The organism is Saccharothrix stipae, assembly GCF_054781895.1.
Genome location: NZ_BAAGTN010000009.1, coordinates 55870 through 111579 on the forward strand (window position 1 = coordinate 55870; position 55710 = coordinate 111579).

Annotated in this window: 59 protein-coding genes (2 of these 59 cut by a window edge); 31 read left to right on the forward strand and 28 right to left on the reverse strand. The window is 72.0% G+C overall.

Annotated features, from left to right (window positions below; genetic code table 11):
- Positions 1–267, reverse strand: the beginning of a protein-coding gene (locus ACYVLT_RS23290; RefSeq protein WP_461122325.1) for a TetR family transcriptional regulator. Its footprint begins 276 nt before the window's first position; only the first 267 of its 543 coding nucleotides appear in the window; its start codon is at positions 265–267; the stop codon falls past the left edge of the window.
- A 36-nt stretch (positions 268–303) separates the two neighbouring features.
- On the opposite strand from ACYVLT_RS23290, the gene ACYVLT_RS23295 reads away from it, so the two are divergent.
- Positions 304–945, forward strand: a complete 642-nt coding sequence (locus ACYVLT_RS23295; protein ID WP_461122326.1) for an HAD family hydrolase — start codon at positions 304–306, stop codon at positions 943–945.
- On the opposite strand, the gene ACYVLT_RS23300 is transcribed toward ACYVLT_RS23295, so the two are convergent.
- Positions 914–1111 (reverse strand): hypothetical protein, encoded by a 198-nt coding sequence (locus ACYVLT_RS23300; RefSeq protein WP_461122327.1) that lies wholly within the window; start codon positions 1109–1111, stop codon positions 914–916. The genes ACYVLT_RS23295 and ACYVLT_RS23300 overlap by 32 nt on opposite strands.
- A gap of 126 nt (positions 1112–1237) precedes the next feature.
- On the opposite strand from ACYVLT_RS23300, the gene ACYVLT_RS23305 reads away from it, so the two are divergent.
- The gene (locus ACYVLT_RS23305; RefSeq protein ID WP_461122783.1) at positions 1238–1624 is read left to right on the forward strand and encodes a cold-shock protein; all 387 of its coding nucleotides are present in this window, start codon (positions 1238–1240) and stop codon (positions 1622–1624) included.
- Positions 1625–1868: 244 nt separating this feature from the next.
- Here the strand turns inward: ACYVLT_RS23305 and ACYVLT_RS23310 are convergent, their stop codons facing one another.
- From ACYVLT_RS23310 to ACYVLT_RS23325, 4 genes are read right to left on the reverse strand one after another with little or no spacing between them, the layout of a single operon-like run.
- The gene (locus ACYVLT_RS23310) at positions 1869–2348 is read right to left on the reverse strand and encodes a DUF2771 family protein (RefSeq protein WP_461122328.1); all 480 of its coding nucleotides are present in this window, start codon (positions 2346–2348) and stop codon (positions 1869–1871) included.
- Between the two features lie 11 nt (positions 2349–2359).
- Positions 2360–3871, reverse strand: a complete 1512-nt coding sequence (locus tag ACYVLT_RS23315) for an MFS transporter (protein WP_461122329.1) — start codon at positions 3869–3871, stop codon at positions 2360–2362.
- Positions 3872–3904: 33 nt separating this feature from the next.
- A complete protein-coding gene (locus tag ACYVLT_RS23320) occupies positions 3905–4810 on the reverse strand; it encodes a threonine ammonia-lyase (protein ID WP_461122330.1) in 906 nt (301 codons plus the stop codon).
- 15 nt (positions 4811–4825) lie between these two features.
- Positions 4826–5572: a glutaminyl-peptide cyclotransferase gene (locus ACYVLT_RS23325; RefSeq protein WP_461122784.1), complete on the reverse strand. Its 747-nt coding sequence runs from the start codon at positions 5570–5572 to the stop codon at positions 4826–4828.
- Between the two features lie 72 nt (positions 5573–5644).
- Between ACYVLT_RS23325 and ACYVLT_RS23330 the strand changes: the two genes are divergently transcribed.
- On the forward strand, positions 5645–6424 hold the full coding sequence (locus ACYVLT_RS23330; protein ID WP_461122331.1) for a DUF3027 domain-containing protein: 780 nt from the start codon (positions 5645–5647) through the stop codon (positions 6422–6424).
- Positions 6421–9252: a sacsin N-terminal ATP-binding-like domain-containing protein gene (locus ACYVLT_RS23335; protein ID WP_461122332.1), complete on the forward strand. Its 2832-nt coding sequence runs from the start codon at positions 6421–6423 to the stop codon at positions 9250–9252. The genes ACYVLT_RS23330 and ACYVLT_RS23335 overlap by 4 nt, the downstream gene beginning before the upstream one ends.
- A 299-nt stretch (positions 9253–9551) precedes the next feature.
- Here ACYVLT_RS23335 and ACYVLT_RS23340 read toward each other — a convergent pair whose 3' ends face one another.
- Positions 9552–9836, reverse strand: coding sequence for a DUF2530 domain-containing protein (locus ACYVLT_RS23340; RefSeq protein ID WP_461122333.1), 285 nt, complete (start codon positions 9834–9836; stop codon positions 9552–9554).
- A gap of 76 nt (positions 9837–9912) precedes the next feature.
- Between ACYVLT_RS23340 and ACYVLT_RS23345 the strand changes: the two genes are divergently transcribed.
- The 6 genes from ACYVLT_RS23345 (at position 9913) to ACYVLT_RS23370 (ending at position 16217) form a co-directional block, all read left to right on the forward strand.
- Complete coding sequence (locus tag ACYVLT_RS23345; RefSeq protein WP_461122334.1) at positions 9913–11406, forward strand: NCS2 family permease; 1494 nt, start codon at positions 9913–9915, stop codon at positions 11404–11406.
- A 17-nt stretch (positions 11407–11423) separates the two neighbouring features.
- The gene (locus ACYVLT_RS23350; RefSeq protein WP_461122335.1) at positions 11424–11888 is read left to right on the forward strand and encodes a MarR family winged helix-turn-helix transcriptional regulator; all 465 of its coding nucleotides are present in this window, start codon (positions 11424–11426) and stop codon (positions 11886–11888) included.
- 4 nt (positions 11889–11892) lie between these two features.
- Positions 11893–13215, forward strand: coding sequence for an MFS transporter (locus ACYVLT_RS23355; protein WP_461122336.1), 1323 nt, complete (start codon positions 11893–11895; stop codon positions 13213–13215).
- A gap of 48 nt (positions 13216–13263) precedes the next feature.
- A complete protein-coding gene (locus tag ACYVLT_RS23360; RefSeq protein WP_461122337.1) occupies positions 13264–14028 on the forward strand; it encodes an ABC transporter permease in 765 nt (254 codons plus the stop codon).
- A 163-nt stretch (positions 14029–14191) separates the two neighbouring features.
- The gene (locus ACYVLT_RS23365; RefSeq protein ID WP_461122338.1) at positions 14192–15802 is read left to right on the forward strand and encodes an ABC-F family ATP-binding cassette domain-containing protein; all 1611 of its coding nucleotides are present in this window, start codon (positions 14192–14194) and stop codon (positions 15800–15802) included.
- A 4-nt stretch (positions 15803–15806) separates the two neighbouring features.
- Positions 15807–16217, forward strand: a complete 411-nt coding sequence (locus ACYVLT_RS23370) for a hypothetical protein (RefSeq protein WP_158848477.1) — start codon at positions 15807–15809, stop codon at positions 16215–16217.
- 158 nt (positions 16218–16375) lie between these two features.
- On the opposite strand, the gene ACYVLT_RS23375 is transcribed toward ACYVLT_RS23370, so the two are convergent.
- The gene (locus ACYVLT_RS23375) at positions 16376–17875 is read right to left on the reverse strand and encodes a glutamate-cysteine ligase family protein (protein WP_461122339.1); all 1500 of its coding nucleotides are present in this window, start codon (positions 17873–17875) and stop codon (positions 16376–16378) included.
- A gap of 205 nt (positions 17876–18080) precedes the next feature.
- On the opposite strand from ACYVLT_RS23375, the gene ACYVLT_RS23380 reads away from it, so the two are divergent.
- Both ACYVLT_RS23380 and ACYVLT_RS23385 read left to right on the forward strand, forming a co-directional pair.
- Positions 18081–18857, forward strand: a complete 777-nt coding sequence (locus tag ACYVLT_RS23380) for a TrmH family RNA methyltransferase (RefSeq protein ID WP_461122340.1) — start codon at positions 18081–18083, stop codon at positions 18855–18857.
- A gap of 37 nt (positions 18858–18894) precedes the next feature.
- Positions 18895–19572, forward strand: coding sequence for a DUF2537 domain-containing protein (locus ACYVLT_RS23385; protein WP_461122341.1), 678 nt, complete (start codon positions 18895–18897; stop codon positions 19570–19572).
- 82 nt (positions 19573–19654) lie between these two features.
- Here the strand turns inward: ACYVLT_RS23385 and ACYVLT_RS23390 are convergent, their stop codons facing one another.
- Both ACYVLT_RS23390 and ACYVLT_RS23395 read right to left on the reverse strand, forming a co-directional pair.
- Positions 19655–21508 (reverse strand): ABC transporter ATP-binding protein, encoded by a 1854-nt coding sequence (locus tag ACYVLT_RS23390; RefSeq protein ID WP_461122342.1) that lies wholly within the window; start codon positions 21506–21508, stop codon positions 19655–19657.
- Positions 21505–23181, reverse strand: a complete 1677-nt coding sequence (locus ACYVLT_RS23395) for an ABC transporter ATP-binding protein (RefSeq protein ID WP_461122343.1) — start codon at positions 23179–23181, stop codon at positions 21505–21507. Before ACYVLT_RS23395 ends, ACYVLT_RS23390 begins: the two co-directional genes overlap by 4 nt.
- A 203-nt stretch (positions 23182–23384) precedes the next feature.
- Between ACYVLT_RS23395 and ACYVLT_RS23400 the strand changes: the two genes are divergently transcribed.
- A complete protein-coding gene (locus tag ACYVLT_RS23400; protein ID WP_461122344.1) occupies positions 23385–23642 on the forward strand; it encodes a hypothetical protein in 258 nt (85 codons plus the stop codon).
- On the opposite strand, the gene ACYVLT_RS23405 is transcribed toward ACYVLT_RS23400, so the two are convergent.
- The 7 genes from ACYVLT_RS23405 to ACYVLT_RS23435 form a co-directional block, all read right to left on the reverse strand.
- Positions 23643–24089 carry a hypothetical protein gene (locus ACYVLT_RS23405; protein WP_461122345.1) on the reverse strand — a complete coding sequence of 149 codons (447 nt, stop codon included), beginning with the start codon at positions 24087–24089 and terminating at the stop codon, positions 23643–23645.
- Complete coding sequence (locus ACYVLT_RS23410; protein ID WP_461122346.1) at positions 24082–24456, reverse strand: hypothetical protein; 375 nt, start codon at positions 24454–24456, stop codon at positions 24082–24084. Before ACYVLT_RS23410 ends, ACYVLT_RS23405 begins: the two co-directional genes overlap by 8 nt.
- A 39-nt stretch (positions 24457–24495) precedes the next feature.
- Positions 24496–24780, reverse strand: coding sequence for a hypothetical protein (locus ACYVLT_RS23415; RefSeq protein WP_461122347.1), 285 nt, complete (start codon positions 24778–24780; stop codon positions 24496–24498).
- A 161-nt stretch (positions 24781–24941) separates the two neighbouring features.
- Positions 24942–25856: a septation protein SepH gene (sepH, locus tag ACYVLT_RS23420; protein ID WP_461122348.1), complete on the reverse strand. Its 915-nt coding sequence runs from the start codon at positions 25854–25856 to the stop codon at positions 24942–24944.
- Positions 25857–26198: 342 nt separating this feature from the next.
- The gene (serC, locus tag ACYVLT_RS23425; protein ID WP_461122349.1) at positions 26199–27332 is read right to left on the reverse strand and encodes a phosphoserine transaminase; all 1134 of its coding nucleotides are present in this window, start codon (positions 27330–27332) and stop codon (positions 26199–26201) included.
- 161 nt (positions 27333–27493) lie between these two features.
- On the reverse strand, positions 27494–27889 hold the full coding sequence (locus ACYVLT_RS23430) for a polysaccharide biosynthesis C-terminal domain-containing protein (RefSeq protein ID WP_461122350.1): 396 nt from the start codon (positions 27887–27889) through the stop codon (positions 27494–27496).
- A complete protein-coding gene (locus tag ACYVLT_RS23435; protein WP_461122351.1) occupies positions 27886–28998 on the reverse strand; it encodes a citrate synthase 2 in 1113 nt (370 codons plus the stop codon). Before ACYVLT_RS23435 ends, ACYVLT_RS23430 begins: the two co-directional genes overlap by 4 nt.
- A gap of 186 nt (positions 28999–29184) precedes the next feature.
- Between ACYVLT_RS23435 and ACYVLT_RS23440 the strand changes: the two genes are divergently transcribed.
- The 5 genes from ACYVLT_RS23440 to ureG are packed head-to-tail and all read left to right on the forward strand — an operon-like array spanning position 29185 to position 32868.
- A complete protein-coding gene (locus ACYVLT_RS23440; RefSeq protein ID WP_360458209.1) occupies positions 29185–29487 on the forward strand; it encodes an urease subunit gamma in 303 nt (100 codons plus the stop codon).
- 10 nt (positions 29488–29497) lie between these two features.
- Positions 29498–29824 (forward strand): urease subunit beta, encoded by a 327-nt coding sequence (locus tag ACYVLT_RS23445; RefSeq protein WP_461122352.1) that lies wholly within the window; start codon positions 29498–29500, stop codon positions 29822–29824.
- Positions 29821–31533: an urease subunit alpha gene (locus ACYVLT_RS23450; RefSeq protein WP_461122353.1), complete on the forward strand. Its 1713-nt coding sequence runs from the start codon at positions 29821–29823 to the stop codon at positions 31531–31533. Before ACYVLT_RS23445 ends, ACYVLT_RS23450 begins: the two co-directional genes overlap by 4 nt.
- Positions 31533–32183: an urease accessory protein UreF gene (locus ACYVLT_RS23455; protein ID WP_461122354.1), complete on the forward strand. Its 651-nt coding sequence runs from the start codon at positions 31533–31535 to the stop codon at positions 32181–32183. The genes ACYVLT_RS23450 and ACYVLT_RS23455 overlap by 1 nt, the downstream gene beginning before the upstream one ends.
- 4 nt (positions 32184–32187) lie before the next feature.
- A complete protein-coding gene (gene ureG / locus ACYVLT_RS23460; protein WP_360458296.1) occupies positions 32188–32868 on the forward strand; it encodes an urease accessory protein UreG in 681 nt (226 codons plus the stop codon).
- Here ureG and ACYVLT_RS23465 read toward each other — a convergent pair.
- Positions 32838–33353 (reverse strand): DUF4232 domain-containing protein, encoded by a 516-nt coding sequence (locus tag ACYVLT_RS23465; RefSeq protein ID WP_461122355.1) that lies wholly within the window; start codon positions 33351–33353, stop codon positions 32838–32840. The two genes, ureG and ACYVLT_RS23465, sit on opposite strands and share 31 nt — an antisense overlap.
- A gap of 77 nt (positions 33354–33430) precedes the next feature.
- Between ACYVLT_RS23465 and ACYVLT_RS23470 the strand changes: the two genes are divergently transcribed.
- Together ACYVLT_RS23470 and pdxH are read left to right on the forward strand one after the other, a co-directional pair.
- Positions 33431–34168, forward strand: coding sequence for an urease accessory protein UreD (locus ACYVLT_RS23470; RefSeq protein ID WP_461122356.1), 738 nt, complete (start codon positions 33431–33433; stop codon positions 34166–34168).
- 170 nt (positions 34169–34338) lie between these two features.
- Positions 34339–34995, forward strand: coding sequence for a pyridoxamine 5'-phosphate oxidase (gene pdxH, locus ACYVLT_RS23475; protein ID WP_461122357.1), 657 nt, complete (start codon positions 34339–34341; stop codon positions 34993–34995).
- Positions 34996–35102: 107 nt separating this feature from the next.
- On the opposite strand, the gene ACYVLT_RS23480 is transcribed toward pdxH, so the two are convergent.
- Positions 35103–36323, reverse strand: coding sequence for a sensor histidine kinase (locus ACYVLT_RS23480; protein WP_461122358.1), 1221 nt, complete (start codon positions 36321–36323; stop codon positions 35103–35105).
- Complete coding sequence (locus ACYVLT_RS23485) at positions 36316–36975, reverse strand: response regulator transcription factor (protein ID WP_461122785.1); 660 nt, start codon at positions 36973–36975, stop codon at positions 36316–36318. The genes ACYVLT_RS23480 and ACYVLT_RS23485 overlap by 8 nt, the downstream gene beginning before the upstream one ends.
- A 96-nt stretch (positions 36976–37071) precedes the next feature.
- Between ACYVLT_RS23485 and ACYVLT_RS23490 the strand changes: the two genes are divergently transcribed.
- The 3 genes from ACYVLT_RS23490 to ACYVLT_RS23500 all read left to right on the forward strand — a co-directional run bounded on the left by ACYVLT_RS23490 (position 37072) and on the right by ACYVLT_RS23500 (position 39900).
- Entirely contained in the window at positions 37072–38346 is a 1275-nt protein-coding gene (locus tag ACYVLT_RS23490) for an MFS transporter (RefSeq protein ID WP_461122359.1), read from the forward strand.
- A gap of 62 nt (positions 38347–38408) precedes the next feature.
- Positions 38409–39383 (forward strand): NAD(P)-dependent alcohol dehydrogenase, encoded by a 975-nt coding sequence (locus ACYVLT_RS23495; protein ID WP_461122360.1) that lies wholly within the window; start codon positions 38409–38411, stop codon positions 39381–39383.
- Positions 39384–39387: 4 nt separating this feature from the next.
- Positions 39388–39900: a hypothetical protein gene (locus ACYVLT_RS23500; protein WP_461122361.1), complete on the forward strand. Its 513-nt coding sequence runs from the start codon at positions 39388–39390 to the stop codon at positions 39898–39900.
- Here ACYVLT_RS23500 and ACYVLT_RS23505 read toward each other — a convergent pair.
- Positions 39894–40058: a DUF397 domain-containing protein gene (locus ACYVLT_RS23505; RefSeq protein WP_461122362.1), complete on the reverse strand. Its 165-nt coding sequence runs from the start codon at positions 40056–40058 to the stop codon at positions 39894–39896. The genes ACYVLT_RS23500 and ACYVLT_RS23505 overlap by 7 nt on opposite strands.
- Before the next feature lie 11 nt (positions 40059–40069).
- Complete coding sequence (locus ACYVLT_RS23510; protein WP_461122363.1) at positions 40070–40909, reverse strand: helix-turn-helix domain-containing protein; 840 nt, start codon at positions 40907–40909, stop codon at positions 40070–40072.
- A 113-nt stretch (positions 40910–41022) separates the two neighbouring features.
- Between ACYVLT_RS23510 and ACYVLT_RS23515 the strand changes: the two genes are divergently transcribed.
- The gene (locus tag ACYVLT_RS23515; protein WP_461122364.1) at positions 41023–41238 is read left to right on the forward strand and encodes a hypothetical protein; all 216 of its coding nucleotides are present in this window, start codon (positions 41023–41025) and stop codon (positions 41236–41238) included.
- A gap of 71 nt (positions 41239–41309) precedes the next feature.
- Positions 41310–42692, forward strand: a complete 1383-nt coding sequence (locus ACYVLT_RS23520) for an APC family permease (protein ID WP_461122365.1) — start codon at positions 41310–41312, stop codon at positions 42690–42692.
- A gap of 65 nt (positions 42693–42757) precedes the next feature.
- Here ACYVLT_RS23520 and ACYVLT_RS23525 read toward each other — a convergent pair whose 3' ends face one another.
- The 3 genes from ACYVLT_RS23525 to ACYVLT_RS23535 are packed head-to-tail and all read right to left on the reverse strand — an operon-like array spanning position 42758 to position 44479.
- Complete coding sequence (locus ACYVLT_RS23525; protein WP_461122366.1) at positions 42758–43051, reverse strand: YiaA/YiaB family inner membrane protein; 294 nt, start codon at positions 43049–43051, stop codon at positions 42758–42760.
- A gap of 52 nt (positions 43052–43103) precedes the next feature.
- Positions 43104–43928, reverse strand: a complete 825-nt coding sequence (locus tag ACYVLT_RS23530) for an MBL fold metallo-hydrolase (RefSeq protein WP_461122367.1) — start codon at positions 43926–43928, stop codon at positions 43104–43106.
- Positions 43925–44479 carry a TetR/AcrR family transcriptional regulator gene (locus ACYVLT_RS23535; protein WP_461122368.1) on the reverse strand — a complete coding sequence of 185 codons (555 nt, stop codon included), beginning with the start codon at positions 44477–44479 and terminating at the stop codon, positions 43925–43927. Before ACYVLT_RS23535 ends, ACYVLT_RS23530 begins: the two co-directional genes overlap by 4 nt.
- 68 nt (positions 44480–44547) lie before the next feature.
- On the opposite strand from ACYVLT_RS23535, the gene ACYVLT_RS23540 reads away from it, so the two are divergent.
- Both ACYVLT_RS23540 and ACYVLT_RS23545 read left to right on the forward strand, forming a co-directional pair.
- Positions 44548–45426 (forward strand): aldose 1-epimerase family protein, encoded by an 879-nt coding sequence (locus ACYVLT_RS23540; RefSeq protein ID WP_461122369.1) that lies wholly within the window; start codon positions 44548–44550, stop codon positions 45424–45426.
- A gap of 19 nt (positions 45427–45445) precedes the next feature.
- A complete protein-coding gene (locus tag ACYVLT_RS23545; RefSeq protein WP_461122370.1) occupies positions 45446–46639 on the forward strand; it encodes an amidohydrolase in 1194 nt (397 codons plus the stop codon).
- Here the strand turns inward: ACYVLT_RS23545 and ACYVLT_RS23550 are convergent.
- The gene (locus ACYVLT_RS23550; protein ID WP_461122371.1) at positions 46624–48780 is read right to left on the reverse strand and encodes a hypothetical protein; all 2157 of its coding nucleotides are present in this window, start codon (positions 48778–48780) and stop codon (positions 46624–46626) included. The genes ACYVLT_RS23545 and ACYVLT_RS23550 overlap by 16 nt on opposite strands.
- A 9-nt stretch (positions 48781–48789) precedes the next feature.
- A complete protein-coding gene (locus tag ACYVLT_RS23555; RefSeq protein ID WP_461122372.1) occupies positions 48790–49932 on the reverse strand; it encodes an acyl-CoA dehydrogenase family protein in 1143 nt (380 codons plus the stop codon).
- Positions 49933–50041: 109 nt separating this feature from the next.
- Between ACYVLT_RS23555 and ACYVLT_RS23560 the strand changes: the two genes are divergently transcribed.
- The 4 genes from ACYVLT_RS23560 (at position 50042) to ACYVLT_RS23575 (ending at position 54540) form a co-directional block, all read left to right on the forward strand.
- Entirely contained in the window at positions 50042–50638 is a 597-nt protein-coding gene (locus ACYVLT_RS23560; protein ID WP_461122373.1) for a TetR/AcrR family transcriptional regulator, read from the forward strand.
- Entirely contained in the window at positions 50635–51573 is a 939-nt protein-coding gene (locus ACYVLT_RS23565; protein ID WP_461122374.1) for a carbohydrate kinase family protein, read from the forward strand. The genes ACYVLT_RS23560 and ACYVLT_RS23565 overlap by 4 nt, the downstream gene beginning before the upstream one ends.
- A gap of 264 nt (positions 51574–51837) precedes the next feature.
- Positions 51838–53151 carry a citrate synthase gene (locus ACYVLT_RS23570; protein ID WP_461122375.1) on the forward strand — a complete coding sequence of 438 codons (1314 nt, stop codon included), beginning with the start codon at positions 51838–51840 and terminating at the stop codon, positions 53149–53151.
- A 117-nt stretch (positions 53152–53268) separates the two neighbouring features.
- Positions 53269–54540 carry a cryptochrome/photolyase family protein gene (locus ACYVLT_RS23575; protein ID WP_461122376.1) on the forward strand — a complete coding sequence of 424 codons (1272 nt, stop codon included), beginning with the start codon at positions 53269–53271 and terminating at the stop codon, positions 54538–54540.
- A gap of 27 nt (positions 54541–54567) precedes the next feature.
- Here ACYVLT_RS23575 and ACYVLT_RS23580 read toward each other — a convergent pair whose 3' ends face one another.
- Positions 54568–55710: the 3' portion of an ABC transporter permease gene (locus ACYVLT_RS23580; RefSeq protein WP_461122377.1), read on the reverse strand. The gene runs 45 nt beyond the window's last position; only the last 1143 of its 1188 coding nucleotides appear in the window; the start codon falls outside the window, past its right edge — the gene reads right to left on this strand; its stop codon occupies positions 54568–54570.

The following is a 55710-nucleotide window of genomic DNA, read 5'->3' on the forward strand; positions in this document are numbered from 1 at the left end:
GTCGAACGCGAACGTGATGCCCCGCCGTAAGCCGTCCAGGGGATCGGGCGTGCCGACCAGCCGCTCGCGGATGCCGTGCACGAACTCGGCCGTCTTGTGCAGCGCCACGGCCTGCACGAGCCGTTCCTTGTTGCCGAACTCGTTGTACACGGTCTGCCTGCTCACGCCCGCCTTGGCGGCCACCTCGGCCATGCGCAGGCCGCGTGAGCCGTGCGCCGCGATCAGCTCCGCCGCCTCGTCGAGCAGGGCCCGGGTGAGTTCCGTCACGGCGCAAAGCTTGGCACAGCGCATAGGGTGCGATCCGTGCCGCTGACCGTGGGCTTCGACCTGGACATGACCTTGATCGACCCCCGGCCCGGCATGGCGGCGGTGATGGACGCGGTGGCGGCGGAGAGCGGCTACCCGTTGGACGGCGCGCACTTCGCGGCCAACCTCGGCCCGCCCCTGGACATGATCTACCGCGACTTCGGCGTGCCGGAGGCCGACATCCCGGTGTTGATCGCCCGGTTCCGGGAGCTGTACCCGGACGTCGTCATCCCCGCCACGGTCGCCCTGCCGGGCGCGGCGCAAGCGCTTGCGGTGGTGCGTGAGCTGGGCGGGACGACGATCGTGGTGACCGGCAAGTACCGGGCCAACGCGGCGCTGCACCTGGCCGCGTTCGACTGGGAGGTCGACCACCTGTTCGGCGAGCTGTGGTCGATCGGCAAGGCGGAGGCGTTGAAGGCGCACGACGCGGCGGTGTACGTGGGCGACCACGTGGGTGACGTGCGTGGGGCCAAGGCGGCCGGCGCGGTGTCGGTCGCCGTGGTGAGCGGGCCGTGCGACGCGGAGGAGCTGGCGGCCGAGGGCGCGGACGTGGTGCTGCCGGACCTGACGGAGTTCCCGGGGTGGTTGCGGGCGAACGCGGAGCGGCTCAGCGGCGGGGGCGGGGCCGGGCGTCCCTGACGGCGCTGAACACGCCCAGCGCGAGACCGGCCGGCGCGAGCAGCCAGCCGGCGGCGAACACCCAGGCGGGCAGGCCGCGTTCGCCGACGATGAACATCGCGACGATGGCGGCCACGCCGAGAGCGAACAACGCCACGGCTGCCGGCATCAACTTCCGGGTGGACATGCGGTGAAGCGTAGTCGCGCGATCGGAGGTGCCCCCGCTGTGGTGTTCTGGATAGTCTGGTGGGACGCGCCCTGGGCACGCCCCGGGCGCGTTCGTCGTGTGAACGCTTAAGGATTGGTGAGAACGGTGCCGACCGGCAAGGTCAAGTGGTACGACTCGGAGAAGGGCTTCGGCTTCGTCACACAGGACGGTGGCGAAGACGTATACGTGCGGAAATCCGCGCTGCCTCCGGGTGTCGAGGGCTTGAAGGCCGGTCAGCGGATCGAGTTCGGGATGGCCGAGGGCAGGCGCGGTCCGCAGGCGCTGTCGGTCCGGCTGATCGACCCGGCGCCCTCGGTGGCGGAGGCGCGCCGCCGGCCCGCGGAGGAGCTGCACGGCTTGATCGAGGACATGATCAAGTTGTTGGAGCTGAAGGTGCAGCCCGACCTGCGGCGGGGGCGGTATCCGGATCGGAAGAACACGAAGTTGATCGCTGATGTGGTTCGGGCGGTGGCGCGGGAGCTCGATCCGTAGGGCTTGGTGGTGGGTCGTCGGGGGTGGGGTGGTTGCGCTCTCGGGTCCGGCTCGATTTGACATGGGGCCCTTACGGGCACCCCAGGCAGGCCAAAGCCGGGCAGGCCTGGCGGATAAAGCGTCCGCCAAGCCTGCCCGGCTTCGTCCAGCCTATGGCACCCGAACCCATGTCAAATCGAGCCTCGGTGGGGATGTTGCGGGGCCGTTGTGGGTGCGTTGGGGCGTGGCGGGGCCGTCGTGTGGGTTATGAGGTTCGGTCGTCTACGGAGAGGACCCAGGTGCCGCGGGCGACGAAGTCGAAGGCGCCGGTGGTGCCGGCCTCGATTCGGGCGCCGTACTGCTGGACCTCGACGCTTTCCAGTTGGTCGTCGGGGTTGGGCAGCACGAGGGTGTAGGCGTACTTCGGGTCGCGTTCGGTGAAGAGTTTGCTGCGCAGTGGTTCTTGGGGTTCGCCCTGGGCGTTGCGGTAGGTGAACTTGACCGACCAGGCGGTGTCGGCCAGGTCGCCGGGCACGGAGATCTGGACCGGGTAGCCCGGGCGCACGCGGAGGACGCCGACCGCGTCGGGGTCGACGTCGCAGTTCTCCGAACGCAGGTCGCAGTACTGGGTCGGGTGGACGTTGATCGCCTCGCCGTCGGCGTAGAACGTCACCTCGGGGGCGGTGGGTACCGCCGCGCAACCGGTCAGGACCAGCAGCGACAGCAGGATCGGGAGTCGGCGCACGGCGGTCGAGCCTACGTGCCGGGCCTGGGCACGACGGGTGCGGGCCGCAGTGGGCGGTTGCCGCCCAGGCCCGGGATGAGCGTTGCACCGCGCCTGGTCTGGACGGTCTGCGCCAGGCCGATCGCCAGCAGGACGGCCAGGACGGTGAAGCCGATCCAGTACTCGGTGGGCAGCAGGACGCCGAGCGCGCCGCCGAACACCCAGCCGAGTTGGAGGATGGTCTCCGAGCGGCCGAAGGCGGAGGCCCTCGACTCGTCCGGGACGTCGTCCTGGATGACCGCGTCCAGGGAGACCTTGGCCAGTGAGCTGGCGGTCGCGCCGATGAGGCCGACGGCCGCGGCGGTGATCAGGCCCGGGAGGACGGCGGCCAGGACGACCGTGGTGAGCGCGGCGATCAGGCAGCCGATGACGACCTGGTCGGGGGCGCCGAAGTGCAGTCGTGCGCCGACGGCGTTGCCCAGGAAGCTGCCGATGCCCGCGGCGGCGGCGATGACGCCCAGCAGGAGCACCTGCATCAAGGCGTCGCCCTCGGTCTGGGCTCGGACGACGAAGGCGGCGAAGAGCATGAGGAAGCCGGTGAGCATGCGGATCGCGCCGTTGCCCCACAGGGCGACCACGACCGTGCGGCCCAGGGGTTGTCGCTTGGGCTTCTGCGGCCTGGCCCGCAGCGAGGTGGGCACCTCGCCCTCGGTGACCTCGACCCAGCTCGGGATGCGCAGGCAGTAGAACGCGTTGGCCAGGCACAGCGCGGCGGTGAACCAGAGGGCGCCCGGTGAGCCGAAGAGGTTGGCGAAGCCCGCCGCCACCGCGCCGAACACGCCGCCGGCGGCCAGGCCGAAGATGGTCATGCGGGCGTTGGTCTTGGACAGGGTGATCTCGCGCGGGAGGACGCGGGGGGTTATCGCGGCCTTGAGGACCGTGAAGGACTTCGACAGCACCATGCTGCCCAGGGCGGCCGGGTAGAGGCCCCAGTTGTCGAAGTTCAGCGCCATCGCGATGGACAGGAAGACCCGGAGCACGCAGGACGCCGCCAGCGCGATCCGCCTGCCGTGCTGGATGCGGTCCAGGGCCGGGCCGATGACGGGGGCCACCAGGGCGAACGGTGCGACGGTGATCAACAGGTAGAGCGCGACCTTGCCGCGGCTCTCACCCGCCGCGGCGGAGAAGAACAGGGTGTTGGCCAGGGCCACCGCCATGGCGGCGTCGGCGGCGTAGTTCAGCATCACCGCGTAGGTCAGCGACGACAGGCCGGACTGCTTGGCGCCGTCGGCGTGGGCGGCCCGGCGGAACGTGGCCAGCGCCTTGCCGCTGAGCTGCTTGGTGCGGAACCACGCGACGCGGGTGACGGTGAGCTTCCTCGGCAGCGTCGGCTCGGTCGGCGCGTCGCTGTCCGGGGGCGGAGCGAAGTGCGCGGACTCGCGTGGCGGCGGGGGCGGGGTCGGGTACGGCCGGGTGCGCGGCTTGTACTCGTCGTCTTCCCACGGGTACCGCCGCGACTGGTCGTCCGGCCGAGGGGGTGTCACCCTTCAATCCTGCCTCACCCGGTGCGGGCTGTCTCACACATTGCCGCCGGTGAGCACGGTGGCGATCGTCTCGCCCGGCACGTCGGCGACGGCGATCGCGGCCAGGCCGATCGCGCCCGCCGGTTCGAGGACCAACCCCAGCGTGGTCCGGGCCAGCGACATCGCGTCTCGAATGGCGTCGTCGGGCACGAGGAGCATGTCGTCGACGAGGGCGCGCAGCCGCGGCACGGCGGCGGGCACGGGTACCCGCACGGCGATCCCGTCGGCGATGGTGTCCGTCGGCGTGTCGGCCGGCGGGCGGCCGGCCCACGCGCGGGCGACGGCCGGGGCACCCTCCGCGCAGACGCCGACGACCCTGGTGTGCGGTGAGTGCTCCTTGAGCCAGCGGGCCATGCCGGTGATCAGGGCGCCGTCCCCGACGGGGATGACGACGGCGTCGATGGAGGTGCCGGCGCGGAGGAGTTCGACCGCGATGCTGCCCGCGCCCTCGGTGATGGCGACGTCACGGCCGTCCTCGACGAAGATCGCGCCGATGCGCTGGGCGTGGTCGCGGGCGGCGTCCTTGGCGCCGGTGAAGTCGCCCGGGACCTCGGTCACGGACGCGCCGAGCGCCTTCATCCGGCGGACCTTGTCGCGCACGGCGGAGGAGGACACGAACACCTCGACCGGGAAGCCCCTGGTGCGGCCGACGTAGGCCACGGCCTGGCCGAAGTTGCCCGCCGACGCGCACACGACCGGACGACCGGGCGGCAGGGTCGTGCCCATGAAGTCCGCGCCGCGGCCCTTGAAGCTGCGCAGCGGGTTGACGGTCTCGACCTTGATCAGCACGCGGCGGTCCAGCGCGGCGCAGAGCTGCTCGTCCACGTACTGCGGGGTGCCGCGGAACACGGGGTCGATGGTCTCGGCGGCGCGGGCGATGTTGTCGAGGTCGATGTCCACGTGCGAGACGGTAAATCACCCGGTGGTGAACCGGACCCGGAAGATCGTCGGCCAGTTCTTGCCGGTGACCAGGAACTCGTCGGTGCCCGGCACGGCGGCGATGCCGTTGAGCACGTCGGTGGCGGGTACGTGCTCCGGCCGCAGGCCGCTCAGGTCGACGGTGGCGGTGACCTGGCCGTTCGCCGGGTCGATGCGCACCACCTCGTCGGTCTGCCACACGTTGGCCCACACCTGGCCGCCGACGCACTCCAGCTCGTTGAGGCGGGTGACCGGCTGCCCGTCCCGGCGGACGGCGACCGTCCCGGTCTCGGCGAAGGAGGAGGGGTCGCGGAACGCGAGCTCGTCGCTGCCGTCGCTCATCACCAGCCGACCGCCGTCGCGGCACAGGCCCCAGCCCTCGCCCTCGTAGGTGACGCGTCTCACTTCTGCCAGCGTGTTCCGGTCCCGCTCGATGGCCACGCCGTCCTGCCAGGTGATCTGCCAGATCCGGTCGCCGACCACGGTGATGCCCTCGCCGAAGAGCGGTTCGGGCAGGTCGACGCGCTGCTCCACCTCGCCGGTGCCGGGGTCGATCCGGCGCAGCGACGACTGGCCCTCCAGCCCCGTGCCCTCGTAGAGGACGCCGTCGGACAGCTCCAACCCCTGGGTGAACGCGCCGGGGTCGTGGGGCAGCGTGCCCAGCACCTCGACCCGGGTCGGCCCGCCCGTTGGACCGCTCGGCGGGGTGGTGCACGCCGCCGACAAGACCAACACCGTCGCCATCAGGAGCCACCGCACGTCCGAAAGGGTGGCACGTGTGCACGGGGCTGCGAAGACGTGCGGCACAATTCACCTGTGACCGCCACGCCGACCCGCCAGCCCGATCCAGCGCTCGCCGACCCAGCGGCAGTCCGGCTCGCCCGAGCCGCCGCACAAGATGAGGCGGGCGCGGAACGCGTCGGCGACCACGTGGGCGCGGTGGCCGAGGACGAGGTGTCGGCCACCCACCTGTTCGAGGCCGAGCACGCGGGCTACCGCGGCTGGAACTGGGCCGTCACGGTGGCGTTCGCCGGACCCGGCACGCCGCTGTCGGTGAGCGAGGTCGTGCTGCTGCCCGGCGACGACGCGCTGGTCGCGCCCGAGTGGGTGCCGTGGCACGAGCGGGTCCGCGCGGGCGACCTCGGTGTCGGCGACCTGCTGCCCACGCCCGAGGACGACCCGCGCCTGGCGCCCGGCTACGTCGGCTCGGACGACCCGGCGGTGGAGGACGTCGCCCTGGAGGTCGGGCTCGGCCGCGTGCGGGTGCTGTCCCGCGAGGGCGTGCTCGACGCCGCCCAGCGCTGGCACACCGGTGACTTCGGGCCGCGCAGCGAGATGGCCCGCAGCGCGCCCGCCACCTGCGGCACCTGCGGGTTCTACACCCGGATCACCGGTTCGCTCGGCGCCGCCTTCGGGGTGTGCGCGAACGAGCTGACCCCGGCCGACGGCCACGTGGTGCACGTGGAGTACGGGTGCGGCGGGCACTCCGAGGTCGAGGTCGAGGGCGGTCCGCTGGTGCCGGTCGCCGAGGTCGTGTACGACGACGCGGTGCTGGACGTGGAGGCCAACCCCGCTGCCGACGAGAGCGGGAAGTGAGCGCGGACCCGTTCGGCACCGAGGCGCTGCGCGAGTCGGTGCTGGCCGCGTGGCGCGGCTCGCCGACGCGGTTCCGGGAGGACGCCAACGCCGAGGAGGACCTGCGGCTCGGCGGCTACCGGGACCGGCTGCTGGTGGAGCTCGCGCAGAACGCGTCCGACGCGGCCCGCGGCACGCCCGGCGTGCTGCGGTTGTCCGTCGTGGACGGCGAGTTGCGCGCCGCGAACACCGGAGCGCCGCTGGACGCGGCGGGCGTGGCGGCGCTGGCGTCGTTGCGGGCGTCGTCGAAGGCCTCGGACACGGTCGGCCAGTTCGGCGTGGGTTTCGCCGCCGTGCTGGCGGTGAGCGACGAGCCGCGGGTGGTGTCGAGGTCCGGTTCGGTGGCGTTCTCGGCCGCCCGCACGCGGGAGGCGGTGCCGTCGCTGGCGTCCGCGCGCGGCGGTGACGTGCCGGTGCTGCGGTTGGTGTGGCCGTCCGACGAGGCCGACCTGCCGGACGGGTTCGACACCGAGGTGCGGCTGCCGTTGAAAGCCGGCGGCGGCGACGCGCTGCTGGCCGAGTTCGCGTTGCAGGTGCCGGACCTGCTGCTGGCGTTGCCGGGGTTGCGGCGGGTCGAGGTCGGGGCGGACGCGTGGGAGCGGTCCGAGACCGACGGTGTGGTGGTGCTGACCGGGCCCGGTGGGGCGCAGCGGTGGCTGGTGCACCGGGTGGGTGGCGAGTTGCCCGCGTCACTGGTCACCGGCGTGGAGTCGCGGCCGCAGTGGTCGGTGTGCTGGGCGTGGCCGATGGACGAGCCGCTGTCCGGTGACGTGCTGCACGCGCCGACGCCGACCGACGAGAAGCTGTCGCTGCCCGCGCGGCTGATCGCGACGCTGCCGGTGGAGCCGTCCCGGCGGCGGGTGCTGGCGGGCGCGGCGGCGTCGTTCGTGCTGGACCAGGCCGCGTCGGCGTACCCGGAGCTGGTGGCGAAGCTGCCCGCGGTCGAGCGGACCTCGTTGGTGCCGCTGCCCGGGTTCCCCTTGTCCGAAGTGGACGATCGACTGCGGACGGGTGTGCTGGCGGCGTTGCGGGCTGCCTCGTGGTTGCCGTTGGCGGACGGCGAGTGGGCCGCGCCGTCGGCCGCGAAGGTGCTGGACCTGGCGTCGTTCGAGCTGGTCGAGCTCCTGGAGGACGTGATACCCGGCCTGCTCGACTACGAGCTGACGTTGCCACCGCACGCGAAGGCGTTGGCGGCGCTGGAAGTGCCGCGGCTCGGTGTGTCCGAAGTGGTCACCGCGCTGGCCGGGGTCGGCGGCGACCCGGCGTGGTGGCACCAGGTGTACGACGCGCTGTCGCCGGTCGCGGACGTCGACTCGACCGCGCGCGAGGCCATGGGCGGCCTGCCCGTGCCGCTGGTGGACGGCCGCCTGGTGAGCAGCCCGCGCGGGGTGCTGGTGGGCACGGACTCGGAGCTGTTCTCGGTGTCCGGGCTGCGGATCGCGCACCCCGAGGCGGCGCACCCGCTGCTGCTGCGGCTGGGTGCGACCGAGGCGAGCCCGGCGGAGCTGCTGGACTCCGACGCGGTGCGCGAGGCCGTGCACCGCAGCCTGGACGACCCCGCGCTGGACGGACCGGAACTGGTGCGGACCGTGCTGCGGCTGGTGTCGCGGGCCGGTGGGCGACCATGGCTCTCGGAGCTGGCGCTGCCGTCGGTGGACGGCGAGTGGCGGCGCGCGGACGAGCTCGTGCTGCCGGACTCGGCGCTGCTGGAGGTACTGGAGTCCGACGCGCCGTTCGGCGTGCTGGACGCGTCGGTGGCGGCGCAGTGGCCGCGGTCGGTGCTGACGGACGTCGGCGTGATCGACGGGTTCACCGTGGTCGAGGACGACTCGCCCACCGAGCCCGACCACGACCTGGCCGACGAGGGCTACTGGTGGGACGCGTTCGACGTGCCGCCCACGCGGGTGCTCGGCATCCGCGACCTGGACCTGGTGGCCCGCGACAAGTGGCCGCGGGCGCTGGCGATGATGGCCGCCGACCCCGTGGCGTGGCGCGCGGTGAGCGAGCCGGACGGCTACACGGGCTGGTGGCTGGCCCGGTACGCGACGATCGACGGCGTGCCGCTCGGGTCGTGGCGGCTGCCCGACGCCGACGGGCTGGAGGGCCTGTACGACGTGGTGCCGTCGATCGACCTGCCGCCGCACGTGCTGGCCGCCGCGGGCGTGCGCACGTCGTTGAGCGTGGTGGATTCCGACGACGTGACCGACCTGATCGCCCGGCTGGGGGATCCGGCGCGCAAGCTGTCCGACGCCCTGGTGCTGCGCGTGCACGCGATGCTGGCCGAGGTGGCGGACTCGGTGAGCGTCGAGCCGCCGGACCGGGTGCGCGTGCTGACCGGCGCGGCCGAGTCGGCCGACGACGTGCTGGTGCCGGACCTGCCGTGGCTGCTCGGCGTGCTGCCGCCCGAGCAGGTGCTGGCCTCGGCCGGTTCGGCGGCCGAGCTGGCCGAACTCCTGGCCCTGCCGCTGGCGTCGGAAGAGGTGACCGGGACCGTCGTCGGCGAGGGTGACGAGGTGATCTGGTCGGAGCTGGGCGCGGTGCGGCTGGCGTGCGACCTGCTCGGCGTGGAGCTGCCGGACGGTTCGCTGATCGTGCACGACGACCTGGTGGTGGCGGCCGAGGGCGCCGAGCACTCGGTGTCGTGGTGGGTGGACGACACGGTTTTGCACGCCGCCGACACCCCCGAGGGGCTGGCGCGCGCTCTGGCGTGGACGACGGGCCGTTGGGACGACCGGCACACGTTCGCCGCCCTGATCGCCGACCCGACGCCGTCAGTGCTGCTGGGCTGACCGCCGGTCCCGAGTTGCCGGTTTGGCCGCCTGCTGCCAAGATCACCCAATCGGGCAAGCGGCTCCGGGGATGAATGGAAATCCCGGAGTTGTTGCCGGAAGAGAAGGAGGCGCGGCGCCCCGGCCCTTGGTGTCGGTCAAGCGCCGTGTCGGTCGAGTGCGGTGTCGGTCGATCGCGGTGCCAGCAGCCCGGTGGCATCGAGCCCCTGGGTGTCGGCAGCCCGGTGTAGGCCGAGCCCCGGCGTCAGCCAGACCCGCGAGCCCCGGTGTCGGCCAGACCCGGTGTCAGCCGAGCCCCCTCACTCAAGGCCCTGGCCGTGCTGAGCGGTGCGGCTGCCGCGGCGGGCGGCGGAGCGTTGCCAGGTGAAGATGCCGTAGCCGATGAGGCCCAGCAGGCCGCCGGACAGGCAGGTCCACGCCACGACCCCGAAGCCGTCGCCGAACAGCAGCGCACCGACCAGCGCCAGCACCCACAGCGCCGTCCCGGCCACGATCGCGGGCACGGGGTCGGCCAGCTTCGGCGGTAGCGGGGGCGGGGGTGGGAGCGGTGGGGGTGGGAGGGGTGCTGCGTCCTGTTCGGCCACGTCGGGCAGGCTACTCGCCCGAAACACGAGTAAGGCACGCTCTGCCTGCTCAACCACCGCCGACCGAGGAGATGAGATGGCCACCGCCGAGACACCCGCCGCCGCGACGCCGCCGGGCGGGCCGGCCCGTTCCAAGCTGGACGGGTTCTTCAAGATCTCCGAACGCGGCTCGTCGGTCGGCCGGGAGGTGCGCGGTGGGCTCGTCACGTTCGTGACGATGGCCTACATCGTCGTGCTGAACCCGCTGATCCTGGGCAGCTTCGCCGCCGACGACCCCGGCGCCAAGGTGGACGTGCTGGGCAACATCCTCACCATCCCGCAGGTGGCGGCGGTGACGGCGCTGGTCGCGGGCGTGATGACGATCCTGTTCGGACTCGTCGCCAACTACCCGTTCGCGCTGGCCACGGGCCTGGGGATCAACTCGTTCGTGGCCGTCACGATCGTGCCGCAGATGTCGTGGCCCGAGGCGATGGGCCTGGTCGTGGTCAACGGCCTGGTGGTGCTGCTGCTGGTCGTCACGGGCGTCCGCACGGCCGTGTTCAACGCGGTGCCGGCGGAGCTGAAGGCGGCCATCGCGGTCGGCATCGGCCTGTTCATCTGCTTCATCGGCCTGGTCGACGCCGGGTTCGTGCGCCGGTTGCCGGACGCCGCGGGCACCACCGTCCCGGTCGGACTCGGCATCAACGGCTCCATCGCGTCGTGGCCGACGTTCGTGTTCGTGGTCGGCCTGGTGGTCACCGGCATCCTGGTCGCGCGCAAGGTCAAGGGCGCGATCCTGATCGGCGTGCTGGCGGCGACCGTGCTGTCCATCGTGATCGAGGCGATCGTCAAGGCGGGCCCGTCGAAGGGCACCAACCCGGCCGGCTGGAACCTCGGCTACCCCGGGCTGCCGGAACAGGTGTTCGGCCTGCCCGACCTCTCTCTGCTGGGTGACGTGTCGTTCGGCGCGTGGACGCGGGTGCCCGCGCTGACCGCGGCGCTGCTGGTGTTCACGCTGGTGCTCACGGACTTCTTCGATACCGTCGGCACGATGACCGGCCTGGGCAAGGAGGCCGGCGTCATCGGCAAGGACGGCCAGCTGCCCGGTGTGTCGAAGGCCCTGTTCGTGGACGGCGTCGGCGCGGTCGCGGGCGGTGCGGCGTCCTCGTCGTCCAACACCGTCTACATCGAATCGGCGTCCGGCATCGCGGAGGGCGCGCGGACGGGGTTGGCCAACATCGTCACCGGGCTGCTGTTCCTGGCCGCCATGTTCCTCACCCCGCTGTACGCGGTGGTGCCGATCGAGGCGGCCGCGCCCGCGCTGGTGATCGTCGGCGCGCTGATGATCATGCAGATCAAGGAGATCGACTTCGCCGACTTCTCCGTCGGCCTGCCCGCGTTCCTCACGATCGTGGTCATGCCGTTCACCTACTCGATCGCGAACGGCATCGGCGCGGGCTTCGTCAGCTACGTGGTGCTGCGCGCGCTGACCGGACGGGCGCGCAGCGTGCACCCGCTCATGTGGATCGTGGCGGCGGCGTTCGTCGTCTACTTCGCGATCGGACCCATCCAGGCCGCGCTCGCCGGCTGAATGGGCAAGTTCACACGATGGGCGCAGAGATCGTGAGGTATGCTAACTACGTGGCGGAGCACGAGGCTGAAGCAGGACTGGCGAGTCGGTTGCGACTGGCCGTGGTCCGGCTCAACCGCAGGCTCCGCGCGCAGCGGGTGAACTCCGCGATCTCGCTCACCCAGGTGTCCGCGCTGTCCACGTTGCACAAGTGCGGGCCCCTGACGCCGGGCGAGCTGGCCGCCAAGGAAGGCGTCCAGCCCCCGTCGATGACCAGGGTGATAGCCGCCCTGGAGGAGTACGGGTTCGCCACGCGCCGTCCGCACCCCACCGACGGCCGGCAGGCCATCGTGGAGCTGAGCGAGACGGGGCTGAACTACATCAACGAAGAGGTGTCCGCCCGCGAGGCCTGGCTGGACAAGCGGCTGGCCGAGCTGACACCCGAGGAACGGGGCGTGCTCTCGCGCGCCGCCGAGATCATCGACAGGATGGCGGGGCAGTAACGAAGTGCCGGCGTACGCGGGTGGGGCAGAGACGGACCAGGTCGAACGCAACCCAGCCGCACCCCCGCCGCGCAGGCGCACCTTCGGATCGCTCCGCGTGCGCAACTACCGCCTCTACGCCTCCGGTCAGGTCGTCTCCCTGGTCGGGCTGTGGATGCAGCGCGTCGCCCAGGACTGGCTGGTGCTGGAGCTGTCCGACGGCTCACCGGTCGCGCTGGGCATCGCCGCCGCGCTCCAGTTCGCGCCCACGTTGTTCCTGTCGCTGTGGGCGGGCGTGCTCGCCGACCGGATGGACAAGCGCAAGCTGCTGCTGGTGCTGGAGACCGGTCTCGGGCTCTGCGCGCTGACCCTGGGCCTGCTCGACGTCACCGGCGTGGTGCAGCTGTGGCACGTCTACCTGCTGTGCCTGCTGCTGGGCGCGGTGTCGGCGGTGGAGACGCCGGTGCGGCAGAGCTTCGTGGTCGAGATGGTGGGCCGCGACCAGCTCACCAACGCGGTGGCGTTGAACGCCATGACGTTCAACCTGGCGCGCATGGTCGGCCCGGCCGTGGCCGGGGTGATGATCATCTTCGTGGGCACCGGCTGGGTGTTCCTGATCAACGCGGTCAGCTTCCTCGGGGTGCTGGCCGGGCTGCTGCTGATGCGTGCCGCCGAACTGCACCGCGGCGACCCGGTGCCGCGGGAGAAGGGGCAGCTGCGGGAAGGCCTGCGGTACGTGCGCAAGCGCCCCGACCTGGTGATCCTGCTGTGCCTGGTGTTCTTCATCAGCACGTTCGGGCTGAACTTCTACGTCACGTTGGCCGTGCTCGCGCGCAACACGTTCGGCGGCGACGCCTCCGCGTACGGCCTGCTGTCCACGCTGCTCGCGGTCGGCACGCTGGCCGGCGCGACGTTGGCCGCACGGCGCAGCGCCCGCGGCAAGCCGCGGCTGAGGCTGCTGATCCTGGGCGCGCTGGCGTTCGGCGTGCTGGAGGTCGTGGTCGGGCTGATGCCCACGATGTGGCTGGCCGGCGCCGCGCTGATCCCCGTAGGCATCGCCATGATGACGTTCACCACGACCGCCAACGCGACCGTGCAGCTGGGCGTGTCGCCCGCCATGCGCGGCCGGGTGATGGGCCTGTACATGCTGGTCTTCCTGGGTGGCAACCCGTTGGGCGGCCCGGTGATGGGCTGGCTGGCCGAGCACTTCACCGCGCGGGCGCCGTTGGTCGTCGGCGGGGTGGTGTCGATCCTGGCGGCCGTGGTCGGCGGGCTCGTGCTGGCCCGGCGTGGCGGGCTCCGGCTGCCGGTGCACCGCCTCGGCCTGCGCCGCCGCGCCCGGGTCTGACGCCCGGCAACCCCGGCGGCGGGCCGAGGGGCGCGTCAAGATGTCCGGGTGGTCATCGCGACGGACTGGGTCCGGCTGCTCGTCGTCTGCCTGATCTTCACCGCGGTCGCGGGCGCGGTGGTGTGGTGGGCACGGCTGGCCTCGCCGAAACCGGTGGTCCGGGCGGCCGTGCGGGCGACCGCGCAGCTGGCCGCGGTGTCGGCGGTGATCACGGTGGTGCTCGCGTCGTTGCCGCTGACGGCGGCGTTCCTGGTGCTGATGGCGGGCGTGGCCACGGGCACGTCGGCCGCGCGCACGAAGACCGGCCGGCGTGGGGTGTGGGTGGCCGCGGCGATCCTCGGCGGGACGGTGCCCGCGATCGCCGGCTTGGTGGCGAGCGGTCTCGTGCCGTTGCGCGGCATCGCGCTGGTGCCGGTCGGCGGCATCCTGATCGGCGGCGCGATGACCGCGACCACGTTGTCCGTGCGACGGGCGCTCGACACGCTGCGGGACCGGCACGGCGAGTACGAGGCGGCGCTGGCGCTCGGGTTCACCGAACCGGTCGCGGTGCGCGAGTTGGTGCGCACGCCTGCCGCCGAGGCGCTGATCCCGGCGCTCGACCAGACCCGCACGGTCGGCCTGGTCACCTTGCCCGGCGCGTTCGTCGGGATGCTGCTGGGCGGCGCGCCGGTGTGGCAGGCGGGTGCGTTGCAGCTCGTCGTGCTGCTGGGGTTGCTGGCGGTGGAGGCGGTGGCCATCGCGGTGGTCGTGGAACTCGTCGCGAGAGGTCTGGTGCGCAGGACTGGTGCCACGGGGGAGCTTAGGCTATCCTAAGTCTCGTCGCTTCGTGGTGGGAGCGGCAGTCAGTTCGGGAACAGACGAGGCCCCGCCTCCCGGTCGTACCGCCGGGTGGCGGGGCCTGGTCGTGTCCGGGGTCCGGGTTCCGGCCGGGGGAAACTCACGTGCCGAGCGCGGGTCGACGTGTCACGATCGGATGGTGTTGACAGCCAGGAACGTGACGCTGTCGTTCGGTCCGCGGACCGTGCTCTCGGAGGTCGACCTCGATGTTCCCGCAGGTGAGCGCATAGGCCTGCTCGCGCCGAACGGCGTGGGCAAGTCCACCCTGCTGCGCGTGCTGGCCGGTGAGCTGGTCCCGGACTCGGGCGCGGTCACCGCTCGCGGCGTGGTCGCGCACCTGACCCAGGAGACCGAGGTCCGGCCCGGCGAGTCGCTGCGCGACCACCTCGCCCGCCGCACCGGTGTGGCGTCGGCCGAGCGCGCGTTCGAGGCCGCCACGCGGGCTTTGAGCGAAGGCGCACCGGGTGCCGACGACGCCTACGCGCGGGCGTTCGACGGGTGGACCGCGTCCGGCGCGGCCGACTTCGCCGAGCGCGCCGACGAGGTGTGCGAACGGCTCGGCCTGCCCGCGACGTTGCTGGACGAGCGCGGGTCGGGCGAGTTGTCCGGCGGGCAGGCGGCGCGGCTGCGGCTCGCGGCCGTGCTGCTGACCACGGCCGACGTGCTGCTGCTCGACGAGCCGACCAACGACCTCGACCTGGCCGGGTTGGAGGTCCTGGAGTCGCACGTGCTGCGCAGCCGTGCCGGGATGGTCCTGGTCAGCCACGACCGCGAGTTCCTGGCCCGCACCACGACCGCGATCGCGGAACTGGACGAGTTCAGCCACGGCGTGACCGTGTTCGGCGGCGGGTGGGACGCCTACGTGCAGGAGCAGGCTCGTGCCCGGCAGCGGGCGCGGGAGGAGTACGAGGCGTACGCGGCCAAGCGCGACTCGTTGACGCAGCGGTCCCGGCAGACCCGCGAGTGGTCGCGGCAGGGCGTGCGGCGCAACGCGAAGTCCGACGAGAGCGACAAGTTCGTCAAGTTCTTCGCCAAGCAGGGCGCGGAGAACCTCACCGCGAAGGCGTCCACGGTGGACCGCGCGCTGGACCGGCTGGAGGAGGTCGAGGAGCCGCGCGAGCCGTGGGAACTGCGGTTGACGCTGCCCAGCGCGGGGCGGGGCAGCCAGGTCGCGTTCACCCTGCGCGACGCGGTGGTCAGCCGGGGCGAGGTCACGCTCGGTCCGATCGACCTCACCATCGGCGCGGGGGAGCGCTGGCGCATCGCCGGGCCCAACGGGTCGGGCAAGTCGACGTTGCTCGGCGCGCTGCTCGGCCGGCTGCCGCTCGACTCGGGTGACCGGAGTCAGGGGCCCGCGGTCGTGGTGGGCGAGGTCGACCAGGTGCGGGCCGACTTCGCGGTGGACGAGCCGGTGCTGGACGTGGTGACCGCGCTGACCGGGCTGTCGGACGTGGCGGCGCGGACGTTGCTGGCGAAGTTCCGGGTGGGCGCCGACGCCGTGCTGCGGCCGGCCCGTTCGCTGTCGCCCGGCGAGCGGACCAGGGCCGGGTTGGCCGTGTTGCAGGCCAGGGGCACCACGTGCCTGGTGCTGGACGAGCCGACCAACCACCTCGACGTGGCGGCCATCGAACAACTCGAACAGGCGCTGGAGGGCTACGAGGGCACGCTCCTGCTCGTCACCCACGACCGCCGGTTGGCCGCGGCAGTGGGGGTTGACCACACCTTGGACGTGCGGACCCTGGCAAGATAGGCGCATGGGCACCGAGGAGGACTGGCCGATCGAGCAGACGTGGTCACTGCGCAACACGCATTGGCACGCCTATGTGGAGCACACGTCCCTCGACCACGCCTCCCCGCGCCAGGAGCGCCTGGAGCGCACGCCGGAAGAGGTCCTGACCACGCCGACCGAGGTCGCCGCGTGGTTGGAGGTCAACCTGCGCAGCGCGACGAAGCCGGAGGAGGCCGGGAAGAAGCGCACGAAGGACGAGCGCGACTTCTCCGACTCGAACCGGGTGCACACGTCGCTGGCGTCGGCGGGCGAGAGCATCTACACGGGCGTGAAGGGCATGCTGACCTTGGCCGTGGAGGCGGTGACGCCCGACGAGTGCCGCAGCTCCCACGACGGCGCCGACGTCGCCCCCCTGAAAGCCGGCCGCCGCCGCTGACCTCCGCGGCTGACCCTGACGCCCCCTCGTCGACCGGGTCGGGACTGGTCGGGAGGTCGGAGCGACCGGGGGCGGGCAACCGGGTGCCCGGAACCTGGACCAGGTGGATGACCTGCCCGCCGTGCCCCGACGCGCGGCGGGCAGGTCGTGGTCGTGGGCTAATCGCCCACGGGCCAGGTGTGCACGGGTTCGCCCGCGTGCGACAGCTCGACGTAGCGCCCGAGCATGGCGCTCAGCGCGGCGTCCCGGTCCGCGCCCCGCTCCTCCAGCAGCGCCACCGTCTCGCGCTGCCACTGCGACCCCGTGCGCCGCGCCAGGCACCTCGCCTCGATCACGCCCAAGTACCGCTCGCGCGCCTCGTCGGACACGCCGCACGCGCGCAGCCCCTCGTGCGCCAGCGGCAGGAGGCGGCGCAGGACCAGCTCGTCCGGCGGTACCCAGCCGATACCCGGCCAGTACAGCTGCGCGCCCATCCCGTGCCGCGAACCGGCGTACAGGTTCTCCTCCGCCGCGTGGAAGGACATCTGCGTCCACAACGGACGTTCCAGCGTGGTCAGGGCCCGTTGCGCGCCGTAGAAGAACGCGGCGTTGGCCATCGTGTCCAGCACCGTCGGCCCGGCCGGCAGCACGCGGTTCTCCACGCGCAGGTGCGGCACGCCGTCGACCACGTCGTACACCGGCCGGTTCCACCGCCACACGGTCCCGTTGTGCAACCGCAGCTCCGTCAACGACGGCGTGCCGCCCGACCCGAGCACGTCCAACGGGTCCTCGTCGCCGGTCTCCGGCAGCAACGCCGGGAAGTACCGCACGTTCTCCTCGAACAGGTCGAAGATCGACGTGATCCACCGCTCGCCGAACCACACCCGCGGCCGGACGCCCTGGTTCTTCAGCTCCTGCGAACGCGTGTCCGTGGCCTGGAGGAACAGCGGTATCCGGGTCTCGTGCCACAACGCCCGACCGAGCAGGAACGGCGAGTTCGCCGCGATCGCCACCTGCACCCCGGCCAACGCCTGCGCCGCGTTCCAGTGCGCCGCGAAGTCGTCCGGCGCGACCTGGAGGTGCAGCTGCACGGACGTGCAAGCCGCCTCCGGCATGATCGACTCGGCGTAGCTGGACAGCCGCTCGCCCGCCCGCCCCGGCAGCGGCGAGCCCTCCATCGACAGCACGACCGCCTCGCCGCGCGCCGCGAGGATCTGGTCGTTCAACGTCGTGTACCGCGGCTGCTGCGACAACCACCGCCGGTCGAAGTGCTCGTGCCGCAACGTCGGCAGCACCCCGATCATCACGATCGACGTGCCCGCGTCGTGCGCCTTGACGTCGGCCGACGCCAGCGTGGAGACCAGCTCCTGCTCCAGGTCCAGCGTCTCGTCACCGGCCAGCTCGCGCGGCGGGACGTTGACCTCCAGGTTGTGCTGACCCAGTTCCAGCGTGAACGACGGATCGTCGATCTTCTCCAGCACCTCGGAGTTGGCCATCGCGGGCCGGCAGGCCCCGTCGACCAGGTTCAGCTCGATCTCCAGCCCCATCTGCTGCCTCGGGAAGGAGAAGCTGTCCTCGACCAGCATGGTTCCCAGCGCGTCCATGCACCGCTGCATGCGCTCGCGATAGCGCTGGCGGTCCTCTCTGGTGAACGTCCGACTGGACACATCCGTACCCATGCCGCCTCCCAATCGGTAGGGCTGCTCCGGCGGGCTTAGCGGAGGCCAACCGTGACACAGCAAGCACTTGCCCGCCAGCGTCCAAATCGGTGCTCTCTGTCACATGCTGGTAACAATCAGCGAGAACTCGCTGGTGGTGGGCTTGCGCTCACGTGCCTCCTTCTGCGAGGACCGTTCACCTAAGTGGAGGTGGGACACTGCTGGGGTGATCGAGATCGACGACCCGGCGGACCCCCGGCTGGACGACTTCCGGGACCTGTCGACGGCCGACCGCCGACCGGACCGGCCCGGCGGGCGCGGGCTCGTCATCGCCGAGGGCGTGGTGGTCGTCGAACGACTCCTGGCCTCGCCCTACCCGGTGCGCGGGCTGCTCGGCGTGCGCCGCCGGGTGGAGGCCCTCGGCGACCTCCCGGCGCCCGCGTACGTCACGTCCGCCGAGGTCATGGCCGAGGTGGTCGGGTTCCACCTCAACCGGGGCGTGCTGGCCGCCGCCGACCGGGCGCCCCAGCCGGACGTGGCCGACCTCGTCGCGTCGGCCCGGCGGCTGGCCGTGCTCGAAGGCGTCGGCGACCACGAGAACCTGGGTTCGTTGTTCCGCAACGCCGCCGCGCTGGGCATCGACGGCGTGCTGCTCGGCCCGGGGTGCAGCGACCCGCTGTACCGGCGCAGCGTCCGCGTCTCGATGGGTCACGTGCTGCGGGTGCCGTTCGCGTCGGTGCCGAACCTCGCCGAGGGCTTCGACCTGCTGCGGCGCAACGGTTTCACGGTCGCCGCCCTCACCCCGCGTGCCGACTCGAAGAGCTTGGCGGACGCCGGCCTGCGCGGCCGCAAGGTCGCCGTGGTGCTCGGATCGGAGGGCCCGGGCCTGACCGACGAGGCCATCGCGGCGGCCGACCTGGCCGTCCGGATACCCATGGCGGAGGGCGTCGACTCCCTGAACGTGGCGACGGCGGCCGCGATCGCCTTCTACGCGATCGCCTGAACGCGCTACGTTTCACCCCGAGCAGAGGAGGACGTAGGTGGAACTGCGGGTCCAGGACGGTCGGGCCGTGCTCGCGGGCCGCGACGACGCGGGCGAGCGGGAAGTCGATCCGCACACCCTCCCGCTCGGCGCCGGTCTCGCCGACGCGCTGCACGAGTGGGCGAAGGTGGCCGACGCGGTGGCGCGTGCCGACGCACCCTCCGACGGCGCCGCGAGCGCCCTGGTGACCAGGAGGGGGCGTCAACTGGCCGGCCGGTTGGCCGCGGACATGAACACCCCCGTCGAGTACACCGACCCGGTGACCGGTGAGCAGGTCGTCGTGGACGTCCCGAGCGCGCCCGCCGACGAGGTCGACGCGGTCGACGGGACCGCGGTCGACGGGATCGACGGGGCCGACGGGACCGGGGTGGACGACGAGCCGGACGCCGAGGAACCGGTGCCTCAGGAGCCGACCCCCTGGGCCACCGGCCTGACGGTCAGCTTCATCGTCGCCGCGGTGGTGACGTTCACCGTCTACACGCTGTCGGTCGGCCTGGGCGAGACCAGCCAGTGGCTCGCCCTGCTGGCCAACGTCCTGGTGGTCGGCGGCATCGCCCCGTCGGTGTGGCTGGCCCGGAAGGTGCCGGTGTGGCGGTGGGTCGCCTACGGCGTGGTCGCGGGCGTCCTCGCCGCCTGGCTCTCCCTGCTCCTGACGACCGTCCTCGCGCCCGTCTGACCGGTAGCTCCGCCGGGTAGCCCTCGGCCGGGGGCTCCGACCGGCGTCCTGGCCGGCCGGAACCCCCGGCGAGAGCCCCCGGTCAGGCCAGGGAGTCCCGCCACGCGGTGTGCAGCGCGGCGAACCGGCCGCGTCCGCCGATCAGCTCCTCCGGCGTGCCGTCCTCCACCACCCGGCCGCCGTCGAGCACCAGCACCCGATCGGCGATCATCACGGTCGACAGCCGGTGCGCGATGATGAACGCCGTCCGCTCGGCGAGCACGGTCTCCAGCGCGCGCTGCACCGCACGCTCGGTCGGCACGTCCAGGCTGGACGTGGCCTCGTCGAGCACCAGCACCGCCGGGTCGGCCAGGAACGCCCGCGCGAACGCCACCATCTGCCGCTGCCCGGCCGAGAGCCGCCCGCCGCGCTTGCGCACGTCGGTGTCGTAGCCCTCGGGCAGCGCCCGGATGAACGCCTCCGCGCCGACCGCCCGTGCCGCCGCCTCGACCTCCTCGCGGGTCGCGGTCGGGCGGCCCAGCGCGATGTTGTCCAGCACGGACCCGTCGAACAGGAAGTTCTCCTGCGTCACCATGACCACCGCGCGCCGCAGCTCGGCGTCGGCCACCGACCGCAGGTCGACCCCGTCCAGCCGGACCGAGCCCGCGGTCGGGTCGTAGAACCGGGCCACCAGCTTGGCCAGCGTCGACTTGCCCGCGCCGGTCGCGCCGACCAGTGCCACGGTCTGCCCGGCGGGCACGGTCAGGTCGAACGGCGGCAGCACCACGGGCGTCGAGTCGGAGTAGCGGAACTCGACCCCCTCGAACCGCACCGCGCCCCGCACGTCACCCAGCGGCGTCGGCTCCTCCGGCTCGCGGACCTGCGGTTGCTCTTCGAGCAGACCGGAGATCTTCTCCAGCGCCGCGGTCGCGGACGCGTAGGCGTTGGCGAACATCGCCAGCTGGTCGAACGGGTCGTAGAACCGCCGCACGTACAGCGTGACCGCGGCCAGCACACCGAGTTCGAGCTGCCCGTTCGCCACCCGCAGCGCGCCCCACGCGAGGACCACCGCCAGCGACAGGTTGCCGATCACCCGCACCAGCGAGGTGAACGCCGCCATCACGCCCATCGCGTCGGTGTTGGCGTCGCGGAACCGGCCGTTCAGCTCGGCCATGATCTTCTCGTTGCGCCGCTCGCGCCGGAACGCCTGCACCGCGCGGATGCCGTTCATGGTCTCCACGAACTGCACGATGATCTTCGCGATCGCGCCGCGCGTGTGCCGGTAGGCGTGCCCGGAACGGCGGCGGAACCAGCGGGTGAGCAGGATCAGCGGCAGGAACCCGGAGAGCACGACGAGCGCGAGCGGCACGTCCAGGTACAGCAGCACGACCGAGATGCCCAGCAGCGACAGCATCGAGCTGAAGAAGCCGTCCAGGCCCTCCTCCACGAGGTCCTGGAGCGAGTCGACGTCGCTGGTCAGGCGCGAGATGACCTTGCCGGAGGTGTACTTCTCGTGGAACGAGACCGACAGGCGCTGGGCGTGCCGGAAAACGCGTTCCCGCAGCACGAGGAGCACGTCCTGGCCGATCCGGCCGGTGAGCCGGACGAACGACCAGCGCAGCAGCGTCGCGGAGATCGCCGCCGCCACGTACCCGCCGACGCACCAGGCCAGCGCGTCCGGCCTGCCGTCGAGCGCGGCCGGGACGCCGGTGTCGATGGCCGCCGCGATCAGCAGCGGACCGGCCAGGTTGACCACGTTCTCGGTCACCACGATCAGCAGCGCCAGGATCGCGGCCCTGGTGTGCGGGCGCAGCAGTTCGCCGAGCAGGCGGCGGGAGCGGGCCTGCAACTTCACCCCGGTCGCGTAGTCGACGTCCTCGACGTCCTCCGCGCCGACGCCGCGCCACGCCTCCTCGTCCTGCTCCGGTTCGAGCGCCGGCTGGTGCCCCGTGGTCACGCCGCCACCTCCTCGTCCTCCATGGTGGACAGGAGGTTGCGGTACTCCTCGTTGTCCGCCAACAGTTCCCCGTGCGTCCCGACGGCCGCGATCCGGCCGTCGACCAGCATCGCCACCCGGTCGGCCAGCTGCACCGTGCTCGGCCGGTGCGCGACGACCAGCGCCGTCACGCCCTTGAGCACGCGGCGCAGCGCGGCCTCCACCTCGGCCTCGGTGTGCACGTCCAGCGCGGACAGCGGGTCGTCCAGGACCAGCACGGCCGGGTGCCCGGCCACCGCGCGCGCCAGCGCGAGGCGCTGCCGCTGACCGCCCGACAGCGACAGGCCCTGCTCGCCGATCCGGGTGTCCAGGCCCCACGGCAGGGCGTCCACGAACTCCTCGGCCCGCGCCACCTTCAACGCCTCGCGGACCCGTTCCTCGGTGACGTCCGCCGAGCCGAGCGCCACGTTCTCGGTGACGCTCGCGGAGAACAGGATCGGCTCCTCGAACGCCGTGCCGACGATCCGGCGCAGCTCGGCCAGGTCGAGCTCGCGCACGTCGACGCCGTCGACCGTGACGGAGCCCGCGGTGACGTCGGCCAGCCGCGGCACGAGCGCGGTGACCGTCGTCTTGCCCGAGCCGGTGGCGCCGACCAGGGCCACGGTCTCGCCCGGCCGGATGTCGAGGTCGACGCCGCGCAGCACCTCGTGCTCCGCGCCGGGGTGCCGGTAGCGGACGCCCTCGAACCGGACGTGCCCGCGCACCGGTGTGGTGGCGGGTCTCGGGTTCGCCGGGCTGGTCACGGTCACCTCGCTGTCGATCACCTCGAAGTACCGTTCCAGCGCCGACGCGGTCGAGTTCGTCTCCGCCAACAACCACCCGATCGAGTCGACCGGCCAGCGCAGGTAAGCGCTCACCGTGACGGCCGCGACGAGCGTGCCGACGGTCATCGTGCCGTTGGCGATGCCGATCGAGCCGAACGCCAGCTGACCGGCGATGCCCAGCTCGGGCAGCACGATCAGCACGGCCCACAGCGCGGCGAAGATCCGCACCTTGGCGACCTCGGTGTCCCGCAGCTCCCGGGCCTGGCGGGCGAACCGCCTGGTCAGGTGCGGGCCGCGGCCGAACGCCTTGAGCACCCGGATGCCGAGCACCGACTCCTCGACCACGGTGGTCAGGTCGCCGGACTGGTCCTGCGCGCGGCGGGCGACGACCTTGAACTTCGTCTCGAACAGGTACGACAGCGCCACCAGCGGCAACGTGCCCGCCAGCACGATCAGGCCCATGACGGGCGCCAACCAGAACAGCACGCCCAGCCCGGTCGCCACGACCAGGATGTTGATCACCAGGAAGATGACGGAGAAGCCGACGAACCGCCGCACCTGGGTGAGGTCGGTGGTGGCGCGCGACAGCAACTGCCCCGACTGCCACCGGTCGTGGAAGGCCACCTGCAGGTCTTGCAGGTGGTGGTACAGCTCGGCCCGCATCCGCGCCTCGACGTCCGACGCCGGTCCGGCGATCAGCTTGCGACGGGCGTAGAACAGCGCGGCCTCGGCGCAGCCGAGCAGCACGATGACGCCGATGAGCAGCGGCAACGCGCCCAGGTCGCGGTCGGCGATCGGGCCGTCCACGATTTGTTGGGTGATCAGTGGGATGCCCAGGCCGCACATCATCGCGAGCATGGTGGCGGCCATGGCAAGCACGACGGGTGTGCGAACGGGCTTCAGGTACGGCCACAGCCTGCGCAGTGTCGCGGCTGTGGAAGTACGGTCTTCCGACACGAGTCCCCCTCCGGTCCACCCTGACGGTACGAAGGTGGACCGACTATCGGCATCCTGTTTTCCCTTGTTCGAGGCTGCAAGCTCCAGCTAGGTGGAGGTCAAGGAGCCGGCGCCCGGTGCGGTCGACGAGTCAGGTGGAGGTCACGGTGGAGGTGCGGTTCCTGCGGGCCGAGCCCAGCATGGCGTACCCGCGCGGCAGGTTGCTGGCGGTGCGCGGCGGGCGGTTGCACGTCCTCGCGGCGGACGGGTGGGACGTGGTGGGAGGTCCGCGGCCCGAGGGCGCGCGGCCGATCAGCCGGGAGGACGCGGTGCGGTGGTGCCGGTTCGAGGGCTTCGAGGAGGCGGTGCTGGACGCCGTGCCGGTGCCGGACTAGCTACTTCTTGCGCAGGATCGTCGGTGCGGTGATCAGCCCGGCCACGCCGTAGCTGACGCCCGCCAGCACGACGAGCACGGTCCACTTGTCTCCGAGCCCGGCGAACTCCTCGGGCACCTTGAAGTAGTGCGCGAGGCCCAGCAGGATCGGCCCGATCAACACGATCGGCCACACCGGTCGCACCTTCAGCAGCCACAGCAGCGGCCCCGCCAGCAGGGCGCTGACCAGCAGCGCGATCGGCAGGCCGACCACGATGAGCAGGATGAACTCGCCCAGGGTCGTCTCGTTGACCACCCGGTCGAGCACCCCGCTGCGGTAGGCCCGGATCCACGCGAAGAGCAGCGCCGCGCCGACGAGGGCCGACAGCACGACGCGCTTGAGCACCTTGAACGCGAAGCCGCCCGCGGTGGTGCCCGGCGTGCCCGGGACGCGCGACGTGTCACTCACGGGCAGCAGTGTGGCTGACCGGGTGCCGTGCTGTCACCGGTGCGGCCAGCACGAAGCCGAGCACACCGGCGGCCACGGACCCGGCCGGCACCGAGACCCACACGGTGAGCAGGGTGAGCGCGGCGGTGAACGTGACGCCGACGGCGGCGAAGCCGAGGGCGCGGTCCTGCCGGGCCGCCTTCAGCACGACCCAGGAGAGCAGGACGCCGACGACCAGGCTGATCGGCATCGCGAGCAGGCCGAGGGCGAGGCAGTCCCAGTCGTCGGTCGAGCAGACGGTCCCGGACGCGATGAACTCGCGCAGCCCCCACCAGGCCGCACCCAACCCGGCGCCCAACGCGGCGCCGACGACCAGTCGTCCCAGCATGGCGGCGGGTTACCCGGGTGATCACTCGCGGTAAACCGCTCACGCCGAGAGCATGCCGCCGATCAGGAACGACAGCGCGCCCACGCCGACCGCGGCCGGCCACGCCGACAGCGCCGCGAAGCCCAGGCCGGTGATCGACAGCAGCACGGCCACCACCGCGTCCGGCACCGCGGTGACACCCGGTCGGTCGACGACCGGTCGGCGCAGCAGGAACCAGGCCGTCAACCAGCCCGCCACCGGCAGGAACGGCACCGAGAGCGCGAAGCCGACCTGGCACCCGAAGTCGCTCGCGCAGGCCCGGCCCGCTACGTGGACCAAGCCCACAGTCGGCACCCAGGAGGCCGTCGACCGCCGTCACCCAGCCGTACCGCCGTGCGACTCGCCCCATGTGAGTGATCCTCGGCTACCTGGACCGCACCCGTTTTGAGCACTCCTACGCGAAAAGGGCCCCCGCCGTCGGCGGGGGCCCTCCTCGTCGCTGCCTGCTAGCCGCGGGTGGAGCGGACGCCCAGCAGGACGTCCTCCCACGACGGCACGATCGGGTGGTTCTTCTTGCCGCGCTTGGGCGGCGGGTCCTTGCGGGCCGGTTGCGGCTTGGCGCCCACCGCCGGCTGTTGCGGTGCGGGTGCGGCCGGCGCGGGCGGTTCCTCGGCCACCGGAGCGGGCTCCGGGGTCGGCTCCGGTTCCTGGACCGGCGGCGGAGGGGGAGGCGGTGGGGCGGGCTCCTCGCGGGCGAGGATCTCCGGCTCCTCCAACTTCTCCAGCTCCAGCGCCTGGCGGGCCAGCTGGGTGACCGGCCGGACCGTGCGCAGCGTCCGGTTGGGGTTCGGGTCCATGAGCTCCATGGCCCCGTCGTCCAGCGCGGTCACCGTGCCGCCCTGCGCGCCCGGGTGGAACGCCCAGTGCGCCAGGTTGTCCGACCTGCCCGCGGTCCAGTGCAGCTGGACCACCCAGCGGCCGTCCTCGCCCCGCCACGAGTCCCAGCTGACGTCGGCGTACTCCTGGCCGCGCAGGCCGAAGGAGTGCGCGACGACCTCGCCGAGCGTCTGCACGTCCGGGCCGTCCTCGCGGACGGGGTGGGCGCGCTGGGCCAGGTCGGCGGTGCGGGAGCGCTCCAGCAGCACCGGGTAGGCGTAGCGCTCGACCCGGTGCACGGGCAGGCCGGCCGCCGCCGCGACCTGCGCCACGGACTCGCCCGCCCGGATGCGCGCCTGGATCTCGCGCGGCCGCATCTGGCTCTCGACCTCGATCTCGATCTGGCCGAGCCGGGTGAGGTCGCCGCGTGCCGCCGCGCGCAGCCGTTCGTCGGCGGGGAGCACGAAGCGCTCGCCGCGATCCGGGTCCTCGAGGATGACGGACTTGCCGTCGTCTTCGAGCCCGATGACTCGCAACGCTCGCATCATGGCCTCCCGGATGGCTCACCTCGCCGACTGCACACGTTAATGCGGCGTGCCGCCTTGACGGGGGAGACTCGCCGTGGTCACCGATATCTTCGTGTGATCTTGCCGTATGTCGCCGGTGTCCGCACGTCCGTTACCGGAAGGTTCACCTTCGCGCAGGCACGGCGCGGCGTCGCGGCCCGTGCTCGCGCCGGGTGCGGCTTCCCGAAGCACCCGGTCGACCGGCCGGGCGCGGCGGGCGGCACGGGGAACCCGGCTGGGCCGTTCGGCGCAACGGCCGCCGAACAGCGGTGTGGGGGCCGCCCCGACGCCCGGGACGGCCCCCACACCGGAGGAACGCGGTCAGAGCTGGGAGACGACCCAGTCGACGGCCTTGGTCAGCGTGCTCACGTCGGTCGGCTCGACCGCCGGGAACATGGCCACCCGCAGCTGGTTGCGGCCCAGCTTGCGGTACGGCTCGACGTCCACGATCCCGTTGGCGCGCAACACCTTCGCCACTGCGGCCGCGTCCACCGAGTCGTCGAAGTCGATCGTGCCGACGACCTGCGAGCGGTGCGCCGGGTCGGCCACGTACGGGGTGGTGTACGAAGTGGAGTCCGCCCACGAGTACAGCCGCGACGACGAGTCGGCGGTGCGCTCCACGGCCCACGACAGGCCACCGTTGCCCAGGATCCACTCGATCTGGTCGTTCAGCAGGAACAACGTCGCCAGCGACGGCGTGTTGTACGTCTGCTCCTTGGTGGAGTTGTCCAGCGCGGTGGTCAGCGACAGGAACTCCGGCACCCAGCGGCCCGACGCGCCGATCTCGGCGACCCGCTCCAGCGCGGCCGGCGACATCAGCGCGATCCACAGCCCACCGTCGGAGGCGAAGCACTTCTGCGGCGCGAAGTAGTAGACGTCGTAGTCCGCCGCCGCCACCGGCAGGCCACCCGCGCCCGAGGTGGCGTCGATGGCGACCAGCGCGCCGTCCGAGCCGGCCGGCCGGGCGACGGGCACCGCGACACCGGTCGAGGTCTCGTTGTGCGCCCAGCCGACGAGGTCGGCGCCCTCGGCGTAGGTGATCTCGGGGGCGCTGCCCGGGTCGGCCTTGACCACGATCGAGTCGCCCAGGAACGGCGCGTCGGAGGTGACCTTGGCGAACTTCGAGGAGAACTCGCCGTAGGTGAAGTGCTGGGCGCGCTCGCGCACCAGGCCGAACGCGGCGGCGTCCCAGAACGCGGTGGTGCCGCCGTTGCCGAGCACGACCTCGTAGCCCTCGGGCAGCGAGAACAGCTCCCGCAGACCGGCGCGCACCGAGCCGACCAGGGATTTCACCGGCTTCTGCCGGTGGGAGGTGCCCATCAGCGCGGCGCCCTCGGCCGCGAGCGCCGCGAGGGCCTCGGGACGGACCTTGGAGGGCCCGCACCCGAACCTGCCGTCGGACGGCTGCAGGTCGGAGGGCAGGACCAACGTGGTCGGGTCGGCGGTCTGGGTCATCGCGAAGCCTCCGGTTGCGGGGAGGGGGTCGGCACGACCGGCGCCGTTGCCGGGGCCTCCAGTGTTGCAGCCGCGTGGCCGCGCGGTGACATGCGGGTGTCCCTGGTCACGTCCGGCATTCGGCAGTGGACAGTCCACGAACGACCGATCACCGACCGTGCCTAGTCGGTGACCCGGCGGGGAAACGTGGTGGCCGGGTCGTACGGCGCGTCCGACGCCACGAACAGCCACAGGTCCGCGGCGCCGTCGTTGCGCACGGCGTGCGCCCACCCCGGCGGCGGCGCGACCACGACACCGCCCGACCCGGTGAACGACCGGTGGTGGGTGGCGGTGCCCGCGCCGGTGTCCCAGTGCAGCGACCACGCGTCGGAGTACACGACGGCCAGCAGCTCGCCGCGCGGGTGGTGGTGCTCGCCGCGCACGTGACCGGGCCGCACGGACGCCACGTGCACGTCCGCGATCGGCCCGAACGCCGCCAACTGCGCGGTGACCAGCGAGAACCCGACGCCCCGCCGGTCGCCGAACGACGTCAGCGGCGACACGGGCAGGTCGGTCACGCGATCTCTTCCCAGCCCTCCACCTCGGACGGCTTGCGCGGCCCCGGCCCGACGTACTTCGCCGACGGCCGGACCAGCCGGCCGGTGCGCTTCTGCTCCAGGATGTGCGCCGACCACCCGGCGGTGCGGGCGCAGGTGAACATCGCGGGCATCATGTGCGGCGGCACCTGCGCGAAGTCCAGGATCACCGCGGCCCAGAACTCGACGTTGGTCTCGATCGCCCGGTCCGGCCGCCGTTCCCGCAGCTCGGCCAGCGCCGCCTGCTCCAGCGCGTTCGCCGCCTCGTACCGGGTCGCGCCCAGCTCCAGGCACGTGCGCCGCAGCACGCGCGCCCGCGGGTCCTCCGCCCGGTACACCCGGTGGCCGAAGCCCATCAGCCGCTCGCCCCGGTCGAGCACGCCCTTCACGTACCCGCGCGCGTCGCCGGTCCGCTCGACCTCCTCGATCATCGGCAGCACCCGCGCGGGCGCGCCGCCGTGCAGCGGGCCGGACATGGCGCCGATCGCGCCGGACATGGAGGCCGCGACGTCCGCGCCGGTGGAGGCGATCACCCGGGCGGTGAACGTGGAGGCGTTCAGCCCGTGCTCGGCGGCCGACACCCAGTAGGAGTCCAGCGCCTTCACGTGCGCCGGGTCCGGCTCGCCGCGCCAGCGGGTCAGGAAGCGCTCCGTCACCGTGGTGCACTCGTCGATCCGGCGCTGCGGCACGGCGGGCCGGCCGATGCCCCGCGCGGACTGCGCCGCGTACGACAGGGCCATGACCGAGGCCCGCGCCAGCTGCTCGCGCGCCTGCTCGTCGGTGATGTCCAGCAGCGGCTCGTAACCCCATATCGGGGCGACCATGGCCAGCGCCGCCTGCACGTCCACCCGCACGTCACCGGTGTGCACCGGGATGGGGAACGGCTCGGCGGGCGGCAGGCCGGGGCCGAAGCGGCCGTCGACCAGCAGCGCCCACACGTTGCCGAAGCTCACCTGGCCGGCCAGGTCCTCGATGTCCACGCCGCGGTAGCGCAGCGCGCCACCGTCGCGATCCGGTTCGGCGATCTCGGTGCGGAAGGCGACCACGCCTTCGAGACCTGGCCGGAAACCGTCGTCCTCGGTCTGCACCACGCTGTGCGCTCCTTCTCGGCGAAAGTAAAGAGTTGGAGAAACCTTGCTCCCCTTCAGACCCGCCGGCAATCGCGACCGCGCGTGTCGTCGGTCACGATCAAGGAACCGATTCAGAACGGGGGCGTGACCGTTAAGCCCTTGTTTCCGTTCCGCGTTCGGGTCGTTTCCCGTGATAGACCACGAGCCATGCACCTGACACCGCACGAGCGGGACAAGCTGCTGGTCCACGTGGCGGCCGACGTCGCGCGCAGGCGGCTCGACCGGGGCGTCGTGCTGAACTACCCGGAAGCGGTCGCGCTCATCACCGACCACGTGCTCGAAGGCGCCCGGGACGGCCGGACGGTCAGCGAGCTGATGGACAGCGGCAGGCACGTGCTCACCCGCGACCAGGTCCTCGACGGCGTGCCGGAGATGGTCGAGTCGGTGCAGGTCGAGGCGACCTTCCCGGACGGCACCAAGCTCGTGACCGTGCATCACCCGATCGTGTGAGGAGCAGTCCGTGGTCCCTGGCGAGATCATCACCGGCGACGAGCCGGTCGAGCTGAACCCCGGCCGGCCGCGCACCACGCTCGTCGTGGTCAACGCGGCCGACCGCCCGGTGCAGGTCGGGTCGCACTACCACTTCGCCGCGGTCAACCCCGGCCTGGAGTTCGACCGGGAGGCCGCGTGGGGCAAGCGGCTGGACGTCCCGTCGGGCACGGCGGTGCGGTTCGAGCCGGGCGTGGAGCGCGAGGTGACCCTGGTGCCGATCGCGGGCGCCCGGCACGTGCCGGGGCTGCGGCCCGAGTGGGCGGGCAGCCTGGACGCGGGGGAGCGGGACCGGTGAACGAGATCAGCCGCCGCCGCTACGCCGAACTGCTCGGCCCCACCACCGGGGACCGGATCCGGCTGGCCGACACCGACATCCTGATCGAGGTCACCGAGGACCGCAGCCGCGGCGCGGGCTCGGGCGACGAGGTCATCTTCGGCGGCGGGAAGGTGATCCGCGAGTCGATGGGCCAGGGCGTCGCCACCCGCGCCGAGGGCGCGCCGGACCTGGTCATCACGGGCGCGGTCGTGCTCGACCACTGGGGCGTGGTCAAGGCCGACGTGGGCGTGCGCGACGGCCGGATCGTGGGCATCGGCAAGGCGGGCAACCCCGACACCATGGACGGCGTGGACCCGGCGCTGGTCATCGGCCCGTCCACCGAGGTGCTGTCGGGCAACGGCAAGGTCCTCACCGCGGGCGGCATCGACTGCCACGTCCACTTCATCACCCCCGGCATCGTGGACACCGCGATCGCGTCCGGCCTGACCACGCTCATCGGCGGCGGCACGGGACCGGCCGAGGGCACGAAGGCCACCACGGTCACGCCCGGTGCGTGGAACCTGGGCCGGATGCTCGCCTCGATGGACCACATGCCGGTCAACGTGCTGCTGCTCGGCAAGGGCAACACCACCCGCGAGGACGCCCTCCGTGAGCAGCTGGCCGGTGGCGCGGGCGGGTTCAAGCTGCACGAGGACTGGGGCACCACGCCCGCCGCGATCGACGCGTGCCTGCGCGTCGCGGACGAGTCGGGCGTGCAGGTGGCCATCCACACCGACACGCTCAACGAGGCCGGGTTCGTCGAGTCGACCCTGGCCGCCATCGCCGGCCGGTCGATCAACGCCTACCACTCCGAGGGCGCGGGCGGCGGGCACGCGCCGGACATCATCCAGGTGGTGTCCGAGCCGAACGTGCTGCCGTCCTCGACCAACCCGACCCGCCCGCACACCGTGAACACGCTCGAAGAGCACCTGGACATGCTGATGGTGTGCCACCACCTCAACCCGTCCGTGCCGGAGGACCTGGCGTTCGCCGAGAGCCGCATCCGGCCGACCACGATCGCGGCCGAGGACGTCCTGCACGACCTGGGCGCGATCTCGATGATCAGCTCCGACTCGCAGGCCATGGGCCGGGTCGGCGAGGTCATCATCCGGACGTGGCAGACCGCGCACGTGATGCAGCGGCGGCGCGGCGACCTCGCCGGCGGTGGGGCCGCCGGCAACCTGCGCGCCCGCCGGTACGTGGCCAAGTACACGATCAACCCGGCCATCGCGCACGGCATCGACCACGAGGTGGGCTCGGTGGAGGTGGGCAAGCTGGCCGACCTGGTGCTGTGGGAGCCGAAGTTCTTCGGCGTGCGGCCGTCGGTCGTGCTCAAGGGCGGGTTCATCGCGCACGCCGCGATGGGTGACGCGAACGCGTCCATCCCCACCCCGCAGCCGATCTTCGCGCGGCCGATGTTCGGCGCGCACTCGGCCGCGCGCGCCAGCGTGCACTTCGTGTCGCAGCAGGCGGTCGACGCGGACCTGGCGGACGTGCTGCGGTTGGCCCGACCGCTGGTGCCGATCAGGAACACCCGCGGCGTGACCAAGACCGACATGGTGCTCAACGACGCGATGCCGTCGGTGAAGGTGGACCCGGACAGCTTCGCCGTGCGCATCGACGGCGAGCTGGTCGAGCCGCAGCCCGTGGCGGAGCTGCCGATGGCCCAGCGCTACTTCCTGTTCTGATGAACCTCGCGGCGCTGATGATCGCGGACTCCCGCTTCCCGGGCGGTGGTCACGCGCACTCGGGCGGGCTGGAGGAGGCCGTCGCGCGGCGGTTGGTCACCGACCAGGCGTCGTTGCGGTCGTTCCTGCTCGGCAGGCTGCGCACGGCGGGGGCGTTGGCCGCGGTGTTCGCCGCCGCCGCCACCCGCGGCCGGTACGCGGAGCTGGACGCCGAGCTCGACGCCCGCACGCCGTCACCGGCCCAGCGCAACGCCTCACGCGTGCAGGGCCGAGGCATCGCGCGGGCGGCTTCGAAGGCGTGGCCGACGCCCGCGTTGGCCGAGCTGCTGCGCGTCACGCCCCGGCCGCACCACCCGGTCATCGTCGGCGTGCTCGTGGGCGAGCCGTTCGAGGCCGCGCAGACCGTGGCCTACCACGCGGTGACGGGTCCGGCGACGGGGGCGATCCGGTTGCTGGGTCTGGACCCGTTCGGGGTCAACGCGGCACTGGCCCGGCTCGCGCCCGAGATCGACGCGGTCGCCGCGGCGGCCGCCGCCCACGCCGACACCCCGCCCGAGGACCTGCCCGCGCCGAGCGCGCCCGGCCTGGACCTGCTGGCCGAATCCCACGACCGCCACCACTCCGAAGAGGTGCGTCTCTTTGTCAGCTGACCACGTGCACCCGGTGAACTTCGACCCCACCGACGCGGGACACGACCCGCACCACGCGCACGACCACGCCCACCGCGCCGTGCGCCTCGGCATCGGCGGCCCGGTCGGCAGCGGCAAGACCGCGCTGACCGCCGCGCTGTGCCGGGCGTTGGGCGGCAGCGTGGACCTCGCCGTCGTGACCAACGACATCTACACCACCGAGGACGCCGACTTCCTGCGCGCCGCCGGCGTGCTCGACGTCGACCGGATCGAGGCGGTGCAGACCGGCGCGTGCCCGCACACCGCGATCCGCGACGACATCACCGCCAACCTGGACGCGGTGGAGCTGCTGGAGCACCGGTTCCCCGGCCTGGAGCTGGTGATCATCGAGAGCGGCGGGGACAACCTGACCGCCGTGTTCAGCCGCGGGCTGGTGGACCGGCAGATCTTCGTGGTGGACGTGGCGGGCGGCGACAAGGTGCCGCGCAAGGGCGGCCCCGGCGTGACCACCGCGGACCTGCTGGTGATCAACAAGACCGACCTCGCGCCCATGGTGGGCGCCGACCTCGGCGTCATGACGGCCGACGCCCACCGGATGCGCGGCGAGCTACCGGTGCTGAGCCAGTCCCTTGTGGACACACCGGACGCACCCGCGGTGGCCGACTGGGTGCGCGCTCAGCTCCGCACGCTCGCGGCGGTCAGTTGATCGCCGAACGGGCTGACGTCGCCCGCGCAGCCGTGCTGGTCCCGCATGGGCTCGTACAGCGGGACGGTCTCGTCCGGCGGGAACACGCGGATGCCCCAGACGGGCGTCTTGCGGCACACGTCCGGGTCGAAGTTGTCGACCTGGGCGAACCCGACGTCCGAGATCGCCGTGCCGCCGTGCGGCAGGGTCAGCAACGAGCCGCGGTCGCCGACGCGGGTCGCCGCGGCGCCGACCTGGTTCCCGTGGGCGTCCACATAGGACACTCCTGGGAATCCTCGGAGCACGCACGTGTGCAGGCCCCGGTTGGTGAACACGACCTCCCGGTACACCGTCCCCGCCGCGCCCTCCACGCGGCCGAAGCCGATGTCGAGGTCCACCGAGCGGCACGTGGCCGCCCCGGCCCCGACTCCGGCCGTCGCGACGGCGGTTCCCCCGGTGACGGACACGGCCGCGACGATCGCGGCCACTGCGACGAATCTCCTCATCACGATCTCCCCCGAGACGCGCGGGTGGGAGTTCCACCCGACCTGATGACGTGTCGGGGGTCACGGGGGTTGCTCCGGTGAGGGCGCGGGCCCACCTGGTCGTGGAACGCGACCCGAACGGGCGAACCGTGGTGCGCGACATGAGGTCCATGGCCCCGTTGCGCCTCGTGCCGCACCGCGGCCGGGCCGAGGTGGCGTTGGTGCACCTGGTCAGCGCCGTCACCGCGCCGTTGGGCGGCGACGACCTCGAACTGCGCGTCACGGTCGGCCCCGGCGCGTCGCTGGAGCTGCGCGGGGTGGCCGCGACGCTCGCGCTGCCCGGTCGCCACCCCGGCGGCAGCCGTGCCCTCGTCGACGTGGAATTGGCCGACGGCGCGTCGATGTCCTACCTGCCGGAGCCGACCGTCGTCACGGCGCGTGCGTGCCACGAGGCGGTGTTCCGCGCACGGATGGGGGAAGGCGCTCGGCTGCGTGCGCGGGACGTGGTGGTCCTCGGTCGGTCGAACGAGCGGTCGGGCCTGCTCACCACGACCCTCGACGTCCGGCGCGGCGGTCCGCTGATCAAGCAGACGTCTCACTTGGGAACGCCCGAAGTGGACGCGAGCCCGGCCGGCCTGGTGGGGCGCCGGGTGCTCGGCACCGAACTCCTGTGCTGGGGCGACGACCTGCCGGCGGCGGTGTCCCGACCGTGGTGGTCGCTCGTTCCGCTGGCCTGCGGCGGAAGCCTGACCACCGCCGTGGCCGACGACGTGGTGACCGTCGACCGCGCGCTCGACCAGGCGCGGTCCAGACATCCCGGTTCGGCCGGGGTCTGACTCGATCTCGGACACGATTCCGAGGCGCCGGTCACACCGAAAGTCACGGATCGGGTGGCGGTCATCACCGTGCGGGCGGTTTCGCCCCGGGCCGGGAACCCGTACGGTCGCTGGATCGCTAGGTGCCACAAGTGCCTTGGCCAGGCCGAAGTACGCTCCGGGAGGTCGGGATGTCGGAGACGACGAACATCGCGTTGCCGTCGATGCGGGTGTCCTACGAACAAGGATCGCTCACGGAGGGTGACCTCGCGGCCAGCTGGCACGAACAGCTGCAACTGTGGCTGGACCAGGCCGCGGGCGCCGGTCTGCCGGAGCCGAACGCGATGGTCCTCGCGACCGCGGACACCGAGGGCCGCCCCTCTTCGCGCACCGTGCTGGCCAAGGGCCTGGACGAGCGCGGTCTGGTGTTCTTCACCAACTACACCTCCGCCAAGAGCCACGACCTGATGGCCACCCGGTACGCCTCCGCCACGTTCCCGTGGTTCGCGATGCAGCGGCAGGCCCACGTGCGCGGCATCGTGGAGAAGGTCGGGCCCGCCGAGACGGCCGGCTACTGGGAGAGCCGCCCGCGCGGCTCGCAGCTGGGCGCCTGGGCGTCGCCGCAGTCCCGGGTCGTCGGCGGTCGCTCCACTTTGGAGAGCGCGCTGCACAAGGTCGAGCGGCAGTTCGCCGACTCCGACCGGGTACCCGTACCCCCGCACTGGGGCGGCTGGCGCATCCGGCCGGAGGAGGTCGAGTTCTGGCAGGGCCGCCGCGACCGCATGCACGACCGCCTCCGCTTCCGCCTCGGCCGTGACGGCTGGGAAGTGCAGCGCGTCGCGCCGTAGCCGCGGCGCACCAGCACGACGTGACCGGCCCCTGCCACCACCCGATGCGTGGCGGGGGCCGTTCTCACGAGCAGGTCTTCCACGGCGGGTCCTCCTCGGGGGATCCCTCAGGCCAGGGGCAGCCGGACCTCCACCACCGTGCCGCCGGCACGGTCACCGCCGTCGCCGCGGTCGCCGTCCTCGATCGTGACCGTGCCGCCGTGCGCCCGCACGCCCTCGCGCACGATCGCCAAACCGAGCCCCGCCCCGCCCTCGTCGCGCGCACGGCCCTCGTCGAGCCGCACGAACGGCTCGAAGACCCGGTCCCGGTCGGCCGCGGGGATGCCCGGCCCGTCGTCCGCGACCCGCAGCACCGCCGTGCCGCCCTCGGCCGTCACGGTCACCGTGACCTGCGACGACGCGTGCCGTTCGGCGTTGTCGAGCAGGTTGCGCAGCACCCGTCGCAGGTGGGCGCGGTCGCCGATCACCTCGATCGGTCCGGGCACGCCGGCCAGCTCGGCCAGGTCGACGCGTTCGGCGGCGCGGTGTTCGAGGCGGGCGAGGAGCAGCAGGTCGGTGACGACCGCCTGCATCCGGTCGAGGTCGAGCACGGTGTTCTCGGCGGTGCGCCGCCAGTCGACCCGGTCGGGGTGGGCGAGCAGCACTTCGAGCTGGGTGCGGGCCGAGGCGAGCGGCGTGCGCAACTCGTGCGAGGCGTCCGACGTGAACCGCCGCTGCCGGTCGAGCGCGGCGTGGAGCCGGACGAGCGTGTCGCTGGTGGTGGTCGCGAACCAGGCCAGCACGCCGATCAGCAGCGCCGCGGCCGGTACCGCGGCCCGGAACAGCCCCCGGACGCCGTCCACGGCGGTCCGGTCGACGTCGCCGATCGGCGCGGCCACGCGGACCTCGTACCGCTCGGTGGTGACCGCGGCGACCTGGACCTCCAGCTCGTTGCCGTCGCGTCGCAGGCTCGGCGCCAGGCAGTCGTGCGGGCCGTCGTCCAGCCGGATCCGGGTGGTGTCGCGCTTCAGCACCCGCGAGGGGCCCGACAGGCTGCCGAGGTTGACGGGCGACTCCGTCGGTGGACAGCTCGCGACCACCTCGTACTCCTGGTCGACCACCTCGAACGGCCCGATGGCGGCGCCCATCGACCGCACCGCCGCGAGGTCGCCGGTGGCCACGAGCAACCTGGCCAGCCGGTCGGCGCCCTCGTGCGCGCGTGCGTCGGCGTCGGCGATGATCTGACGTTCGACCTGCAGTTCCATCTGCTGCACCAGCCACGCCACGCCGGCCGCCAGCAACGCGCCCGCGACCAGGGCGGCGGCGACCGCGATCCGGACCCTATCCACGGGCCACCACGTACCCCGCGCCGCGGACCGTGCGGATGACGTCACGGCCGAGCTTGCGCCTGATCGAGCTGACGTAGACCTCGACCAGGTTCGGGTCGGGCGAGGCGGCGAAGTCCCACAGCCCTGCCAGCACCTCGACCTTGCTCACCACCTCGCCCGGCCGGGACAGCAGGAACGACAGGACGCTGAACTCCTTGACCGACAACGGCACCAGCACGCCGCCCGACCGGCACTCCCGCCTGCCCAGGTCCAGCTCGACGTCACCGACCCGCAGCACGCTCGGCCGCGCCGACCCGCCGCGCCGGATCAGCGCCCGCAACCGGGCCAGGAACACGACGTAGGAGAACGGCTTGGAGAGGAAGTCGTCGGCGCCGGTGTCCAACGCCTCGGCCTCGTCCAGCTCGCCGTCCTTGGCGGTGAGCATCAGGATCGGCGTGGAGTTGCCGGCCACGCGCAGTCGTCGGCAGACCCGGAAGCCGTTCAGCCCGGGCAGCAGGATGTCCAGCACGATCGCCGCGTAGGGGTGCTCGGCCGCCATCCACAGCCCGTCCGGCCCGGTGAACGCGAGGTCGACCGCGTACCCCTCGGCCTCCAGCCCGGCTTTGAGGGACTCGGCCAACCGGACCTCGTCCTCGACCACGAGCAGTCGCACACCGTGCACCTTACGGACGGTGTGCGCGCCGCGCGGTGACTTCGCCGTGGTCGAGGTCCCGGTAAAGAGGTTGTTAGTTACCGTACGCTAACGACCGTGCGGAGAGTGCTGGGGAAGATTGCCATCGACACCCGACCGCTGAAGGTCGTGGCGTTCCGCCGGCTGTGGCTCTCGACCGTCGTCACGGCCGTCGGCAGCCAGTTGACCGCGGTGGCCGTGCCCAAGCAGGTGTACGACCTCACCGGGTCGTCGGGCTGGGTTGGTGTGTCGGCCGGTGTGGCGTTGGTGCCGTTGCTGGTCTTCGGGCTGTACGGCGGCGCGATCGCCGACGTGGTGGACCGGCGCAAGCTGCTGGTCGTCACCAACATCGGCATCGCGGTGACGTCCGTGCTGCTGTGGGCGCAGGCCGCGCTGCACGTGGACTCGGTGTGGCTGGTGATCGCCCTGCTCGGCCTGCAACAGGCGTTCTTCGCCGTGAACTCCCCCGCCCGCACCGCGTCCATCGCCCGGCTCGTGCCCGCCGAGCAGATCCCGGCCGCCACCGCGCTCGGTGCGACGGTGATGATGTTCGGCGGCGTGTTCGGACCGCTGCTGGCCGGCGCGCTGATGCCGGTGGTCGGCCTGTCGACGTTGTACCTGGTCGACTCCATCGCCCTGACGCTGACGATCTGGGCGGTCTGGAAGCTGCCGCCGCTCCCGCCGTTGAGCGGCCCGTCGAGGCGCGCCGGTGTGCGGGACGTGGTCGACGGGTTCAAGTACCTGGCGTTGCAGAAGATCCTGCTGGCGAGCTTCCTGCTGGACATCATCGCGATGGTGTTCGGCATGCCGCGCGCGCTGTTCCCGGAGATGGCCGAGAACACGTTCGGCGACCCGCCCGGTGGTGGTTTGGCGCTGGGCCTGCTGTTCGCCGCCATGCCGCTGGGCGCGATGCTGTTCGGCCTGACGTCGGGCTGGACGTCACGGGTGCACCGCCACGGCATGGGCGTCGTGTACGCGATCGTCGCGTGGGGTGTGGCGATGATCGGGTTCGGCCTGTCGCACGCCCTGTGGCTGGCCGTGGTGTTCGTGGCCCTGGGCGGCGCGGCGGACATGGTCAGCATGGTGTTCCGCAGCGCGATCCTCCAGTCGGCGGCGCCGGACGAGATGCGCGGCCGGATGCAGGGCGTGTTCATCGTGGTGGTGGCGGGCGGGCCCCGGCTGGCGGACCTCCTGCACGGCACCACGGGCGCCCTGATCGGCCCGGGCAACGCCACCGCCATCGGCGGTGTGCTCGTCGTGGTCGCGACCGGGCTGGCCGTGGTGGCGATCCCGGCGATCCGGCGCTACCGCTTCACGCCCGACCCGCTGCCCTCGGGGGACATCCCTAGGTGATGCCCCTGACCTGCGGAAACGCTGAGAACGCCCTCAGTTTTCGCAGGTTAGCGTCCGCCGTTGTGAGAGCTGCCGTGCACACCAGGTTCGGTCCGCCGGACGTGGTCCGGGTCGTGGAGTCGGTCGTCCCCGTGCCGGGGAAGGACGACGTGCTGATCAAGGTGCACGCGACGACCGTGACGTCGGCGGAGTGCGCGATGCGTCGCGGCGAGCCGCGGTGGGGGCGGGTGGTCATCGGCCTGCTCCGCCCGCGCCGGAGGCTGCGGACCCTGGGGATGGAGGTGGCCGGGGTCGTCACGCGGGTCGGCTCGGACGTGCGGCGGTTCGCGCCCGGTGACGAGGTCTACGGGTTCACCGGCTTCGGCGCCGGCGGGCACGCCGAGTACGTGCGGATGCCGGCCGACGGGTCGCTCGCGCCCAAGCCTGCCGGCCGGACGTTCGCCGAGGCGGCCGCCGCCGTGGACGGCGCCACCACCGCCTTGTTCTTCCTGCGCGACAAGGTCGGCGTGCGGGCCGGGCAGCGGGTGCTGGTCAACGGCGCGTCCGGCAGCATCGGCACGTACGCGGTGCAGCTGGCGAAGCTGTTCGGGGCGGAGGTCGTCGGCGTCTGCGGTCCCGGCAACGTCGAGCTGGTGAGGTCGCTCGGCGCGGACGAGGTCATCGACTACACCAAACGCGACTTCACGGCCGACGTGGACGCCTACGACGTCGTGTTCGACACGGTCGGCAAGAGCTCGTTCACCCGGTCGCGGCGGGCGTTGCGGGCCGGTGGGAAGTACGTGCCGACGACCGGCCTGCGCAACGTGCTGTGGGGGTTGTGGACGTCGGTGCGCGGCGGCAAGGGCGGCAAGAAGGTCGTGTTCGGCATGTCGGTGCGCAAGAACGCCGGCTTGCTGGTCGTCAAGGAGCTGTTGGAGGAGGGCAGGCTGCGGGTCGTCGTGGACCGGACCTACCCGTTCGAGCGCATCGCCGACGCCCACCGGTACGTGGACGCGGGGCACAAGCGGGGCAACGTGGTGATCAGCGTGGTGGACTAGCGCGGTGATCACGTACGACCACCGCGCGTCCGCTCAGGCGTTCCTCGACGCCCACCCCGACGCCAAGCACGGTTACTTCTACAGCCGGCCGTACAACACGGCCCTGCGCGAGCACCGGCAGCGGGTGCTGGACGGCTTGCAGGAGCTGTTCGGCCTCCGGCTGGAGCCCGCCGGGATGCCCCAAGGGCGGGGTGCGCTGCTCATGCTGTTCCGCGCCACGGCGTCCTCGTACGTCAAGATCACCGGGCCGGGCGAGGGGTTCGGGGAAGCCGGGTTGATCTACCGGCAGCTGGCCGAGACCGACGCGCAGCAGCACGTCCTCGGCGGTCTGGAACGGATCACCGCGTGCAACGACCGGTCGCGTCATGCCCACCTCGACGTCATGGAGACGCTGATCGGGGTGTTCCTGGGCGAGCGGGCCGGGACGACGTTCACCTCGGCGGACCTGGCCGCCATCGGCGTGGACGACACCGCCGGCCCCAAGAGCGCGGACTACGACCAGTGGGAGGACTACTGAGCCCGCAGGAACCGCGCCCACGAAGTGGCCGGGAAGGTGACGGTGGGCGCGGGGTTCTTCGAGTCACGCGCCGCCACCCGGTCCCGTTGCTCGATGTGCGCCACCTCGACGCAGTTGGCGGTGCTCGCACTACGAGAACTCTTGCGCCACAGGGTCATGCTTCACAGTCTTATGCAAGACCCTTCAGGTACTCCACTGTTTCCTGCATGGTGTATGCCAAATCCTGGAGGGTCGCCCAGGTCGCCTCGAACACCTCGATCTGGTCTTCCTCGTCGATGAACAGGCTGGCGACCTTGTTCTCCAACAGCACCAGGCTCGGATCGTCGTCGTACTGGAGGATCACGAACGGCCCGCTGAGCCCCGCGTGCAGTCCGGCGTGGGTCGGCACCACCTGAACGGTGACGTTCGGGCGCTCGGCCGTGTCGATGAGGTGGCGGACCTGCCTGGCTTGCGCGCCGGAATCACCGAACGGCCGCTCGACCGCGCCCTGCTCGATGATCGCGTGCAGCTTGAGGGGATTGCCGCGGGCGAGCAGTCCTTGCCTCGCCATCCGACTCGCGACCAGCGCATCGACCTGGTTGTCGGAAAGCGCGTGCCCGGTGGCCGCAATGATCGACCGGGAGTACTCCGGGGTCTGCAAGAGACCGGGGATCACCAGCGGCTCGTAGTAGAGCAGAGAACTGGCCTCGTCCTCGAAGTCGGCCCAGGTCTGCCAGTCCTCGTGCAGCTTCTGGTTGTTCATGCGCAGCAGGCCGCGTTGTTCGGCGTGCCGGGCGAGGTCCAGGAGCTCCACGCGTTGCTTGCGGGCGACCTTGTAGAAGTCGAGCAGCTTCTCCAAGTCGTCCAGGTAGATGCCCATCCCGGAGGTCTCGATGCGGCTGATCTTGCTCCCGGACATGCCCACGGCCTCGCCGACGGCATCGGTGCTGATGCCGGTGGCGTTGCGGAGCTTCTTGAGGATGTACGCGAGTCGGCGGGAGCGGACCGACGTTCCGGCGCGGCGTGCCATGGGAGCGAAGGTAGGGCGCTGTTGATCCACCCGCAATGACACTCACTCGATCGTGTTATTGCGAGTGGGGTAGAAGCGCTGCAAATCTAATAGGCATGGAGCCGATCATCAGGGTGACTTTGCCGAAACGTGAGTGGTTGTTGCGGTGCTACTCCGAGCAGGAGGACGTGATGACGCTCGAAGTCCAGGACGGCGGGATCGACGTGTTCCTGCCTTCCGGGGTGGACGGCGTACGACTGGAAGCCGCTCAGATCGCGGCGTTCCGGGAGGCGTTGGACGAGGCCATCGCGCAGGCCGAAGCCGATCTCCGGGCAGCCGCCCGGACCTGAACATCAAGACTTGCCCAAGGTGTGCCGATTCGACTATCCGGGCCCAGTGTGATCCGGCACACTCACTCGGCATGGCGGAAGCGACGAGCGCACCGGCGCAACCGGAACTGAAGCGGGCCATCGGCCCGAAGCTGCTGCTGTTCTTCGTGGTCGGTGACATCCTCGGCACCGGCATCTACGCCCTCACGGGCAATGTCGCGGGCAAGATCGGCGGCGCGCTGTGGCTGCCCTTCCTGGTCGCGTTCGTGGTGGCGTTCCTGACCGCGTTCAGCTACCTCGAACTCGTCGGCAAGTACCCCAGGGCGGCCGGGGCGGCCCTGTACACCAACCGCGCTTTCAAGATCCAGTTCCTCACCTTCATGGTGGCGTTCGCGGTGATGAGCTCGGGCATCACCTCGGCGTCCTCCGCCGCGCTCGCGTTCGGGCGCACCTACTTGCAGTCGGTCATCAAGGAGTTCTTCTCCGACACGTTCACCGTGTCCGCGAGCCTGGTCGCGGTCCTCTTCATCATCGGGCTCGCCGCGATCAACTTCCGGGGCGTGTCGGAGTCGGTCAAGGCGAACGTCGTGCTGACCTGCATCGAGCTGTCCGGCCTGGTGATCATCATCGCGATCGGCATCTACGCGGTGCTGGCGGGCGACGGCGACCCCAGCCGGCTGACCCAGGTCGACCCGGCGCCCGGCCAGAGCGCGCTGGTGGCCGTCACGTCCGCCACCGCGCTGGCGTTCTTCGCGATGGTCGGGTTCGAGGACTCGGTGAACATGGCCGAGGAGTGCCGCGACCCGGTCCGCATCTTCCCGCGCGCGATGCTGTGGGGCATGGTGATCGCGGCGCTGATCTACGTGCTGGTCGCGATCACGTCGTCGCTGCTCATCCCCGCCGACGAGCTGTCCAAGGCGGGGTCCTCGGCGCTGCTGAAGGTCGTCCAGGTCGGCGCGCCCGGCTTCCCGTTGTGGATCTTCTCGCTGATCGGCCTGTTCGCGGTCATCAACTCGGCGCTGATCAACATGCTGATGGCCAGCCGGCTGATCTACGGCATGTCGAACGAGCGGATCATCCCGAAGGCCTTCGGCATCGTGCACCCGTTCCGCCGCACGCCGTGGATCTCGATCGTCTTCACCTCGGGCGTCGCGATCATCCTGGTGCTCACCACCGACATCGCGAAGCTCGGCGGCACGACCGCCCTGCTGCTGCTGGTCGTGTTCACCATCGTCAACGTCGCCGTGCTGGTGCTGCGCAAGGAGAAGGCCGACCACGAGCACTTCCGCGCGCCGACGTGGGTGCCGGTGCTGGGCGCGCTCACGTGCGCGTACCTGGCCAGCCCGCTGTCGGGCCGCGCGTCGGCGGACTACGAGATCGCGCTGTACCTGCTCGGCGCCGGCCTGGTGCTGTGGCTGATCAACCGCCTGGTGCACGGCAAGGTCGAGTTCGACCCGGAGAAGCTGGCGAAGTGACCCCGGTGACGTGGTGGGGCCGCATCCCCGCGGTCCCACCGCTCGCACCGGCCGCCTGACGGTCGTCAGGCCGCTTCCACCCGGTACGGGTCGTGCTCGGCCAGCAGCTTCTCCAACCGGGCCTGGTCCACCCGGCTCACCACGTAGGTCTCCTCCTGGCGGTCGCGGATGCACTTGGCCAGGGTGAACGCCGACGTGACGGTGAACAGCAGGCCCAGCGCCAGGAAGGCGCGCACCCAGCCGTCCACCGGCAGGTAGGCCACGCCGAGCCCGACGGCGACCAGGGAGATCGCGAACGACAGCGTCGCCTGCGCGAAGAAGGCCGTGGTGGTCGGCGAGTGGGACTTCGGAGTCGTCATGACCGAAGAATCGCCGCCGACCCGGCCCGGTGTCATGAGTACGGCTACTCAATCAGGCGAGCGCCTGCTGGTGCCGTCGAAGGTGGGTGACGTCGTGCGCGTTGAAGACGTCCACCGAACCACCGTGGTCGCGCACCAGTTCCCGCAACCGCTCCTGGTTGGCCAGCCGGAGCCGGGGCACGACCTCCATCCGCTTCTGCATGTACGCCAACGCGGGCGGGCAGTGGGGTGGTGACTCCACCTCGCCGTGGAAGAAGTACGAGTCGCCCGCGTGCAGCAGCCACCGGTCGCCGGTCCGCACGGCCACGCCCGAGTGCCCGTGCGTGTGCCCGAACAACGGCACCAGCAGCACGTCCGGCCGCACCTCGCGGACACCGTCGAAGCCGAACCACGACTCACCGGTCGCCTCGTGCGGCACCCACTGCGGTCCGTGCGACCACTGCGCGTCCGGGTAGCGCACCCGGTCGTTGCCGGACTTGCCCGGACGCGTCGCCGCGGCCAGCTCCTCCGCGGACAGGTGCACGCGCGCCCGCGGGAAGTCGCGCAGGCCGCCGCCGTGGTCGAGGTCGAGGTGGGTCAGCACGACGTCGCGCACGTCCGACGCGGCGAAACCGAGCGCCTCCACCTGGCGCAGCGCGGTTTCCGACTCCGCCAGCACCGGCCGGCTCATCAGCCGCCACCGGCGCACCAACGTCTCGGCCGGCCGCCGCACGTCACCGAGCCCCAGGCCGCTGTCGACCAGCACGAGGCCGTCGTCGGTCTCCAGCAGCAGCACGTGGCAGACCAGCTCGGCCGCGGCGAGGTACGAGCCCTCGCCGGTCACCAGCTTCCCGCCGAACGGGCGCATGGTGCCGCAGTTCAGGTGGTGCACCTTCATGGTCTCGGCCTTCCGAGGAGTGCGCCCAGCCGGGCGGCGACGGCGTGCAGGGGGTCGAGCGAACGGCGGGTGCGGGCGAGCAGCAGGGCGCCCTCGATGGCGGCCAGCACGACCGTGGCCAGGTCTTCGTCGCCCACGTGCGCGGCGATGACCCGCTGCCACGACGCGTAGACGTCCTCGCAGGCCACGCGGATCGGCTCGCTGTCCGACGCCGCGTCCAACGCCACCGTGGCGATGGGGCACCCGCTGCGGAAGTCCGAAGCCAGCAGCTCCCGGCCGAGCAGGTCCAAGGCCTGGGAAAGCGCTTTCGCCGGGTCCGGCTCGGCGGCCAGGACGGCGGCGAGCGCGGCGCGCAGGTCGTTGCCCGCCAACGCCACCGCCTCGACCGCCAACTGCTCCTTACCGCCCGGGAAGTGGAAGTAGAGCGAGCCCTTGGGCGCACCGCCCTCGCTGAGCACCTGGTTCAGACCCGTCGCGTGGTAGCCCTGCGACCGGAAGAGGTCCGCCGCGGTGCGCACCACGCGCTGTCGGGTGTCGGTCCGTCGTGGCATCGTTTTACTATAGAGACCGGTCTAGTAACTACGTCAAGGGAAGAGCCCCTCGGATACGCTCCTGACCCATGCTGGAGATCGCCCACGGCGCGGCGCGCGCCGTCATCGCACCCGAAGGTGCGGGACTGAAGTCCTACGAGGTCGGCGGCGTGCCGTACGTGGAGACGTACGACGCCGACGAACCGCCCATGGGCAGCGGCGCGGTGCTCGTGCCGTGGCCCAACCGCGTGGCGGGTGGCAGATGGGTGCTCGACGGCGAGGAGCAGCGGCTGGAGATCGGCGAGCCCGACCGGGGCAACGCCATCCACGGCCTGGTGCGCCGCGCGATCTGGGGCACGGTGGAGCACACCGGGTCGCTGATCTCGCTGGAGACGCCGGTGGCGGGCCTCGGCTGGCCGGTCGAGCTGCGCACCACCATCACCTACGCGCTGGACGAGAACGGCCTGTCCGTCTCGCACGGCGTCACCAACGTGGGTGACAAGCGCACCCCGTTCGGCGTGGGCACGCACCCGTACCCGCGGGCCGGCGCGTCGCTGACCGACGAGACGTCGCTGTCGCTGGCCGCCTCGACCGTGCTGCCGGTGGACGCGCACACCATGATCCCGAGCGGTCCGGCCCTCCCGGTCGAGGGAACCGACTACGACTTCCGGGTGGCGCGGCTGCTGGAGGGCGTGCGGCTGGACACCGCGTTCGGCGGGTGCGAGCCCGTGGACGGCCTGGTGCGGCACGTGCTCAAGGGTCCGGGCGGCGGCGTGGAGGTGTGGGCGGACCCGGACTTCAAGTGGGTGCAGGTCTACACGCCGGACGACTTCCCCGGACGCGGTCGCGCGGTGGCGATCGAGCCGATGACGTGCCCGCCGGACGCGCTGAACAGCGGGGTGGACCTGCTGTGGCTGGAACCGGGCGAGTCGTGGGCCGGCCGGTGGGGTTTGCGCCCCCTGTCGTAGACCGTTAGCGTCGCTAACTATGAACGTCGCAATCACGGGTGGGTACGTCGTCCCGGTGGCCGGAGAGCCGATCGAGGGCGGCACGGTCCTGATCCAGGACGGGAAGATCGTCGCGGTCGGCTCCGACGTCGAGGTGCCGGACGGCGTCGCGGTCGTGGACGCGGCGGGCGGCTGGGTGCTGCCCGGCTTCGTGGAGGCCCACGGCCACCTCGGCGTGCACGAGGAGGGTGAGGGCTGGGCCGGGCAGGACACCAACGAGATGACCGACCCCAACGGCGCCCGGCTGCGCGCGTTGGACGCGATCAACGCCGCCGACCAGGGCTTCGCCGACGCCCTGGCCGGCGGCGTCACGACCGCGGTGGTCAAGCCCGGTTCGGGCAACGTCATCGGCGGGCAGACCGTGGCGGTGAAGTGCTGGGGTCGCACGGCCGACGAGATGCTGGTGCGCCACCCCGTCAGCGTGAAGAGCGCGTTGGGCGAGAACCCCAAGCGGGTGTACGGGGAGCAGAAGAAGCTGCCGTCCACCCGCCAGGGCGTGGCCGCGGTGATCCGGGACGCGTTCACCAAGGCGCAGGACTACGTGGCCAAGCGGGACGAGGCGGACGGGGCGTTCGAGCGGAACACCACGTCCGAGGTGCTGGCCCGGGTGCTGTCCGGTGAGCTGCCGTGGTGCCAGCACTGCCACCGCGCGGACGACATCGCGACGGCGTTGCGGCTGGCCGACGAGTTCGGCTACCGGCTCATCGTCAACCACGGGACCGAGGGTCACCTGATCGCGGACCTGCTGGCGGAGCGGGACATCCCGGTGATCATCGGACCGCTGTTCACCAGCCGGTCCAAGGTCGAGGTGCGGCAGCGCTCGCTGCGCAACCCCGGCATCCTGGCCCGGGCGGGCGTCCGGATCGCGATCACCACCGACCACCCGGTCGTGCCGATCCACTTCCTCGTGCACCAGGTGACGCTCGCGGTGAAGGAGGGCCTGGACCCGAAGGTCGGGCTGGAGTCGATCACCACCAACCCGGCCGCCATCATGGGCCTGGACGACCGCGTGGGCTCACTGCGGCCGGGCCTGGACGGCGACGTCGTGATCTGGTCGGGCGACCCGCTGGACGTGATGAGCCGCGCCCTGAAGGTCTTCGTGGAGGGCCGTGAGGTCTACCGGTTCGAGAACGGCGAGGAAGTCCACGAGAGCCCGTTCTACTCGGAGTCCTGAATGAGGTCCTGAACGAGGTCGACCTGCCGCTGGACCTCGTGCACCAGCTCCACCGCGTGGTCCCGGCGGTCACCGAACACCTCCGGCTCGTGCCGGGCCAACGCGTCGTACAGCTCCAGCGCCTTCCGGGCCGCCCGCAACGCCCCGGGCAGGTGCGTCGACGGCGGTCCGACGATCACCTGCCCCCAGGCGAGCGTGAAGTACGCGCTCGCCAGGGCGGGCAGGTGGACCTCCGGATCCTGCACGGCCAGCAGCCGGTTCAGCCGGATCGACTCCGCGGCCGCCTCGAACGCCGCCCGCCGGTCGCCCAGGACCGCCTTGAGGTTGCTCAGGATGTTGTACGTGGCGGCGAGCAGGTGGGGGTCCGGGTACGCGCGCAAGATGTCGATGACCTCCTCGGTCGCCCGCATCGCGCCCGCGTCGTCGCCCGCCTGCGCGCGGATGAGGCCGATGGCCTTGAGCAGCCCCGCCAGGGCCGGGAGGTGACCGGCCGGGTCGAGGTTCGCCAGGTGGCGCTGCAGCACCTCGGCCTTCTCCACGGCTTCCAGCGCCCGGTCGTGCTCGCCCAAGGAGCTCCACGCGTTGCCGACCGCGTGGAAGGCCTCCGCCAGGTCGTGCAGGTGCGGCTGACCTTGCGTGACCAGGTCCTCGAAGATGTCGGCGCACAGCAGCGCCGCCTCCAATTCGCCCCGGTGGTCGCCCACGTCGGCCAGGCGCCCGCTCACGTGCAGCAGCATCTGGGCGCGGGCCCGCGGCGGTGCGTCGGGAGGGAAGTGGTGCAGCAGGTGCCGCGCGAGTTCCACGCTGGAGCGCAGCTGCCCGATGTGGTAGTCGGGCAGCTTGAGGTAGACCTGGCCGGCCACCTGGTACGGCGCGTGGTCGATCACCGTGCGGATCAACGGCTCGCCGGCGTGCGGGCCCCACTCGTCGTGCTCGGTCAGCAGCGCCCACAGGACGGGCCGGACGTGCTCGTGGCGGTCGGCCGCGGCGGCCAGCACGATCAGCGGCTGCCGCACCGCGCCGGTGAACAGCCGTTCGACGATGCGCGCCGCGCGCGGGCCGGTGAGGTGCTCGGCCACGAAGTCCTCGCCGAACCGGTCCGGCCGCAGCGGGGCGAACTCGCCCTCCGGGTACAGGTGGTCGTGGCGGCGGACCAGGTCCCGGGCCGCCTCACCGTCGGCGATGCCGGCGCGGGCGAGCAGGGCGGTGGCGGTGTCGGTCGGGCCGAACAGGGTGGCCACGAACACCGCGTCGGCGGTCTGGTCGAAGCGGTCGGCGGGCCAGAACCGGCGTTCGTGGTGGAGCAGGTAGGTGGAGAGGTCCGCCAGGGTCGGGCGCGGGTCGTCGTCCCGCTGGGCGCAGACGGCGGCCAGCGCGGCCATGTGCAGGGTGAGCGCCGAGCCGTAGGCGTCGTCGGACAGGTCCGGCGCGGTGGCGGCGGGTGCGCCGAGAGCGCGGGCGAACGCCTCGGCGGCGTCGGTGAAGGCTTGGACCCGGTCGTCGGGCGCGGTGAGGTCGCCCAGTCGGACCGGGTCGGGTAAGTCGGTGGGCACGCGGTCCAGGTCGGCGGTGAGCTGCGGCCACACGGCGGCCGAGCGGGCCAGCAGGAGCACGCGGACCGTGCTGCCGGGGAAGTCGGCGGGCAGGGCCCGGATCATCTCGACCAGGCCGGTGGGGCTCCACCGCTCGGCGTAGTCGGCGACCACCAGGACCTTGTCCGGCCGCGTGGTGCGCGGGGCGGAGGGCGTGGTGGTGCGATGGGCCACGGCTTCGGCGACGGCCCAGCCCGAGGCGTGCGCGACGGTGGCGAAGGCGTTGGCCAGCCGGGTCTTCCCGCGCCCGCCCGCGCCGTGCAGGAGCAGCACCGACATCGGCGCGTCCGGGTCGTCCAACCAGTCGGTCAGGTGCGCCTGGACGGCCGGTCGCGGGCGGTACGGGACGGTCTCGCGGCGGGCGTCCAACAGGTAGCTGGGCGTGCGCTGGTGCTTGGGCAGCCACGCGCGCGGCGCACCGGGGTTCAGCCAGTCGAGGCGGTAGTCCGGGCGTTCCAGCGCGAGGGTGACCGTGCCGGAACCGAGCTGCACCACCGAGCCGGCGACGTGCGAGCCGACGACCCGGTTCTCCGTCCACCCTGTTGCCACCCACCCACGTTAGCGCCGCAGGTCGCGTCCGATGACGAGTCGCTGGATCTGGTTGGTGCCCTCGAAGATCTGGAGCACCTTGGCCTCGCGCATGTACCGCTCCACCGGGAAGTCGCGGGTGTAGCCGGCGCCGCCCAGGACCTGCACGGCGTCGGTGGTCACCCTCATCGCGGTGTCGGTGCAGACCAGCTTCGCGATCGCGGCCTGGCGGCGGAACGGCAGGCCGCGGTCACGGCGGCGGGCCGCGTCCAGGTAGGTGGCACGGGCCGATTCCACCCCGGCGGCCATGTCGGCGAGCAGGAACTCCAGGCCCTGGAAGTCGATGATCGCGCGGCCGAACTGGGTGCGCTGCTTGGCGTACGCGACGGCCTGGTCCAGCGCCGCCTGCGCCAGGCCCACGCCGCACGCGGCGATGCCGAGGCGGCCGGAGTCCAAAGCGGACAGTGCGATCCGCAGGCCGTCGCCCTCCGCGCCGATGAGGTGGTCGGCGTCGACGCGGACGTCGTCGAACCGCAGTTGCGCGGTGATCGAACCGGTGAGGCCCATCTTGCGCTCGGGCTCGGCCGCGGTGAGGCCGTCGGTGTGGCCGGGCACGAAGAAGCAGCTGACCCCCTTGCCGCCGTCGTCGGACGTGCGGGCCATCAGGGTGTAGAAGTCGGCGACGCCCGCGTGCGTGATCCACGCCTTGGTGCCGTTGACGGTGTAGTGGTCGCCGTCGCGCGTGGCACGGGTGGACAACGCCCCCGCGTCCGAACCCGCGTGCGACTCCGACAGCGCGTACCCGCCGAGGTGGTCGCCCGCGAGGACGTCCGGCAGCCAGCGCGCCTGCTGCTCCTCGGTGCCGAACGTGGCCAGCGCGTAGCTGGACATGACGTGCACCGACAGCCCGACGCCGACCGACATCCACGCCGACGCGACCTCCTCCAACGCCTGGAGGTACACCTCGTAAGGCTGCTCCCCGCCGCCGAACCGCTCCGGGTACGGCAGGCCGAGCAGGCCGGTCTTGCCGAGCAGTCGGAACTTGTCGCGCGGGAACCGCTCGTGCTCCTCGGCCTCGGCCGCGTGCGGCGCGAGCTCGTCGCGGGCGATCTCGCGGACCAGGGCCAGCAGGTCCTCGGCCTCGGTGGTGGGCAGAAGGCGCTCGGCGGGCATCGTCGACCTCCGGGTGCGGCTCGTGGCCGTCAGCTACTTCGGTGTACTCGGTAGAGTACTGTGGGACGTACTACAGTACTGCATCGAGGCACTGTGACAGAGTTCGCCCATGACCTCGATCGCGCGCAGGCAGCCGACGCCCAGGCAGGTGGAGCTGCTGGGCAGGCTCGAAGCGCTGGTCCTCGCCGAGGGGTTCGCGCACTTCACCCTGGACGACCTCGCCGCACGCCTGCACTGCTCGAAGTCGACCCTGTACGCGCTGGCCGCGAGCAAGGAGCAGCTGGCCGTGCGGGTCGTCGGCCGGTACTTCAAGGGCGCGGCCGAGCGGATCGAGCAGCGCATCGCCGACGTCAAGGACGTCCGCGCGCGCGTCGGCACGTACCTGGCGGGTGCGGCCGAGGAGTTGCGACGCGCGTCGGGCCAGTTCATCACCGACGTGTCCGCGTTCGCCCCCACCCGCACCACCTACGAGCGCAACGCCCGCGCCGCGGCCGAGCGGATCCGCGAGTTCATCCAGGAGGGCGTCCGCGACGGGGTGTTCCGGGACGTGCATGCGACCCTGATCGCCGAGATGGCCGGTCTGCTCATCGAGGGCATCCAGACCGGTGTGCTGACCCGGCGCGCGGGTGTGTCGGACGCCGAGGCGTTCACCGCGCTGGGTGAACTGCTGCTGGACGGGTTGCGGAGAGAACGGAGCCAGTCGTGATCGTCGTTGCAGGTGAGGCGCTGGTCGACCTGGTGCCCACGCCGGAGGGCAACCTCGCGCCGCGCTTGGGCGGTGGGCCGTACAACGTGGCCGTGGCCGCCGGGCGGCTCGAAGCGCCGGTGAGCTTCCTGTCGCGGGTGTCGTCGGACCTGTTCGGCGACCGGCTGATCGAGCGCCTGCACGCCTCCGGTGTGCGCACCGACCTCGTGCAGCGGGGCGACCAGCCCACCACGCTGGCCGTCGTGGGCCTGGCCGACGACGGCTCGGCGCGCTACTCGTTCTACGTCGAGGGCACGGCGGACCGCCAGGTGACCGACCCGGGGCCGATGCCCGCGGGGACCAGGGCGGTGTCCTTCGGGACGCTCTCGATGGTGCTGGAGCCGGGCGCGAGCACCTACGAGCGGGTGCTGTGGCGCGAGGCCGAGCGCGGTGCGCTCACCGTGCTCGACCCGAACATCCGTGCGAGCCTGATCCACGACCCGGTGGCCTACCGCGACCGGTACGACTCGTGGCTGCCGCACGTGGGCCTGCTGAAGGTGTCGGTCGAGGACGCCCGGTGGCTGGCCGACCTGCCGCCGGACGCGCCCGAGGACGAGGTGCTGGAGGTCGTGCGCGACTGGCAGGGCGCCGGACCGGCCGCGGTCGTGCTGACCCGCGGTGGCGACGGGCTGGCCGTGCTGACCGCCGCCGGCGACGTGATCCGCGTCCCACCCACGCCCGTGGACGTGGTCGACACGATCGGCGCGGGCGACACCGTGCAGGGCGCGCTGCTGGCCTGGCTGCACGACCACGACGCGCTGTCCGTCGAGGCCGTCCGGGGTCTGGACGCCGGCAAGTGGGGTGCGGCGCTGGCCTACGCGGGCGCCGCGGCGGCCGTCACGTGCTCCCGGGCGGGCGCCGAACCGCCGTTCCGGCGAGAGCTGGAGATGACCTAGCTCTCACCCCTCGTGAGGTGGAGGAACAGCCCTGAAGGGCTACGGTGGTGGATGCACGCTAGCCACCCATGCATCCGGATGTGATGCCGGTCCCACCTCGCAGAATCGGTTCACACCGCGGCTGTGTGGCGGGTCGTCCGCCGACTAGCGTGAACTGACAGGACCCCAACGGGGTGGTGCTGCGGTGCGGGGCGATCCCACGCCCGCGCGCGTGCGTGCGAGACCCGCATGAGCCACCCCGCCCTAGGTTGAGAGGGACTCTGCATGCCCGACGCGACGACTGCGCCGAACGACACCCGTACCGTCGCGCTGCGCCATCCGGGCGGAGAGCACGAGATGAAGGTGGTACCGGCCACCGAGGGTGCGCCCGGTGTCGATCTCGGCAAGCTGCTGGCCACCACCGGTCTGGTCACCCTGGACAGCGGGTTCGTCAACACGGCGTCCTGCTCCTCCGAGATCACCTACATCGACGGTGACGCGGGCATCCTGCGCTACCGCGGCTACCCGATCGAGCAGCTCGCCGAGAAGTCGAACTTCATCGAGGTCAGCTACCTGCTGATCTACGGCGAGCTGCCGACCCAGGCCCAGCTGGAGGAGTTCTCCTCCAAGATCAACCGGCACACGCTGCTGCACGAGGACCTGAAGCGGTTCTTCGACGGCTTCCCGCGTGACGCCCACCCCATGCCCGTGCTGTCCTCGGCGGTGTCCGCGCTGTCGACGTTCTACCAGGACAGCCTCAGCCCCTTCGACGCCAACCAGGTCGAGATCTCCACGATCCGCCTGCTGGCCAAGGTGCCCACCATCGCGGCGTACGCCTACAAGAAGTCCGTGGGCCAGCCGTTCCTGTACCCGGACAACTCCCTGGGTCTGGTGGACAACTTCCTGCGCATGACGTTCGGCTTCCCGGCCGAGCCCTACGACGTCGACCCCGACCTGGTGCGGGCGCTCGACCTGCTGTTCGTGCTGCACGCCGACCACGAGCAGAACTGCTCCACGTCGACCGTGCGGCTGGTCGGGTCCTCCGAGGCCAACCTGTTCGCGTCCATCTCGGCCGGCATCAACGCGTTGTTCGGCCCGCTGCACGGCGGCGCGAACTCCGCGGTGCTGGAGATGCTGGAGAAGATCCGGCGCGAGGGCGGTGACGTCTCCGCGTTCGTGAAGAAGGTCAAGAACAAGGAGGACGGCGTCCGCCTGATGGGCTTCGGCCACCGGGTCTACAAGAACTACGACCCGCGTGCCGCGATCATCAAGAAGACGGCGGACGAGATCCTCGGCAAGCTCGGCGCGTCCGACGAGCTGCTCGACATCGCCAAGGCGTTGGAGGAGACCGCGCTCGCCGACGACTACTTCGTCGAGCGGAAGCTGTACCCGAACGTCGACTTCTACACCGGCCTGATCTACCGCGCGATGGGCTTCCCCACGAAGTTCTTCACCGTGCTGTTCGCCCTGGGCCGGCTGCCCGGCTGGATCGCGCACTGGCGCGAGATGATCTCCGACCCGGCCACCAAGATCGGCCGCCCGCGGCAGGTCTACGTCGGCGCGCCGGAGCGCTCGTTCGTGCCGCTCGACCAGCGCTGACCGCGGTTCCCACCACGTACGCGCCGAAGGCCCGCACCCGTTCGCCGGGTGCGGGCCTTCGCGTTGCGCCGGCCGTTTCGCCGTGCGTGGTGGCGGTGGCGCTCCTAGGGTCGGTCCGTGGACTCCTCGACCGTGGTGTGGTTCCGGCGTGACCTGCGGACTCGCGACCACCCGGCGCTCCTCGCCGCGGCCGGGCGGGCGTCGCGGGCGCTGGCGTTGTTCGTGCTCGACCCCGTGCTGCTGCGGGCCGCCGGTCGGCCCCGGGTCGAGTTCCTGCACCGGTGCCTGCGGTCGTTGGACGCCCAGCTCGACGGACGGCTCGTCGTGGTCGAGGGCGATCCGGTGGACGCCGTGCCGCGGGTGGCCTCGGCGGTCGGGGCGTCCTCGGTGCACGTCTCCGCCGACGCCGGGCCGTACGGGCGGGCGCGGGACGCGGCGGTGGCCGAACGGGTCGAGCTGGTCCGGGTCGGATCGCCCTACGCGGTGACGCCGGGGCGGGTCACCAAGTCGGACGGCACGCCCTACCGGGTGTTCACGCCGTTCTTCAAGGCCTGGCTCGACCACGGGTGGCACTCGCCGGCCCGCACCGACGCGTCCACTGTGGACTGGATGCGGTCCGATCTCGGGCGTGGGCTGCCCGCCGGAGAAGGACTTTCGGACGTGCACGCGTTGTGGGAGGCGTTCCGCGACGAGAAGCTGCCCCACTACGCCACCCGCCGGGACCGGCCGGACCTCGACGGCACCAGCAGGTTCTCCGCCTTCCTGAAGTGGGGTGTCGTGCACCCCCGGACGCTGCTCGCCGACCTGGGGCACGGCGCGGGCGCGAAGGCGTTCCGCACCGAACTGGCGTGGCGCGACTTCTACGCCGACGTCCTGTGGCACCGGCCGGAATCCGCGCGCCACAACTTCAACCGCGCGTTCGACGCCATGCGGCTGGACGACGACCGCGACCGTTTCCGGGCGTGGTGCGAGGGCCGCACCGGCTACCCGTTCGTGGACGCCGGGATGCGCCAGCTGCTGCGCGAGGGCTGGATGCACAACCGCGTCCGCATGGTCGTGGCGAGCTTCCTGGTCAAGGACCTGCACCTGCCGTGGTGGTGGGGCGCCCGGCACTTCATGCGCCACCTGGTCGACGGCGACCTCGCCTCCAACCAGCACGGCTGGCAGTGGGCGGCGGGCACCGGCACGGACGCGGCGCCGTACTTCCGCGTCTTCAACCCCGTCACCCAGGGCGAGAAGTTCGACCCGGAGGGGGACTACGTGCGCCGGTACGTGCCCGAGCTGCGGGACGTCCCCGGCAAGGCCGTCCACCGGCCGCGTGACCCGATCGTGGACCACGCGCACGAGCGGCTGGAAGCACTGGCGCGCCACGCCGCCATCAAGGACTAGCCAAGGGACTAGCGCAACGCGTGAGGACTAGCGCAACGCGTCCCGCAGGCGCACGCGCGCGCCCGTGCGCAGGACGGCGTTCGAGTACACCTTGCCGCCCAGCCAGGTGATCGCCGCGACCGCGACCAGCGCGAGCACGATCGCCAGCAGCACCTGCCACGTCGGCGCGACGCCCATCGCCATCCGGCCCGGCATCAGGATCGGCGCGAACGGCGGCAGCAGGGACAGCACCGTCACCGCGGTCCCCGTCGGGTCGCTGATCATCAGGTTGATGCCCAGCACGAACGCCACCACGATCGACATGCTGATCGGCGTCAGCACCGACTGGAGCTCCTCCTGGCGCGACACGAGCGACGCCGCGGCGGCGAAGACGGTGGCGTACAGGAAGAAGCCGAGCAGGTACCACAGCAGGCCGGTGGCCAGGGCGCCGCCCGCCACGCCCGCGACGTCGACCACCCCCGACGCGGACGACAGCGCCAGCCCGATCCCGCCGATCACCAGCAGTTGCAGCAACCCCACCGCGCCGAGCCCGACCACCTTGCCCAGCAGCAGCTGCCACGGCCGCAGCGTCGCCAGCAGGATCTCCACCACCCGGCTGGACTTCTCCTCCACCACGCCCTGCGCGACCATCGTCCCGTAGACCAGCAGCGAGTAGTACAGCAGCGCCGCGATCACCAGGCCGATCACCAGCCGCTCGCCCCGCCGCTCGTCCTGCGGCTCCAGCGCCACCACGTCGACGCCCGCGCGTTCGACGTTGCGCGCCACCTCGTCCGGGTTCACGCCCGCCTGGGCGAAGTGCGCGTCCAGCACCTGCTGCTTGACCAGCAGGTCGATCGAGTTGCGCAACTCGTCGCCCAGCGACTCCCGCACCACCACGCGCAGGTCGTCGGACGCACCGGTGATCAGGGCGTCCACCTCGCCCGAGCGCACCTGCTCCTCGCCCGCCGCCGGGTCGGCGACGTCGACCGTCTCCACCTCGCGGCCGAACGACCGGGCGGTCTGCTTCAACGGCTCCGCGAGCACCGCGGCCTGCCCGTTCAGCGCGACCCGGTCGCGGTCCGCGTCGTCGAACAGCACGGCCTGCAACAGCACGTACCCCGCCATCACGGCGACGATCACCAGGGTGCCCCACACGAACGACTTGGTGCGCACCTTGCCCAGGAACTCCCG

What these genes read in the sequence shown, in the direction of transcription:
- ACYVLT_RS23535 (WP_461122368.1), bottom strand. Translation starts at nt 44,479, where the DNA reads ATGCCACGACGGACCGACACCCGACAGCGCGTGGTGCGCACCGCGGCG.
- ACYVLT_RS23545 (WP_461122370.1), top strand. Translation starts at nt 45,446, where the DNA reads ATGAACGTCGCAATCACGGGTGGGTACGTCGTCCCGGTGGCCGGAGAG.
- ACYVLT_RS23560 (WP_461122373.1), top strand. Translation starts at nt 50,042, where the DNA reads ATGACCTCGATCGCGCGCAGGCAGCCGACGCCCAGGCAGGTGGAGCTG.
- ACYVLT_RS23300 (WP_461122327.1), bottom strand. Translation starts at nt 1,111, where the DNA reads ATGTCCACCCGGAAGTTGATGCCGGCAGCCGTGGCGTTGTTCGCTCTC.
- ACYVLT_RS23525 (WP_461122366.1), bottom strand. Translation starts at nt 43,051, where the DNA reads ATGACGACTCCGAAGTCCCACTCGCCGACCACCACGGCCTTCTTCGCG.
- ACYVLT_RS23370 (WP_158848477.1), top strand. Translation starts at nt 15,807, where the DNA reads ATGGGCACCGAGGAGGACTGGCCGATCGAGCAGACGTGGTCACTGCGC.
- ACYVLT_RS23520 (WP_461122365.1), top strand. Translation starts at nt 41,310, where the DNA reads ATGGCGGAAGCGACGAGCGCACCGGCGCAACCGGAACTGAAGCGGGCC.
- ACYVLT_RS23530 (WP_461122367.1), bottom strand. Translation starts at nt 43,928, where the DNA reads ATGAAGGTGCACCACCTGAACTGCGGCACCATGCGCCCGTTCGGCGGG.
- ACYVLT_RS23510 (WP_461122363.1), bottom strand. Translation starts at nt 40,909, where the DNA reads ATGGCACGCCGCGCCGGAACGTCGGTCCGCTCCCGCCGACTCGCGTAC.
- ACYVLT_RS23540 (WP_461122369.1), top strand. Translation starts at nt 44,548, where the DNA reads ATGCTGGAGATCGCCCACGGCGCGGCGCGCGCCGTCATCGCACCCGAA.
- ACYVLT_RS23455 (WP_461122354.1), top strand. Translation starts at nt 31,533, where the DNA reads ATGAACCTCGCGGCGCTGATGATCGCGGACTCCCGCTTCCCGGGCGGT.
- ACYVLT_RS23555 (WP_461122372.1), bottom strand. Translation starts at nt 49,932, where the DNA reads ATGCCCGCCGAGCGCCTTCTGCCCACCACCGAGGCCGAGGACCTGCTG.
- ACYVLT_RS23350 (WP_461122335.1), top strand. Translation starts at nt 11,424, where the DNA reads ATGGGCGCAGAGATCGTGAGGTATGCTAACTACGTGGCGGAGCACGAG.
- ACYVLT_RS23395 (WP_461122343.1), bottom strand. Translation starts at nt 23,181, where the DNA reads ATGGCCGCCACCATGCTCGCGATGATGTGCGGCCTGGGCATCCCACTG.
- ACYVLT_RS23410 (WP_461122346.1), bottom strand. Translation starts at nt 24,456, where the DNA reads ATGCTGGGACGACTGGTCGTCGGCGCCGCGTTGGGCGCCGGGTTGGGT.
- pdxH (WP_461122357.1), top strand. Translation starts at nt 34,339, where the DNA reads ATGTCGGAGACGACGAACATCGCGTTGCCGTCGATGCGGGTGTCCTAC.
- ACYVLT_RS23325 (WP_461122784.1), bottom strand. Translation starts at nt 5,572, where the DNA reads ATGGCGACGGTGTTGGTCTTGTCGGCGGCGTGCACCACCCCGCCGAGC.
- ACYVLT_RS23440 (WP_360458209.1), top strand. Translation starts at nt 29,185, where the DNA reads ATGCACCTGACACCGCACGAGCGGGACAAGCTGCTGGTCCACGTGGCG.
- ACYVLT_RS23505 (WP_461122362.1), bottom strand. Translation starts at nt 40,058, where the DNA reads ATGACCCTGTGGCGCAAGAGTTCTCGTAGTGCGAGCACCGCCAACTGC.
- ACYVLT_RS23570 (WP_461122375.1), top strand. Translation starts at nt 51,838, where the DNA reads ATGCCCGACGCGACGACTGCGCCGAACGACACCCGTACCGTCGCGCTG.
- serC (WP_461122349.1), bottom strand. Translation starts at nt 27,332, where the DNA reads ATGACCCAGACCGCCGACCCGACCACGTTGGTCCTGCCCTCCGACCTG.
- ACYVLT_RS23345 (WP_461122334.1), top strand. Translation starts at nt 9,913, where the DNA reads ATGGCCACCGCCGAGACACCCGCCGCCGCGACGCCGCCGGGCGGGCCG.
- sepH (WP_461122348.1), bottom strand. Translation starts at nt 25,856, where the DNA reads ATGCGAGCGTTGCGAGTCATCGGGCTCGAAGACGACGGCAAGTCCGTC.
- ACYVLT_RS23465 (WP_461122355.1), bottom strand. Translation starts at nt 33,353, where the DNA reads ATGAGGAGATTCGTCGCAGTGGCCGCGATCGTCGCGGCCGTGTCCGTC.
- ACYVLT_RS23375 (WP_461122339.1), bottom strand. Translation starts at nt 17,875, where the DNA reads ATGGGTACGGATGTGTCCAGTCGGACGTTCACCAGAGAGGACCGCCAG.